The organism is Bacteroides sp. K03, from assembly GCF_019734355.1.
GTDB lineage: Bacteria > Bacteroidota > Bacteroidia > Bacteroidales > Bacteroidaceae > Bacteroides > Bacteroides nordii.
Map to the genome: position 1 here is coordinate 57,672 of NZ_JAASHC010000009.1, position 57,671 is coordinate 115,342.

A 57,671-nucleotide genomic window follows, 5' to 3' on the forward strand; every position below is an offset into this window, starting at 1 on the left:
GCATTAACCTCTTCCTTATCTACAATACGCCGGCTTTCCCGGGTAAGAAGTGCATTACGTTTTACCTCATTATCCAAACCAGCCATTTTACTTGTATCCGTGTCATCAATATGTTTCATCGGAACTTTCAATGTCTTTTCTGCACGTGCAATATACCAGGCACGTTCAGGAGCATCCTGACTTTGAGAAATAAAGGTATCCCACTCGTCCGAAGCAATCAATACACGTGGATGCTCCGATGGCAGTTTACTTATAAACGTTTTGAATGAGGGAGGAGAAAAACGATCCTGATTCGGTTCTTGTGTGAATTTCAAAACCTCCGACCAGGAAGTCTTTCCTCCTTCTACATATCCGTATTGCCAGTACCAGATACCATCTGCAAGAGGAAATTCGGGATTATAAAAAGGCCATGAACAAACCGCTTCTATTACATTACTTTTAAAATTACGGTCTTGTGAAAGACGAACCCGGTACATTTGAGATGATTTACTTACTTTAGTTGTCTCCATACCATCGAGTCCACTCCCATGTATCTGATTATCTCCAGCTAAAGGCCACATCAAAGAAACAGCCCGCTCACCAACCACCGCATTATTCAGTGGAGAGGGAGTTTCCCGCATTTCATGCATCAACATAGCGTCTGACAAACGGATAGTCACCGGATGATCTTTTGAAGTCAAGTAGTGAATATAAGAACTTTGATCCTGCCCTAAAAGACTTCCCGAAAAGAACAAAGCCGTTAACAAAGAAAAGAAATGATGTTTCATATATAAAAATAATAGATGTATTCAGTTTTGCCGCCTGCTATAATAGCACAACGGCAAAAGTAAGTAGTAATCGGATACTTGAATATTATTTTTATCCTAAGATATTTAGATTTTGTACAAATTCTCACCAAAATCAAAAACTCAGATCCCTTTTCTTCTTTCTATATCATCCATTCATTCTCTTACCTTACGATCTCTTCCGGAAATACAGCCGGCATCTCCACCCTCTTCCATGTTTCATGAAACCAGGAATTCAGCTCATTACCGTTCAGGTCTTTTGCTATAAAATACTTTAAATGGAGCAGATCATTATCTTCTATCTCAAATTCAAGAATATTATCCTTATTATCAAGCATAGGAAGATGAATATTCTTCTCTATACTTTCTTTATAAGAATGACCCGTCACTTGCTTATAAGTACCATATCCGGTAATGATAGCATCCTGTCCGGGAATTATGGTAAAATTCACAATCCGTCCGTCATCACTTAAAACCTTGAATGTATTACTGGGCTTTAACACCCCCGGAACATCCGGAAGCTCTGACACATAATGACACAGTTGCCAGATTCCTTTCAAATTAGCAGGTTGAAACCTCGCTTTTTTCTGAGCCATAACACCTGTTACCATCAACAGCATCGCCGTCAATATGGTAAAGAAATAGAGTTTTTTCATCGCCGTATTATTTTTAGTTAATACTTTCAAGGCCTGTCGCTTACAAATATAAAAAAATCTTTTGATAATCAAACAAATGTAAAGCAATAAAAAAGGCTTGCATCTTAAAAAGATACAAGCCTTTTTATTGAGAATCTAAAAAGATTTATTAGAATTCAGCGTTACGCGGTGTACGCGGGAACGGAATAACGTCACGTATATTAGCCATACCCGTCACAAAGAGCAACAGGCGCTCAAAGCCAAGTCCGAAACCTGAATGAGGACAAGTACCAAATTTACGCGTATCCAGATACCACCACATATCTTTCATCGGGATATGAAGTTCTTCAATGCGGGTAACTAACTTATCATAATCAGATTCACGCTCTGACCCTCCGATAATTTCACCAATCTTCGGGAACAATACATCCATAGCACGTACTGTCTTTCCATCTTCATTCTGCTTCATATAGAAAGCTTTGATTTCCTTCGGATAATCAGTCAGAATTACGGGACGTTTGAAATGTTCTTCCACCAAATAACGTTCGTGCTCAGAGGCCAAATCAACTCCCCAATAAACAGGGAATTCAAACTTATGCCCTTTAGCTACAGCATCTTCCAGAATTTTAATACCATCCGTATAAGGCAAACGTACAAAATCCTCTTTCAACACGCCTTGCAAACGCTCTATCAAGCCTTTATCAAACATGTCGTTCAAGAACTTCACATCATCGGCACAATTGTCCAAAGCCCATTGCACGCAGTATTTTATAAACTCTTCGGCCAGATCCATGTTATCTGTGATATCATTGAACGCCACTTCCGGTTCAATCATCCAGAACTCAGCAAGATGACGAGGCGTATTCGAGTTTTCTGCACGGAATGTTGGTCCAAATGTATAAATAGCCCCCAAAGCAGTTGCAGCCAACTCGCCTTCCAACTGTCCCGAGACAGTCAGGCTCGCTTGTTTTCCAAAGAAATCGTCATCATAAATGATAGAACCGGTCTCATCTTTCTTCAGATCATACAAGTTCTTGGTAGTAACCTGAAACATTTGACCTGCTCCTTCACAATCCGAAGCCGTAATAATCGGCGTATGGAAATAAAAAAATCCTCTCTCATGGAAAAACTGATGAATAGCTATCGCCATGTTATGACGAATGCGGAACACTGCACCAAACGTGTTAGTACGGGGACGCAAATGTGCTATTTCACGAAGGAACTCCATTGAATGTCCCTTCTTCTGCAACGGATATGTATTATCACAAGTACCCAGCACCTCTATTTCACGAGCCTGCACCTCCACTTTCTGCCCCGAGCCTACCGACTCAACCATCACACCATTTACACTTACACAAGCGCCTGTAGTGATCAGCTTCAGCATTTCTTCATCAAAGTTAGCCAGGTCAACTACTACCTGTACATTATTTATTGTAGAACCGTCATTCAGTGCGATAAAGTTTACTTGTTTGCTACCTCTACGGGTACGAACCCATCCTTTCACATTGACCATAGCGCCAAAGTCTTCGCGCTTCATCAGGTCGACAATTTTTGTTCTACTAATCTTTTCCATAACTATTGTATATACATTATTATATAATAGTAGTTAAGTAGTGAGTAGTTAAGTAGCAAGTAGGAATCGAAATGTCCACAAATAGATCTATCCATTACTTACTACTTAACTGCTTAGTTACTTAACTACTTTTTTTTATTCAAAAGATCCCATGCGCAGGAAATTCACTTCCTGCTCAGTCAAATAACGCCATTCACCACGACGCAGACCTTTCTTAGTAAGACCGGCAAAGAATACACGATCCAGTTTTACCACTTTATAACCCAGTGATTCAAAAATACGACGAACAATACGGTTCTTTCCTGAATGGATTTCAATCCCCACCTGGTCACGTTTAATATCGTCGGCATAACTGATTGCGTCTGCATGGATTTCACCATCTTCCAATTCAACACCGGCAGCAATCTGATCCATATCAGCTTTTGTCAGATTCTTATCCAGATAAACATGGTAGATTTTCTTCTTCAGGAACTTAGGATGCGTCAGCTTAGAAGCCAGATCGCCATCATTCGTCAACAACAATACACCTGTGGTATTGCGGTCCAGACGTCCCACCGGATAGATACGTTCACTACAAGCTCCTTTTACAAGGTCCATTACAGTAAGACGCGCCTGAGGATCATCAGAAGTAGTCACACAATCTTTCGGCTTATTCAGCAGAACATACACCTTACGTTCAATGCTTACCGTTTCATCATGGAACTTCACAACATCAGCACGTTTGATCTTAGTACCCAATTCCGTTACCACTTCACCATTCACCGAAACAACGCCGGCTGTGATAAATTCATCAGCTTCACGACGCGAACAAACACCAGCATTAGCCAAGAACTTATTCAAACGAATCGGTTCATTCGGATCAACAAACTGTTCCTTGTACTCTATCTGTTTTTTCTTACTATATTTCGCGTTGGGATCATAATCGCCTGTACGGCGCTGCGGACGGGCAAATCCTTGCGGACGACCTTCGCCTCCATTATTAAAGCGTGGACGATACGGACGATCACCGCCTTCACGATTGTAAGAAGGACGTTGCGGGCGGTCACCATAAGAACGTTGCGGACGATCGCCACCTTCACCATTATTGAAACGCGGACGATACGGACGATCACCACCTTCACGATTATAAGAAGGACGCTGCGGACGGTCGCCATAAGCAGGACGATCACCATAGGAGCGCTGTGGACGGTCGCCACCTTCACCATTATTGAAACGTGGACGATACGGACGATCACCACCTTCGCGATTGTTATTATATGAAGGACGTTGCGGACGGTCACCATAAGCAGGACGATCACCATAGGAACGCTGCGGACGGTCACCACCTTCGTTGTTATTGTTAAAACGCGGACGATACGGGCGATCACCGCCTTCACGATTATAAGAAGGACGTTGCGGACGGTCACCATAAGAACGTTGCGGGCGGTCGCTGCCTTCACCATTAGAATTGAATCTTGGACGATACGGACGATCGCCACCTTCACGATTGTTGTAAGAGGGGCGATTATATCCACCTTCTCTGTTGTAAGATCTGTTACCATCACGGCTGGCGCCAGTGTTCTCTTCATTAGAGCTGTCACGCCATTCTTCGTTTTCTGTACTCATTACTTTATTCGAATAAAAATTAAACATAGGCCTCACGGCCGGTATTTCAGAGTTTTTTTTAGAGTCCCGTATATGTATGCGGAGTTATCACTCTTAATTCTTTCTTTATATCTTCACTAACATTCAGTCCTTCGATAAACTCTTTAATAGAGCTTTCTGTTATCGCCTGGTTAGTTCTTGTCAGCGCTTTCAGTGCCTCATACGGGTGCGGATAAGCTTCACGGCGCAATATCGTCTGGATAGCCTCAGCAACCACACTCCAGCAATTATCCAGATCGCGGTAAATAGCCGGCTCGTTCAGTAACAATTTACGTAATCCCTTCAGAGAGCTTTGAATAGCGATTATAATATGTCCGAACGGCACACCTACATTACGCAACACAGTAGAATCTGTCAGGTCACGCTGCAAACGGGATACCGGCAATTTCACTGCCAGATGCTCAAGAATAGCATTTGCTATCCCAAGGTTACCTTCAGCATTTTCAAAATCTATTGGATTCACTTTATGCGGCATCGCACTTGAACCTACTTCACCTGCTTTTATTTTCTGCTTAAAGTACTCCATAGAAATATACTGCCAGAAGTCGCGGTTCATATCAATCATTATCGTATTGATACGCTTCATTGCGTCAAAGATAGCCGACAAATTATCATAATTCGAAATCTGTGTAGTATACTCTTCACGCTCCAATCCCAATTTTTCCGCTACAAAACGATTACCGAACGCCTTCCAGTCATATTCCGGATAAGCTGCACGATGCGCGTTATAATTACCGGTTGCTCCACCAAATTTTGCAGTTACAGGAGACGCTTTCAATGTTGCCAACTGGCGTTCCAGACGATACACAAACACCATCACCTCTTTACCCAAACGAGTTGGAGATGCAGGTTGTCCATGTGTCTTGGCAAGCATCGGAATAGCTTCCCATTCTGTAGCATACGTTTTCAACTGAGCTATCAGTTCTTCAATCTGCGGGTAATACACCTGCTCCAATGCTTCCTTAATAGAAAGAGGGATAGAGGTATTATTAATATCTTGTGAAGTCAGGCCGAAGTGAATAAACTCCTTGTAGTCATCCAATCCGCCCAATTTATCAAATTCTTCTTTCAAAAAATATTCTACTGCTTTCACATCGTGATTAGTAACACTCTCTATATCTTTGATACGCTGAGCATCTGCTTCAGAGAAGTTACGATAGATAGCACGTAAGGCTTCAAATACACTTTTGTCGATTCCTTTAAGTTGTGGTAATGGTAGTTCGCATAGAGTAATGAAGTATTCCACCTCTACCTGCACGCGGTATTTTATCAGTGCAAATTCAGAAAAATAGGCTGCCAAAGCTTCGGCTTTGCCTCTGTATCGGCCGTCAATAGGAGAAATGGCCGTTAATAAATCAAGTTTCATATGTCGTTCGGATAATTATCAGGTTGCAAAATTAACTCTTTTTCCTGATTTATAATGCATAAAGGGGGTAGAAAGTTTATATAAAAGAGGTAAGAAAACAAAAAATGCTTCGCGAAAGACTTCACGAAGCATTTTACTTATCTATCGTGGGCGCTGAGGGATTCGAACCCCCGACCCTCTGGGTGTAAACCAGATGCTCTGAACCAGCTGAGCTAAGCGCCCTTTTGTCAAGCGGAAGTGTTTCGTTTTTAAATGTGGGCGCTGAGGGATTCGAACCCCCGACCCTCTGGGTGTAAACCAGATGCTCTGAACCAGCTGAGCTAAGCGCCCGTACACTTCCGTTTCAAAAGCGATGCAAAGGTACAGCTTATTTTGAGAATTCCAAAACTTTCGATAATTATTTTTTCACTATTTTATTCCAGAAGAAACGAAGTCATTGATTATCAACAACAAAAAACTTTCTAAAAAATAAGATACATATCACCAGGAATCCGGCTATCGCTACAAATGCCCATACCCCTCCTATCTGCCTCCTCTGTTTTTTCTCCCGTTCATCCACTTTTATCAACGATTTACCAACCGCAAAAGAAGAATCGGCTTTTACAAAAGAGTGTTCCGCACATCCTTTCTACAATTGCGTCCTTCCTCTATCAATAACCTTTTTAGTAACGGAAAAAGACTTCCTTTGTACTGTTTTTCCATTCTCATGACCTACTCCTATGGTATCCTCTTTCCAAGAGAAGACAGTTTCTTCTATATGTTCATCAGTCTGCCTGTTATTTTTCCATTCCGTTTTTCGTACGTTATCCACTCTTTCATAATGCCCTTTTGCAGTAACAGAGTCTATTTCCACGTTCCGTTCTATCCGGAAATGAGAACTGCCACATGCCGACAAAAAAGGCAAAATCACCCCTATCAACAACCATTTCTTAACATCAAAACAAGGGCATACCTTTATAAATTCACCCGGTTCTATCCTCCCATCTCCATTCAGGTCCGGCGAAGTATCCCGATGCCCCATCACCGTCACTATCCCATAGCGTTGTTTCAGCTCCTCGATAAGCCGTTTCAACGTTTCTTTCTGCGCCCTGGTTCGTGTATCAGCCGGATGTCCCCCGGCATCCAACCCACCAATGTAGCAGATACCAATACTTCGCTCATTCCATCCGATACAATGAGCCCCCATCCGTGCAACCTCTCTCCCGGATTCCACACTTCCATCCAACCGTACCACATAGTGATATCCTATTTCGTTCATCCCCTGGGCACGATGCCAACGATCTATATCTTTAGCGCTGAAATCCATTCCCGCCTGCGTAGCCGAACAATGAATTATAATCGAATCGATTCTCCTCATAATACTCATTTTTTAAGATTAATAATCCGACGGAGGAATACGTTTTCCACACCCTCTTATCTCACATTTCTTTATTTCCGACTCCTTCTGTGCCAGTTCTACTTCATGGCAACGGATCATCCACCCCATTTTATCTTCCTGCTCCTTCCGTAGTTCAGCATAAAGTCCGTCAATCTTCCCATCGCGCTGTTCCAGGCGCTCTTCAAGCCAATCCACCTTCTTTCTGCGATTCTCCTCCTCTATACAACTCACTGATGCCTCCTCCTTCCGGGCATCCATTTTTCGGTAAGTAACCAATCGCACGAGCCATTTAATGGCCTCCAGCCCGCCAATGGCAGTGATGAAGGCCATAATTGTTGTCAACGACACCTAACTTACGTTATACAGAAGGATCCTCTCCTTCCCCTTCTCCTCCGGAAGGAGTACCGGAGCCGTCATCATTGATTCTGTCCAGGTCTTTAAACGTCAATCCATCGGTACGGGTAGAGGATGCTCCCGCATTAATACGTATATCCTTATTCGCACGAAAACAGATACGCAATCCTGTAATGTCACTTGCCGAAAAATCTTCCGGTTTATCGGCTCCTTTACTTTGTGCCGACAGGTAAAAGTAACCTATCCCATCAATATTAACCGAACGTCCACCCAGAAGAGTTTTACGCAGCAGTGTCCGAAAATCTTTCAGTACACTGATTGTCTCACCTTCACTCACACCCGAATTTCCACTGATTTCCTGCGCCACCTCTTTTAGTGTTGCCGCGGTGTCATACTTATAAGAAATAATAGGATACGTTCTTTTAACTGAACTTTTGTCAGTCGGATCACTCAAACGTAAAATTCTTTTAAATCTAATTGCCATAATCTTCTTTTTTTAAATAAATACTCAATGTTATTACTTCGCTAACGTTAACATTGCAAAGATGCGACATTCACCTCAGAGACAAAAAGACAAGTTACAGCATCCTCTTAATACGATTTAATATATAAAAAGAGACAATTACAGGACAAGAAAGGGAGAGAGGGAAGGTAATAAAAGAGTTATTTCTATTTCCCGGCAAGTCAGTATAATCTAAAACTACATTAAAAACCAGAATACCCCCAAAAGCCGGAATTGCACATTTACAACTCCGGCCTTTCTTTATATTTAGTGTGAGTTTCAATATCACAAAATAAAGATAGCCAAACTTCTCCGTAAAACAGAGAAATCTGGCTATTGATAGCTACATTTGAGATGAAAAGAATGTAGCATCATATTTAAAAAGGACGCATTGAATTCTAAATAAAAGCCCTCCTTGTAAATAAACCACGCCTGATTTAAAAAGGAGGGCTACACAAACAAACAATAATATTAAGCAGGATTATCATGATTCACATCAGAATAATCCGGCATTCCTTACACTATTTTAATCTTTAGAGTAAGGAAGAAAGCATTGAACGAATCCAATGTTTGGGGTTATGCAGTCGTCTTCTGTTTCCAGACAAAATAGGGAATACAAAAGAACAAGAAAAGTCCCTTTAACAAGCTCAAAAAAGTCTTCATCAAAAGCTTATTTTTATACCTATCGGCAGAATTAAAACTTTAAAAAGATCATAAATCCGGTGTCTCAATATTGAAATGTGGGACATCTACATTTGTTTAGTTATTTAGCCTGTCATCATACCCCCAAGCGCCTTGTTCTGTAGCACGATCTATCACTTCCTGCCAATCTATTAGCAGGAAGTGACGTTGCTGTACCACTCACAGAAGAGCAGAGAAGTCGTAATACTATTTCTTGGCTTACAGTCATATTTACTTATCCAACACCTCATACTTACTAACCTTACTCTTATATTCAGGTACTATCTCCTTCATCTTTTTCACGATAGTCATATCGTCAAAAGACTTGGAGATTTCGTAGAGCTCCATTTCGTTCTGACGTGCCAGTTCGTATGGATATTCACGAACGGCAGCCACCTTAATCTTTGGATGATAGGTTGGTTTTGTCTGTTCAGCATCGTTCAGTACCTCCTCAAACAACTTCTCACCATCACGAAGCCCCGTGAACTCAATCTTGATGTCCTTGGCTCCAGAGAGACTGATCATGCGCTTTGCCAAATCGACAATCTTGACCGGCTGCCCCATATCGAAGACAAAGATCTCGCCCCCCTTACCCATGATGCCAGCCTCAAGTACCAGCTTACATGCCTCTGGGATGAGCATGAAGAAACGGATGATATCAGGATGCGTTACCTTAACAGGTCCACCCTTGCGGATTTGCTCTTTGAAGATAGGAATGACTGAACCATTACTTCCAAGAACGTTTCCAAAGCGGGTTGTTATAAACTGAGTGGTAGGCTTGCCAGTCTTCTGGGTCTCTTCCCAAAGCTTCTTATTGAGTGCTTGACAGTAAATCTCGCAGATACGCTTTGAACAACCCATCACATTGGTTGGGTTGACAGCCTTATCGGTTGAGATCATCACGAACTTCTTAGTACCGTACTTTACCGCCAAGTCGGCAATAACACGTGTACCATATATATTGTTCAGAACCGCCATAGCAGGATTATCCTCCATCATAGGCACGTGCTTATAGGCCGCTGCATGGAATACGTATTCCGGCTGATGCTCACGGAAGATGGTTTCCATTTGTTCCTCGTTCGTAATGGAACCAACGATAGTATAGACATGTGCATTGTCGGCAACATTGGCCTTCATCCAGAGACGGACATCGTGCATAGGAGTCTCAGCTTGGTCTACTAATACTAATTCTGCAGGAAAGAAGGATGCCACCTGACGAGCCATCTCAGAACCGATGGAGCCTGCTGCGCCTGTGATGAGGATACGCTTGCTGGTCAGCATCTGACCGATAGTCTTCATATCCACCTCAATCTTATCGCGAGGGAGAAGGTCTTCGATTTCAACCTCTTTGAGATGCTGGAAGGTGAGATCACTCTTACCATCCCATTCCTCAGCCGATGGCATCATCATAATCTTGATGCCTGCATTGGTGATCTCGTCCACCATCTGCTGGTTGTTTCGGAATTCGGCTGATTTGAGAGGAGATACGAGGAGTACCTGTACACCTTCTTTGAGGAGCTTATCGGCAATACCTTCGCCACTGAGAAACACTTTCTTTCCAAATAGGAGTATATCCTCACGTTCCTTACGGTCGGAGATAAAGGCACGAATGAGATACTGCTTCTCCTTCACCGAACGGATGCTGTTAGCAAGGGCAATACCACCAGCCTGTGTACCATAGATAGCAGCAGGAAAGGCTTTGTCAGTCTGGGAACTTTCAAAACTTGCCTTCACCAACAAGCGTACAATCCACATCAGGAAAGTGCTAATGCCGAAGATGATAAGGACTGATTTAAAGTCTGGGAAAACAATAGTATCCGAATGTACAAAGTATCCCAATGCACCAACTGTTGCGCTTGCAATAGCAGTAGCCTTTGACAAACGGAACAAATCCATATACGAAGAATAACGGATAATTCCTTGATAAGTATGAAACGCATGGAAGCAAACTACATAAGCAGGCAAACAACAAACTATGCCCAAAACGGTTTTCCACCATACACTTGCAAGGTGAGCACCACCAAACTCTATATAAGCGCCCATAAGTCCAGAAAAAAGGACTATCACACAGTCAAGTAAAAGCACGCACCAGTATGGTACGGCTCGTTTTGTAAAATACCAGTTGATAATTTTTCTAAACACGTTCATATAATTATTATTTTGTTTGCAGCAGGAGGTTGATCCGATCAACTGCATCACGCATTATCTCCTGCATATTCCAATTAGTATTGAGCTAAGTTCTCTAACTAATCACTTATTCTCCCTCACCACTTTGCAAGGGTTTCCGTATGCTACCACCCCATCGGGAATGTCCTTCACAACTACACTACCAGCTCCAATCATCGAATTTCCGCCTATGGTAATGCCTTGAATAACGCAACTGCCTATACCTATCCAAGTCCCTTCCCCCACAAGGGTATCGCCACTAATATGAACACCTGGGGCAATGTGACAGAAGTCTTCTATCACACATTCATGATCTATGGTAGCCCCTGTATTGACAATGCAATGCTTGCCAATCACTGCATCCGCATTGATTACAGCACCAGCCATCACAACAGAACCTTCACCAATCTTAGCTGAAAGAGACATGATAGCCGAAGGATGAATAGCGGTTACAAACTCAATATCCTTATTGTTAGCAACAAGCTTGCCAACAATTGCTTTACGCACATGATTCACCCCAATGCTCACAATCATTGGAGACAAACCTGTAGCATCATGCAACACTAGACGACCAGCACATTCCTTAATTTCAATATTATCATCAACGAATGCCTTAACCTTAATACCATTAGCGTGCAATATATCTTTGATCACCTTCCCGTGACCACTTGCTCCGAATAAGTACATAAGCTAATTATGTCCATTAAAGTAATCCATAGTTGCAGCCTGACCTGTGGTTGTATTGATGTCTGCACGCATCAACACCTTCCTGATGGTGGTGAAGAACACCCTCACATCCATCCAGAAACCAATATGACGAACGTAGTAAACATCCAACTCAAACTTCTTTGTCCACGAGATGTTATTACGTCCGTTCACCTGTGCCCAACCACTCATACCCGGAGTCACATCATGCCGATGACGCTGTTCCTCACTATACAAAGGTAGATACTGCACCAACAAAGGACGAGGACCAATAAACGCCATATCACCTTTCAGTATATTGATTAGCTGAGGCAACTCATCGATAGAGGTAGAGCGCACGAACTTACCTACAGGTGTTAGACGGTCAGCGTCAGGCAACAGATTACCATCCGCATCCTTCTCGTCCGTCATAGTTTTAAATTTCAGAGCTTTGAAAATCTTCTCATTTTTTCCAGGTCTGTCCTGAGTAAAGAACACACCCTTCCAACCGTTCTTATTTGCAAAGAACAGCAGAATAATAGTACCAATGAAGATTGGCGAAAGCAGTATCAATCCCAACAAAGCGCCCAAAATGCTAATTGGACGCTTGATACAGTACATATAAAACTTTTGTCCTAAAGTGAATTCCATATTAGCACAAATTATTTGTTAGCCACAATGATTTCATTTCTGTGTTGACCAAGTTTCTCAAGTAGCACCTTTTGGTCATACTTCTCTTCCACCTGTTTGCGTGCTTCCTTACCCATCTCCTTCAATCTTACAGGATTGTTGATGTAGAACTTCATAGCATCAACCACAGTCTTCACATCATGATTATGTACAGAAATGCCTGTTACGTTAGGCTCTATGGTATCCATCTGACCAGGAACATCTGTTACAATACCAGGGAGTCCCATTGCAGCAGCCTCAATAACTACAAGTCCAAAGCCCTCACGATAACTCAATGAACAAAACACGTCCATAGCGCTATACATATTCTGCACCTTATCGAATGGTACACGACCAGTAAAGACAACCTCAGGACAGGCCTTCGCCCACTCAAACAGCTCTTTGTCGATGGTTTCTACATTGTCATAATCACCAACCATCAGCAATCTTGCAGACTTATCGGTTTTATTAATCTCACAGAAAGCCTCAAACAACTCGTTATGGCCCTTGTCTCGTGTGATACGACCGCACCAGCCGAAAACTACACTATCCTCAGGTATGCCATACTGCTTTCTTACCTCAGCACGCCATTCATCTCTATTGTCCAACAGGTAATTCTCCAGCTTTACTCCACAAGCACTACCATTCCAGATAACTGATGCTTTCTCTCTTGGATACAGTCCATCCTTGATGCTGTACTCCATCAGCGAAAAGCTCTCTGTCTCGATAATAGTTGAGTTTTTGCAGGCAGTCCTCTCCAATGTCTTGAAGATAAAGCGACAGAGTCCACCACTATAGCCCATATATCTTGAGCCCCAGTGTGTATACAGGCGATTCTTCACACCAGCCATCTTTGCAGCAATGGAGGCATAGAGGGAAGCATTGGGAGTAGCATATTGAACAATATCGAACTGCTCACACTCAAAGATCTTCTTCATCCGCATGATTACCTTGACACCATCGAACGAGATTCCTCGTTTCATCGGTACAGGTATATAGTGCATACCCTCCTTCAGATGATTGGGTAGATCATCATCCGTATCGCACATAAAATACACCTCATACCCATGCTCCTTGACCAGATATTCTGCAAAATCCATCAAGAATGACTTTATGGTCAATGATATGGTGGTTACAAAACAAATTTTCTTCATATATCCATTATAATGTTCCAAATGGCATTAATTGCAATACTTTTTTACGATACTCAAACAGTCCAGTTCAAAATGCGTTCTTTCTTCTTGGTTCAAGTCAACTCCTCTTTTACTCAAAATCGACTCAACAGAAACAAATGGATATACGACTACACTATAGATGTACTTGAGTACATAAGTAAAACATGGAGAGAAACGGCCCATCTTGAAATACTTTTTGCAATTCAACTTATAAGAACGTCGAATTTTTCTCTTCGATACAGAGTCGTATTCTGTATAGTAATAATGTATAAATGGAAGCTCCATGAAATTTTCACCTTTCAAATAACGTTCGAGGAAATCAACATCTTGGCTAAGTTTCATCATCGGGTTATATTTGAGTAGCCTTGCTTTATCTCCGCGCAACATACTTGCCGCATGAATTGGACATCTCTTTCCGTCAAATGCTGTAGTAGTAACAGTTGACACGCCTCTTGCTTTTGTGAGATCAGTGTGAGTGCCAAAAGAGCACATACGTGATGAAACCAAAGCGATATTAGGATTCTTTTCAAGACATTCAACTTGTTCTTCTAATCTATCTGGAGACATCAAATCCTCAGCATCCAACATGGTTACATATTCTCCTGTTGTCAGCTCAAGTGCTTTCTGACGAGCAGTTGGTCTTCCCTGATTCTTAGCAAAGTGATGAACTACGAAACGTGAGTCTGACAATGAATCCAAATATGCAGATGTACCGTCTGTAGATCCATCATCTACAATTATACACTCCCAATTTGTATATGTCTGTTTCAAAATAGACTCTACAGAAGCCTTGATTAATGGCAATCCATTATAAACAGGCATCATTATTGAAACCTTTTTCATATAATTATTTTTGATAATATCTCTTTTAAATCCTTAAAGTATAAACTCCAATTGCAGGTTGTATTCACTCTATACAAAGCAAGTTCGGATTGTTTCTTTAATAACGATTTGTCTGAGATTAAAGAAATTAGCAGATCACTCAATGCATTTTGATCATCCTGTTTTATCAGCCATCCACCATTCCCTTTATCAATTGCATCAGGAATACCGCCAGTCCTGGTTCCTATACATGGAGTTCCGCAAGCTTGTGCTTCCGTGAAGACTAAGCCAAAACCTTCAACATGATTTGTAGAATGATCCTCTCTTGTACAAAGAATAAATGCATCATTTTCAGAATAAAAATCTCTTAACTGATCATCGGACACAAAACCAGCAAATGAGACTATTTCTTGTAAACCATTCTCCTTTGCTAATTTTTCGAGATACTCCTTATATGGTCCTTTACCCCCTATGGTCAAGCGAATCTTATTCCTATATATTGCTGGAAGTTCGGCTATTGTATTAATTATAAAATCGTGCCCCTTAAACTGTTCTAATCTGGAAATAGAACACAAATGAAGAATATCATCATTCGGTTTGTCCTTGGTTGGGTGAAAGTATTCATTATCAACCGCCAACGGCAATGCGATAGCATTAGCAGAAGGACTGCATTTTTTTACTAAATTACACGTATAGTTACTATTTGCAATTACCTTGGGACTTTTTGATAATATAATCTTCCTATAATGGCTCCAAATATGTTTTCTGAAAAGGCCCTCACCAGACATTAGCTCTGCTCCATGTGCGAGGAAGCAACATGGTATCCCAGATAGTAGACCGATCATTCCATCAGGATGAAATAGACCTGTAAGGATTACATCACCTTCCTTTCTGTTCTTTTTCAGAAAATGCAGAATTTTGAATTCCACAATACCTCTCCGGCCAACTATTCTTTCTACATTTTTTTCTGCGGGGCCATCAATATTGGTCACTACAAGATAATCAGTTTTTGTGAGGATACATTGCTTAACTATTTCCTTGCATAACCTCGCTATTCCTCCATTATTAGGGGAATAGTCATATGTCAGTATGATTATTCTTTCCATAATTCTTAAGTATATTATGCGTATGATTGAGGCTCTGTCTGTATGCGGAGCACAACTCTACCTCTATGAACGCATTATTTCAACCTTAAAAATTAGCCTCTGATTTTTATCTAAGTTTTAAATAAATTTGTTGTAGATATTTAAACAATATGCATTTAAACTTATTTATTATTCCAATTCTGCTCTTCTGTAACCTGGTATCTGGGAAAATTTCCTTTGCCGTGTTTATATATAATTTTTTATAAGGATGAAGACAAAAAGTCAACCACGGCCTTTGAAGAAAGAATGATGTATAATGAATGATTACAGGATATTTTTTAGCATATTGAATCTCCTCTTCTGAATAAAATGCCTCAAGAGAGAAAAATGCCAATAAATCTTTGTATCTTTTAAAAGAGAGTACAGTAGATTGAACATTATATTTAAGCTGCAAATAATACTTATCAGTAATTGTACCATTAATTACACCTTGGTCTAAATGAGGTACCTTACCTTTATGTTTTATAATAAAATCATTGAAAACTGTGAGTAGTTTTTTCTCGCGCCATCTTTTAAGGTTTATATATAAAATACCCGCATTTATATAGCGGTCAGTTGAATTAAGTCCTACGCCAATTTTGTAAGATGGATACATGGTATCTTCAACACCCGCTACAGAATACGAGCTTATATCAAGACTAAACAAATCATCCAACCTATCGTTGATATAAGTATCGCAGTCCAAGTATAGAATGTAATCGATTTTCCGGGGGAGTAATTCTGTTAAAAAGAGTCTGGCATAAGTACTTAGCGATAACTGATTCACATCTACCTTGGTTGGTAATAACTCTTCAATATTTGTAATATCGATAAATGATATATTTTCGCCACGACTTTCGGTTAACTCTTTCATAATGGACTTATTTTTTTTAGAAATTCCATTATCAAGTATATAGATATCTAAATCAGAGTTGTGCTTAAGCAAGCTATAAAGGGATACGGATAACTGTTTAGCATAGTTATCGTCAGCGGCATATACTATATAATTCATTTTCTAATAATTCTTGAGGGGTTTCCAACTATTACGCAATTAGATGGGACATCCTTAACAACAACAGCCCCTGCACCAACAATAACATTGTCTCCAATTGAGATCGAACCAATGATTACAGCATTCGCACCCACATAAACATTATTTCCAATCATTGGTCTTTTAGACTCATCGTCACCCACATTACCTATTGTTATGTTGTTCTTACATCTAAAATTATTCCCTATACTTTTTGCATTGAGAATAGTTGAGAACGGATGATCTAATATAAGATTTTCGCCCAAGATAACGTCATATGGTATAATAAAGGAACTCTTCTTCTGTATGATAAATTTTCGAATTCTATGAGATTTTATTCGATGAAAGAATAGTACATTAAAATATTCATCATTCGTAATCAAATAGAAAAAAGATAATGTAGAAGGAGCGATACCTCCGACGCTTTTAATATCACTATTAATTAATTTGCGATGTTTAATATATAGTACATAATGAGGTATATATAACGGAGATTTTAGCACGGCCTTAACCGAGTTTATGACATCTACTTGCATAAGCTTTTATTATTTCAATTATGAAGTTCCTTTCTGATGGTTTCAATCCGAGATAGAATATGGCTATACCTACTAAGATTTCTGATATAACTGCATAGAGGATGACAATCGATTGCAATACAGGTAGTATTAAAGTCATACTCCAACAAATCAACGCAATTGCTAAAACAAACAATATAGGAAGAAAAACCTGTGTGAAATAGGAAATATACTTGTAGGAAAACAATCTATTCAAGAAAATAATTCTTATTATCTGGGCAGAAGCAATCGTTATGAAATCTACAATGTATACGATTACAGGAGAGTAACCTACCGCAAGTAAAGCATAAGCTACTGGTAGACTCAAAAATACGGCAATACTTAAGCTTGTCATGAATCCATTAATATTACCCTTCGCGTATACAACATTCACGACAGGATTTGCCAGGGTTTCGACTAGTCCAATAGACAGAATAATCACTGAGAATAGATTTGTATACTCGGGTACATTTTCTGCGCCCAACCATATATTCAAAATCGGGTCGATCGCCATAATAATTGGATAGGCCAGCAGAAACATAGCAAAAAAGGAGAATTTTGACACAGCGTAAAGTGTCTTTTCTATTTCCTCACTAGAACCAACTTCATACTGCTTCATCATATTCGGTGAGAATGCGGTTTGAAAACTTTGAGTGAAACTTGATACTGCTGTGTAAATTTGGAAGCTAATCGCTCTGGCAGCATTCAATGCAGGTCCAAAAAATATATTAAGGAGGAATCCTATACCAGTACTTTTTGCAACATGAGATATAGTGCCAACCATAGACATACCTGAGAACTTAAATAGCTCTTTGATGGTTTCTCCATTTTTCCCGATAGATACAACTGGTCTCAGCTCTTTATAGGTTCTTGTTACATAAGTAAAATAGAGCAGAAATGAAAAGCATGCAACTAACGCTAGCAAAAAAGAGTATGCAATAAGCCTATCGAATGTTACAATAGAAATAATCCATGCAACAGCCAATTTAGCCACAACATCAAAAATGCTAATATATGCGTACACATTCATTCTTTCATAAGAAATAATAACTGAGTTATATATTGCTTGAAACAATGAAACAATAAAAACGACAATCGAGAATTGTAAGACAATGTTGGCAGCAAATAGACGCTCTTCAGGTATAGACAATTTGGTATTAAGGAACCATATACCTATGGTTTCAACTAAGACTAATACAATGACACTTATCATAACAATTAGTAAAATTGCAGACCCTAATATTTTAGATAGCATTTCATTGTTATTACTAGGGATGTACTTGCAAAAGAACCGTTGGAATGATACAACAAGCGACTGTAGCATAAAAGCCATACAAGCCACTATGCCACCAACGACATTGTATACCCCATAATCAATTACGCCTAATGACTGTAAGATGACTCTTGACGTGTATAGTGATACACACAAGGATATTATCATTCTGAAGTACAAGACAATTGTATTTTTTGCAACTGTCGAGCTGTTGTTTCCCATACTATAAATCTATATATTTAACTACTTTAGCGGGGATACCAGCTGCTATACAATTCTCAGGAATGTCATGCGTTACTATTGAACCCGCTGCAATAATAGAATTATTACCAATATGCACCCCCTTTTGTATTCTTGATTTCTCTCCAATCCACACATTCTCTCCTATAACTATCTCTTTATGTGCAGAATTATACCATGCTCTCATTTCACCACCTAAAGTATCTTCTTTCATTTTTCGCCTAAATATAGGATCTATTGGGTGATTATCATTGTCTGTAATAACTACATCGTTAGCAATTGCAGTATAATCGCCAATAAATACATTCTCCACAGAGCGTATAGATGAATTTGCTCCCAGTCTTGTATAATTACCCATATGAATTTTTCCATGAGACTGGGAAAAAAGTGTGCCGTATATTGTAACGTACTCTCCAACTTCAATGTCACCATAAGAAGAACCGTATTCAAACAGAACTCGAGAACCAGACATTATATTATACCGTTGTCCGTTCAAAACGACCTTTCTTTTGAACTTCACAAAGCGAATTTTTGCGTTGATAGCTTCCTTGATGGTTAACGGTATTCTTAACACCATTAGCAAGGTATTCAAAATATTCATTATCTTTTGATTAGTATGTTTGCTATTTTGAATTATCACAGATTAATAGTCTCATCTGTGGAATATTGAAGCAGATAGCAGTATCGAACTGCATCGTTTCCGACCACCTGTGTACCTGCTTAACCATATTAAGAGTGTGAATAGACTATATATGCTCCTCTACTCCACGGAAATGGACGTTCAGTTCATGGAGGTGGGACAAAAGTGTTCCGAGAGGAGTACCTTCTGTCATCTTAGCAAAAGCGTTGACATCCTTAGGGAAGCACTTACCGCCATATCCGAACTTGCCATCTGGACCTGGAACGTATGTGTGAGTGTCGTTGATATAACCCGAGAGGAGGCATCCGGTATGCACCTTGCGCCAGTCAGCTCCCATCTGCTCACAGTATTCACGACAAGCATTGAAGTAGATTACTTTATACGCGCCGAACACATTGTGCATATACTTTGTCAACTCAGCTTCCAATGGGCTCATCACGGTGAACTTCTTGCCGACAAAGATCTTGGTGAGCAAGTCTTGCGCACCTGTAAACACCATGATCTGCTTCTTGAAGTCCTCGATGTGTGTACGTTCGGTGAGGAACTCAGGCATATAGCATACCTGATGACCTGTCTCGCGAGAGAGCATATCACTGGTGCCAGGGAGAATGGTAGTTCTGACGAACACAGGCACGTCTGGCAGATTGGTAATCAGTTCCTTCATGAGTCTCAGATCCTGTGTACCATCATCTTCTGTAGGCACATGAATCTGCAGGAATGCGATGTCGATATTGCTCAGATTATCATGATATCCCTTTGCAGGGTCACTGATGAACAGTTTACACTCTGGATTGTTGTGCTCCAACCAATCCTTCAGGGCTCCGCCTACGAAGCCACATCCGATAATTCCAACGTTGATCATTTTTTGTCAAATTTTGAAATATTGTTATTAATTATTACCTTTAAGAAATAGAGTATATGTCTTGTGTTAGGCACCGCAAAATCGAGCAAGAGAAAGACCTACGTAACCCAAACCGATGACGCAAATTTGAATTTCGCACATAACGTTAAATCGTTTATGTTATTTACAATATAGTTGATAAACCATAATATATTAAAACCATAAATAATGTGAAGTATAAATGGTACTTTGCATATTTCACAAGATCTTGATACCTCGACTCTTTCCAGTCACATTCAAGTAATGGATAAACGATTAAAAACGGATATACGAACCAACTTAAATATGCTATTCGATTATTATAATTGACATACATGCACAACAGCCAAATTGCGTTAGACAGAAGATAGTAGCATAAAAAAAGATTGTATGTCTTATTCTGTATTTTCAATTTCTGAGTTGCATACCAACCCAAAATAACTGGCATCATAGAATATAAAATAAAATCAAGTCTTAATCCTCCTCTACCTTTCCAATCATCACCTGTTGTTGTCAAGTACTCTACACCCTTTTCATCTGTATATCCTGCAAAAATTTCTTGAAAGGTTGTGACATGTAATAAAGCCATCAATAGACAGAATCCCCAAAAATAAAAATAATACTTAGGTTTACTATATAATAACACCACAATGTATACTGCAATTGGAAAGCTCATGCTATGATGTATACCCCACGAAAGTAGAACCAAAGGTATGCTAATTAACAGCTTTTCTCGATATGCAAGACCAAGAAGAAATATAGATGAAGCGGCACCGGCTTTTATGCCATTTACACTATATGAAAATGTAGAAAAAGCGGCAAGAAAGACTAAATAAACAAATAATGTATCTTTTGGGAATAGTTTTCTTGTGGCTATATAAGAGCAAACAAAGTAAATTGCCGCGATCAATAGAAAGAAAACTGTATAACTCCAATGTTTATATGAAAAATAAAATAACACATTATCAAAAATCAAATTCTCAACCTCGTAATCAATACCATAAAACTGGAGCGATCTATTAGCAATAACATCATAATAAAAAATGGTATCGTAAAAGGTTTTATCTGCGGGTCTAAATCCAATAAATAACACTAATATGATAACAAGAAAAATCTCAGGACACCTTGATCTGACATTATAAGTTCCAAATAAAGAATTTTGTCTATTACCATATTCCTTAAACAATGGTATTGATATTAACGCAACAAAAATTATATAGATATATTCGTAAAATTCACCAGATATCATTCTGTTTCTTCTTTTTATATGAATCTCATATTCACAAATCAATAATATTGAGCCTTTTTATGTAGCTACAACAAGGGTTTTACGTCTGAGATTTACATTGGTATTCATTACTAATTCTGACCACTTCTACTCAAACCTCTCTATATCCTCCTCTACGAAAGGATTGCCATTCTGGACTTCAATAAAGGTAAACTGAGTGAGAGCTTTGATAGCATGGAAATGTTCGACAGGGACAATGACAGTATCACCCTTAACTCGCTTCTCTATACCATCTATTACGAAGATTCCTTCACCTTCTACAAACATCCAGACTTTTGAACGATGGTGATGGATTTGGTAGCTTATATTTTTACCTTCCTTGAGCATGATGCTCTTAGTGAGAGAATGGCTACCGTCTGCATGAATACTATCATCAAGTACGCAATAGGTACCCCAACGTCTTTCTTCGTACATAGGGCATAGGGTGAGATTTCCTACAGATTTCTTGATCTCTTCTGAGTGTTCCTTGGAGCAAACGAGGATCCATCAGAACAAGCAGCAACAACTATATCCTTGAGGCCATCTACATAGATAAGATTCTGTAGCTCGTTGATGATATGAGTGTTCCCGCAATGAGCGCCCATGACCGCATTGCCGATAATTGGTTTATGAAGCTCGCATGTAAGGGGTGCTCCAGGTACCAAGATCTTTCCATTCGCTCTTGAAAGGAATAACAGCTACAGATATTGCTTTTTCAGCTACTTCATAGTCGAAAAAAATCTTTGGAAACTCAGAGTATCGGTTGCGAGTATCCTCAAAGTTGTCACTCTGCATGCACTTGCGAACAATGTTCATCATGTACCCAAGACGACAGGAACCACATAGCCGTACTTCTCACTTGGGTATATTGGTGTAATTCCCATGAGGACAAGATCTGCCACACTTGCTTCTACGCACTCGACCATACGACCTATAGTGTGGAAATATTCTGCCTCAGTATAAGGATCGCAAGGCATAATGGCAACAACTTCGTCATCCACACATTGCTTTGCGAGTTTCAGATAGCTTGCTACAAGAGCTATAAAAGAAGGAGAATGCATCTATTCTGTTTTTGCAACCATGCATAGAACACTGATACTCAACACTTTTACATTCAGCGGACCATTCTACAGGCGGTTCAACTAAATCGTATCTATATAGATGCGTATTAGCAAGTAATATGTACTTCATACAGATACTATTATAGCAATCAGGATATTAACTGTTAACTTATAATTAAATGAATTTTGAAGTACGTGATAGCATCGAACCATAAGCAATGCTTCACCTGTGCACGCACTTGTTTCTTTATCGGATTACCTTACAATCGCCTCCTTAATACAATCAACGATGTAACGAACGTCATCATCGGTTACGTAAGGTCCGGCAGGCAGACAGAAGCCCATCTTGAAGAGGTCGGTCTCTACTTCGTTGGTATATGCAACTGCATCAGCATAAACAGGCTGTTTGTGCATTGGCTTCCAAACAGGACGGCATTCTACCTTCTTTGAGAGCATGAAAACGCGAAGTGCTTCTACATTCTCGTTTGGTTGGCAGTCAGTTGTTGCAGAGTCAACAGCATTGATGACACCGGCTACACCACCTACGGCAGTCTTAATAACTTCCTTGTAGGCGTTCTCCTGACCAACTACCTTTACCTCTGGTTCAATAGTAGCTGCACAAAGCCAGAAGTTAGCATCATAACGAGGATCGGATGGCTGGCAATGCATGTGTACGCCAGGGACATCCTTCAGGAGTTCCTCGTAGAGTGCCTGCACGTGCTTATGGTGGGCAATGTGAGCATCAAGAACAGTCATCTGACCACGACCGATACCTGCACATACGTTGGACATGCGGTAGTTGAAACCTATCTCTGTGTGCTGATAATAAGGATAAGCATCACGCGCTTGAGTAGCATGCCACATGATGTTATTGGCATCCTCAACGTTCTGGCAGATAAGTGCGCCACCACCAGAAGTGGTGATCATTTTGTTACCATTGAAAGAAAGTACGCCAAAGCGGCCGAAGGTACCCAGTACTTGTCCATTGAAGCGTGAGCCCATACCTTCTGCAGCATCTTCTACGACAGGGATTCCGAATTTGTTTGCTACAGCCATGATACGCTCACAGTCGTATGGCATACCATAGAGAGCTACAGGTACAATTGCCTTAGGATAATTGCCGGTCTTGGCCTTACGGTCAAGGATTGCCTTCTCAAGAAGCTCAGGATCCATGTTCCAAGTAGTAGGCTCAGAACCAATAAACACTGGTTTTGCACCAAGGTATGTGATAGGGTGAGAAGAGGCACAAAAGGTGAATGACTGTACACATACCTCATCACCTGGTTTTACGCCACAGGTTATGAGGGCAAGATGTACGGCTGCAGTACCTGCGCTCAAGCACACTACCTTACGGTCGAGCGGCTCTGAACCATCAGTCTTGCTGTTAGAGAAGTTGGCCAGATCCTGCTCAAAAGCGTTTACGTTGGGGCCCATTGGCACTACCCAGTTGGTATCAAAAGCCTCCTTAACGTACTTTTGTTCCATTCCCTCTTCGCTCATGTGAGCCAAACATAGATAAATGTTTTTTCTTTCTTCTGTCATCGCTATGATTTTTTAGTTATAATCTTGTTCTAAACTGATGGTATTGAACCACACCATGAAAAGCGCCTTTACATAGCACTCTTATGGACTACCTGTACAGCAGAAATGACAATTTAATATTTTTAAGTGAATTTACATCGAATATTAGGAGTGAATTTAATAGGGTAAAAGTGCCACTTTATCCATGTAACCGCATGGCCTTGATGTAAGATGACTGACCAACTCCTTAATGTATCATTGAGGATTCATCTTGATATGTCTCATCATCTGCTCTCCGGATTATTCGATAGTCTCCAATTACCATCCTGCAATATCTTTTGCATGGCCGACCATTTCGTTTGGATATATTTCAAAGTTTTCCAAATTAAAGCATCTAACCGATCGTTTCTCTACAATTTTCATAAAAGGAAAATTGTATGCGAGGTGTTCTCTGCTTATCTGAGGCTTTTTGATAAGGCATTACTCTCTTGCATTACGACGGACAGTTGCCCAATTATCCCCGCATAACTACCTGAGCTTCGTTTTACGACTGCCTGATTGATCTTTCATTTGTTACAGATAGAAAAATATCTTCATAATACACAAATTCCTCAACACAAATATAAAAAGTGTATCGTAAACTTCAGTTCTTACAAACGTCTCAAAAGACGAGAGAATAACTTCTTCAAGTTTTCATACTTTCCGTGTTTATGACCATGCCTATGGCTTTCATTCCCATAACCATATCCATAACCGTATCCATAACCATATCCATAACCATATCCATAACCATATCCCCTATGCTCCAAAGGAACGCCATTCAGTATCACAGACAGATTATGAAGCTGTTCTTGACGGTACATATTCTCCAACTCAGGCAACTGACGACGATCCATTACACCCGAACGGACTACGAAAATAGTTAGGTCGACCACACGGTTTACGATAGAAGCGTCAGCTACTATGCCTGCAGGAACATTATCCACAATGATATAATCATAACGTTTACGTAGTTCGGCTATCAGACGATCAAAGCGCTCACTCAACAACAATTCGGCAGGATTCGGAGGTACGGGACCGGAGAAAATAACATCCAGTTTTTCATACTCTTCACTCGTGCCCACAATATCGTCCACTTTATCCGTACTGCCGGAAAGGTAGTGCGTCAGCCCCATACGATTGGAAGAATTAGAGAAAATACCGCTCAATGTTCCCTTACGGATATCAACGTCAACCAGAACAACTTTTTTATTAGTTTGGGCAATACTCATGGCAAGGTTACTCGACACAAACGTCTTACCTGCACCCGGATTGGCGGAAGTAAACATGACCACCTGTAACTTTTCAGACTTCACACGCATAAAATCCATGTTCGTACGAATGATACGGAAAGCCTCGGAAACAGAATCGCGACCATTCTCACGAACAACAATGCCATCCGAATCCTTACCCTTATTATTATTGCCATGACGGGGAACATTACCCAAAAAAGGAATAGTCAAAACTTCATCCAACTCCTTACGGGTACGAACTTTAGTATCCATCACATTCAACAACCAAAATACGCCCACAGGGATAGCCAGCCCTAAAACAATGGAAGCCAGGACAATTGTCATTGTTTTAGGAGCTATCGGAGCACTACTGCCCGAAGCGGAATCTATGATACGGGCATTGCTTTCGGTAATAGCTTGTGTCAAAGCGTTTTCTTCGCGTTTATTCAACAAATACAGATAAAGTTCTTCCTTGATTTTCTGCTGACGCTCTACCGTAAGTACATATTTCTGCTGGGCAGGTACAGCTTCAATACGCTTCGAGGTCTGTTCTTCCTGTTCACGGATATTCTTCAACTGGATATTCAGACCGACAATCAGGTTATCTACCGAACGGATAATCGTCTGCTTCATGGCACCCAAAGAGTTATTCAGATCTATCACTATCGGATTCTTACTACTACTGCCCACCACCAGTTTGTCACGCTTCAAGAGAATATCATTATATTCCTTAATCTGAGCCTCAACACTGTTATCTGAAATTCCGGTATTGGCAGGAATCAAATCTGAATTCTTTTGAGGATCAGTCAAATACTCCTTAATGTATCTGGCAATACTCAACTGATTCTCCAGACTGAGACCTTCCTGCTGGTAACGGCTCGTATTAGCAAGGTACATACCAGTTTCGGAAGTAATATCCGTCAGTTGATTTTCACGTTTAAAACTTTCGATATTGGCATCCACACTACCCAATTCACGTTCGATGATAATCAGACGTTCATTAATAAACTTGGAAGTATTCACAGCTATCTGGTTCTTATCATTGATAACATCCTCATTATAAACAGCAATAAGCATGTTCAGAACATCTTCTGCACGGGCAGTGGATACATCATCCAGAACCAGGTTGATAATGGTAGCCGTCTTGCTGGCAAGAGATACTTTCAACCTGCCACGATACCCTTCAATAACACTCTCCAAATTGGATTTGACTACATTTACAGGCTTACCATAAAAGGCATCCGTATAGTATAACGTAGGAGTAATGACCATCGGACCGATCGGAGTAGAAACCGTATCATTCAGATGTACATCCAAAGCCTCTTCCGAATGAACTCCCCCACCCCCTACAGCTAAAGAGAATCCGGAAAGACGTACCGTAACGGAATCCACAGGGGTAACCACTACCGTTATAACCTGACGCTCCTCCGCCTCAGGAAAAGAAACGGTGACCGGAGCATGGGTATAAAGTTCATCATTGCGCAAACCATTTTTTACCTTATAACTCATATCCAAATGCAAACGCCGCGCAACCTCTTCCATCAGATGACGGGATTGAAAGACAAGTACTTCATTGTCCACATTACGTTTACCACCGAAAAGAGACAGATCAGAAAAAGCCGCAGATTCACTCATTCCACCACCTTTGGAATCGTCACGAATAAGAACGGATGCTTTCCGACTGTATACTTTGGAAGAAGACTTTAAATAAAAGAAAGCGATCCCGCCACAAACCAAAACAGACAGTACAAACCAATACCAATTAACCCATATAAGATGGAGAATATCGGTGATATTAATTTCCGGCTCTTGTTTGCGGACATCATTGTTTTTGTATTCAGTATTCATTATTCTTTCTTATATCCGGATTATTTAAACATAGTTACCATTAAAGAAGTGATAGAAGCCAATACCGAAACGGCAGACAACCAAACGCCCACAGAGTTATTGGAGTTGATGCGGCTCTGACCAGTCTTCGCCTTGTTGGGCTCTACATACACAATATCATTTTGCTGTAAATAGTAGCACGGAGACTGAAAAATATCAGAAGAACGAAGGTCATGATACAGAATGAGACGTTTACCATCTTTTTCGCGAATAACGGCTATACGGTCACGACGACCATAAATAGTCAAATCACCTGCCATACTCAAGGCTTCCAGCAGAGTTATCCGGTCGCCGGAAATATCGAATGTACCGGGACGTGCTACTTCGCCCATCACAGAAACTTTAAAGTTCAGAAATTGGACAGTAACAATAGGATCTTTTATCAAATCCTCACTGATGAGTTTTTGTTTGATCAGTTCGGTAACCTGCATACGAGTCAATCCCTCCACATGAAGCTGTCCTAAGATAGGAAAGTCAATATCACCGTTCTGATCGACAAGATAACCTAAAAGACGTTGTTGTCCGGAAGTATTACTACCTATCTGATAAGTAACCATAGGCATATTGAATGGCATTGCCAATTCCGGATCTTTACTATTCACAAGGATAGCCAACAAATCATCCTTATGGATTATAACTTCATAGTTCTTATCAATAACCTCTTCTTTCAAAGAAGTAATATCCTGTAAATAAAGCACCTCTTTGGGAGCAGAACAGGAGACAAAAAGCGCCAACAGACACAGCAAACAATTATTCAGAAATCTCATTCTCATAAAACAGCTATTAAAACAATTCCGTAAATTACAATATGACTCACTCTACAATCTCCCAATCAGGCCAGGGATTGGTTTCCAGACTATCCAAATAATCGGAAACTTCACATTCCGCTTTAGTCCATTCACGTCCAGTCCAACTATTCATAATTGCACGTGCTTCCTGAGCTAAATCCTCATCAAAAACTTCACTATAACAGGCCACTAAAAGCTGGCACTTCAGTAAGGAAGCAGGGAGCTGTTCGAACAATTGCCAACTACGATCAAGCAAGGACTGGATTTTTAAATTTTTATTACCATGATCATAAATAGTAGCATGATAAGCAGTCAATAAAACATAACAACGCTGTGCTTCCTCTTCAATATTAGAACCCCGCAATACAAAAAGAGCCTCAGCCTGACGGTAGACTTCTGTATTGAGTGCACAAAATTCATTGGAATAAAGAGGAGTCCCATCAAAACCCAGATTAAGAAGATCACGGGTTATACGGCACAAAGTATCAACTTGTGATTGAAAAGACAACATATAGATAGATTTACAGTTTAGCGATTTACAGTTGACTATTGATAAAAAAATACGGAACTAATCATTTTCTTTTATTCACAAATAGTATCGGGGATCAGTTCTATCAAAGAAGGATGAATATATGCAGTGGCCACAGCCATAATGCCTTTGATACAAACAGAGACACGGCGATCGCCTTTTACACGGATAACAACTCCTTCCACCCCTTCGAAAACACCACCGACAATACGTACACGATCTCCTTTCCGTAAAGAGGTAAGGGCTGGATCAAGGTAAACAATCTGTTCATCGTAATTACCTGAAACTGCAATAAAACTTCGCATCTGCGAATCCGGAACAATAAGTGGACGATTCGTCTCACGGTCAATGATATAGCGTACAGATAAAGAAGAACCAAGAGACCGTTTGACACGATCAATACAAACAAAGGAACTATGAACAAACACAAGGTTATGTACAACAGGAACCAATTTTCGTATCTTACGTTCTCCTTGCTTCACGTACTCATAATGCATCGGAATGAAATTCTCTATACGCTCGGCATCAAGCACCTCTTTCAACTGTAACTCACGGCTATAGGTGACACGAAGTGGATACCAACAGATGTCTGTGGATTTGTTCACAATTGGATATTCTTTGGGGACACCGGGGTAATAAAACTCCTTCCGGTCAAGCGTGTATAAAATGGATTATCAATTCTTAAAATACACTAGCCCTCAATAGTTTCCCTATCACAGGAGACAAAACATAAAGAGGGGAGATATGTATTATGCACTATTTTATATCTATTAGCACATAAAAAACTATAAACAAGACATTTAACACCAAATAGTGTTTCAATAGACGTTCGTTTATTGGCACACTATTTTAGAAAGACCTTTATTCCTATTCAGGTTAAATTAATAATAAACTAATTATTCTTATATATATACACTCAATTTACTATGAATCAATAAGATATATTCTAGTTAAGATATGATCTGATCATTTTTATTGAAAAATATTTTGTACATTAAAAAAAAGGACATATTTTTGTGCCAATAAACGAACGTTTATTGAAACACTATTCAAATAAAAGAATAATATCAAACTACTATTAATCAACAATTAAGAATCCCTATTTCACTCTTACTTTGTATTGATAATAATATTCCGAAAAACACTCCAAATACTCGCATTTTTCTGACAATAAGTATAAGTAGAAATTATACTTTCCCTGCAAAATGAGTTCACTCCCATTTCAAATCTTCTTATTTAAATTTAGTTAATAGATTAAACGAGGAAAACCATCTCATTTACCAACATTCGTTCATACATATGTACGATATAAACCAACACGCAACCACACACCCATATTTTATTACAAAACAACTAAACCAATCAAAAACAAGAAAATATATGAAATAGATTTTATTTTACTTTTGTAGTTTGGATTTTATGAAAGCACACATTTCTCTACGAGATTCGATCGATTCCTCGTAGAGAAAAGCCCCGTTCCTCGTAGAGAAAAACAATATTTCTCTACGAGGAAGAAATAGACCTTGTAACCATTTGATATACAACTTCTTACAGAAGTGCCAAGAAGCTCCAAAAAGTGTTGATTTTTTCTCAACACAATGGCACTGAATTCAACCGTCGAAGACGGCCATGAAGATAAAAGAATTGTTACATAAAAATCTAATCAGAATGGTCAAAACAACCATCTATGTAAAGCCCTATCTGGCGGCTTACATGTATGTACGCTATCAAAACAGCGTAGTCACGGAGCTCAATGCTATCAGGTTAAAAAGTATCGAAAACTTGTATCATGTTATCAAAAACCTCACAGTTAAACGTCCACGAGACGTATCATGGCGGGAAACCGGAAATCTGACTCTCATAATACCCGCCCCAAGATACGGGAAAGAACCCGAAACATACAATTACCTGGGGCACAACAGTGTCATCATCATCGAAGAGGAAATAGAAACAATGCTGAAAACTGAGTTACACAGTATCATGCTGAAAAATAAATTCCGGAACGGAATCATGTATAAAAAATCACTGCTATTATTTATGGATAAATATCACATTGAAGACAAACACGAAGATGCCCTCATGAAATCGTTCCAGAGATGGAAAAAGAGAGTAGAGGAAGAAAGAAAAAAGTAAGGTAAGACTCACCACAGAGTTTCACAGAGTTACACGGAGTTTTAATTGTTGAAACGCAGAAACTCGCAGATTCACGCAAAGAGTATCATAGCTTACGTATAGCGCAGCCATTTAATCTGCGAAAATCTGCGATCATTTGCGTTTCAATGATGGTATCATTTAATTAGGGTAGAAGGGTGATGCGAAGCAAGAAATAAACTATATTCCTCTTCTTTATTATAGGAGTCCTGCAAAATCGCTCCCTGTACCTTTAGATTCTCCCAACGCTTTTTGGGATTGGATAACTCTTCCTTTGCTTTTAGCAATGCAACTGAAAGCTTCTCATACAAACTGTCCGTCTCAGTCTTTGTTATAGTTGCATCCGCCCACTGTGCAACTTCTACAAGAAGCAACGGTTCAGATGACATGATTATCAGATATTTATAAGGATAACGTTTTCTTATTCCCTGTAATATTTGCGTTGCATTCTCTTTTTTACCGGGACCGGCACCTATCAAATCGGATATAATAATATCAAATCCCTCAGCAAACAAAGGGGTAGGAATAGCTTCTATCACTGTGAGGCATTCGCTCTGAAAACTTTCTTTCAAATACTGCCGCGTTTTATATTGGTCATCAATAGCAAGGATATTAAATGTTCTCTCTTTTAAGGAAGTCACAGAAGAACATTTCGTTACCTTAATATTACTTTCCTCCCGCTTTGCATTTGCCTTATTCTGCTTTGACAGATAAAAGCAGTACCAACTAAGAAACAGCAATAGAGCACATAAATAGATAACATAATGTCCTGATACATCATGAAATAATGCAATCAAAGATGACACACCACCTACACCTGTGACAACAGATGCAAAATAAGTGCTAAGCGTTGTTTTCAGAACCTCCTTTAAGAAATTTTTCATATCTATTTTATATACAAGATTACTGTTTTATTAATAACTGATGTAAATCCGCTTGTTGTGTTCTGCAAAATGGAATTATAAAAGCCCCATCTATGACAGTCCAGATGTTCCATTTCTGCCAGAGAAACGGGCTTTTCATTCCTTCCTAAATCATTAAAGCCACTTTTCGCCCGGAAAACAACAGAACTTGTTTCAATATCAATATTCATTTCCAACTTTTCTTCTTTCACCTTACGATGCTCCAGTAAATGATATATAATGCCATTCAAATAGATATATAAAAGAAGTTCTTTGGCCGGAAAAGAAAAAGAAGGCAAAAAGTCTTTATCATATTCTATCTCATCCCGATAGGCCACACATATATTATTCAGAATTGTATCCAGCGAAACCGTCTTTTCCAACGGATTGCCATACACACACATGTCTTGTGGCAGCAGAAGATAATCAATATAAAAAAACAATGCCTGCATATGTAAATAGGAGACCCGCATACAATTACATATAAAAAACATCTCTTCGGGCAATTCCAGACGGTTAGAAGTAGCCCAATTGCAGATATCCGATAATTTCCGATAACAGGTGCGTATCACACGATTCATTTCATGAAGATAGATACCTATCGCTGTATTATCTGAAATACCCTGTAAAAATACAGGAGCAGAAGCAGGGATATCACGATGAGGGAACACTAAGATAATCGAAAAAAGTTCATAAGGTACATTATCGTAACTGTTGCTGGCTTCTTCACCACTTTCCACTATGACCTGTACCTCTTGCGAATCGGCTATTTCTTTCACTATGCTCAACCCCAATCCATGTCCTTCAGTTGTCAAATACTGAGCATTAATCCCACGATATTCATGTTCTAAAACACGCTTTGCTTCGTCCTCTTCCAGCCGGGGGCCAAAATTAGAAAAAGTAATCTGTTTATATTCATCATGCACTTCCATCTGCATATCGATAGTAGTATTCGGCATACTATATTTAACAGCATTATCCAGTATTTGCGTAAATACCAACCTAAATAAAGGCGAATAATTATACAAAGTCCAGGCCTCTCGTTTTTGTTCGGGTGTCTCTATATCCGGAGCTATCAGAATCTGATTCAACCTTCGTGTTCTTACTTCGCGAGCGTCTTTTTTCCGATACATATTATGATATTTTTTGTGATTCTTATCACTATTATAATCATTAATGTATTTTCTGCATATCTCTCCGACATTCATAGGACCACACTCTTCGTTGGCAGCAAACATCCGGCGGTAAATATCCATTTCTTCCCGGGATGCAGACAAAGCACACAGTTTCTTTCCCAATGGAACTGCAAGAGATTCGTCCATAGTAGAAGAAAGTACTTCTATTTGTTCCTGCCATTTTATACATTCGTTCGCAAAATGAATGACTGCCTCATTGCACTGCGCTATCAGATTTTGGTTAGTCATAGTTCTATGATATGATAAAAATAGATTATAAGAGCCTGTTTATATTCAACTCACCAGAGAAGTCTACATGCAATATTAGCAAGATTTACAATCATATGCAAGGTTTTGCAGAAGATTTAATCATATAACATACGACTACTCTTATTCAAAAACAGTATAAATAACAAGAAGGTGTCAAAAACCGGAGAAAGCTATTAATATATAAATTTAGAAACGCAGATTAACGCTAAGTTACGCAAAAATTAAATTAAATCTGCGTAAATTAGCGCTAATCTGCGTTTTAATAATAGCGAATTCTACTTTTGCCCCTCTTATAGCAACTTACTAATCAAGAAGTTAACGCGTAATCATCAGCCGTTCATTTTTAACAGAACCATCCTGTAACTCAATTGTCACAATATAGTTGCCCTCTGCCAGATCCATTGCCCGAACAGTAACTTCTGTTTGTCCGGTAAACAAAAGTTCACGCACAGCAAAACCGGTTAGTGAATAAATGAGAACACGCTTAATTTCCTGATCAGCACGCACATACAGGATATCATTTACCGGATTCGGATAGATTTGCACATCCTTTTCGGCGGACACGGCAGACAATCCTGTACCTCCTCCGAACAGACTGGACTGGCTCTTTAAAATTGTAAATGTCGTAGCCCCTGTAAACTGGCGTTGCGGACGCATTATCTCCTCAGCCATTTCACCATCCACCTTCAGACAATGGTCTTCGACAGTTACAATATAAGTTTGGCCACCCACCTGCTCTACATGGTCTATTTGAAACAATTCGTTCATATCTTCCTGTGTTTTCACAGCACCCGAAGGTGGGTTAATCACTTTATAAGATCCAAATTTAACCGACATCCAGCGCCCTTTTAACTCATCACCGGCAGGAATCATAACATCGATAACAAAAGCATTGCAGGAAGCGCCGTCTTCCTTGCGTACAGTAGAGGTGATAGTTCCGGAATATTTGTAGTTCTCTATTTCTACCGATTCTTCTCCCACGGACAACCGGGAACCGTTAATCAAAATACTCTTCGCCTTCTCTGCGTCTTTACTCTTTGAGAAAACAGCTATCTTACCTTCCATTGCATAACGTCCATCGGCTGTCGATATCTTCTCTGCCGGATCAATACCTGTAATCAGCGTATTGTTCAGATTCACAAGAATCACGTCTTCACGGCCATCGGTAAAGGTGACAGACACTCCCACATATTCTTCACTATTCTGATTTAACGGAACTTGTTTTACCGAAACAATCTTAGAACCACCATTATACGCCTCCATCACATGGGTAAACAGACTACGCATGCCACTGTTTCCTGTGCGGCGTTCCACCAAAACCGGACGCCAATATTCATACATCGTTGTTCCGGTAGCACGACGATAGGAATTAGGCGACTTACCCAGATATACCGTAGACCGGGCATCATCCACAGCAAAAATCTTAACACCTCTGGAAGCATCCTGCACATAAGTCACACTCCATTCTCCGGGAGATTGCGCTTTTGACATTTCACGAAAAGCACCATACCAGTTTGTTTTATCAGCTTCTACTACCGGATCTTTATAGGTTACTCCGGTTGGCAAAAGTGGGTATTGGCTATTAATTTTCGTCATAGACAGGCTGGTTTCAGTCGTTTGATCATACTGTGTAGAGCCATGTAACAGGTAATCGTGCTTCGTTCCTCCCTTAACCACAAATAAGTCGAGCAGGTAAGGACGAGACGGATCAATCGTATTCAAAACATGAATACGCTGATAACGTTCTACTTTTCCCGGACGGATCGTTTTACTATAAACCTCTGTTGCAGCAACCCCGTCAATCCCCGGTTCAAACAAGGTGAAGTAACCATTTGTAAATACATGTCCACTATTGCCAAGAACCTGGCGGGCTGAAGTGAAATATTGAGTTAGTTCTTCGTCAACAGCAACCAGATTATGAGCCGTCACACTATTTGTATAATCGCGTCCCGGAAGCCGGGAGTAACGGATATCACCAATCTGCTCTTCTCCATTGGCATAAAGGGTCATAGACATCACACTATGGCCTACATGATTGGCCTTATCATTTGCTCCGATATTCGATTGAATCTGCTGATCGCCCGTACCTGCTCCCAACATGGCATGGTAGTAAGCCGGCAATAAATAAGATTTGGTAGAAGTTCGCTTATCACTGTATCCGGCAGTAGTATCATCAAACGGAGCCATATCTCCATTCGGAAATCCAACTTGTTTATGAACCAACGTAGTGCGTTGGGTAAACTCCTTACGGGTAACAGATTTTGCAGCAATACGGCGCATTGCGTCAGTTTCCGGTTCAAACATACTGAAATAATCTTCCAGTAGTTTTACGTTTGCATAGTTTTCATCGGCATATCCTCTGTGGTAAGAGAATGACTCAGGATACATACCGTCACGCTTAAAGTTGTTTGCAATACACAACGTATAATAACGATCGACAAAATCAATGATTTTTTCTTTCATTGCTTCGTCTTCAATAATAGCAGCCACCTGAATCAGTACACCAATATGTCCCACCAGATTGGTAGATTGATGAGTAGACATCGGCTGGTCAATCACCCATAACCCTATATTAAGGAAAAGATCATCAATAACATGCCGACGTACATCGTAGCCTCTCTCTGCCGAAAGATCCTTCAATGCCTGGCTTTCATAAATACGATCAAACGATAATAATTCTCCCTCATGAAATTCATGAGTCAACCCGTTATGATCCGAAGCACGTTGTACATTCGGATATTTCGAAAGGTCACTCTTATTCACAATCCGGTCTTTATTCCATCCTTCGGTCATAAAGAAATCAGGAACCGCATTTGCCCATTTGTCCAAAGCCAAAGCTACATAACGGGCATACTTTTCATCTTTTGTCAGTTGATAGGCTGCTCCCAGAATTGGTAAGTTCTTAGTCATAAAGGCTGTTTTTCCATAATCAATCTGAGCCTGTACATAGGTGTTGCCTTTGGACGTTTTATAATACGGGACTTTAACGATCTTTCCGGTCATAACCTCCGCATTGGCATATAAAACCGTATAATTACTGTTTGGAAACACAGTACCGGTAGCCTTACAGGTTATTTGGTCCGGCCGGGCGGGATCCCATGTCCAATCCGTACTATTAACAGAAGCCGGACTGTGCTGCAAGCTACGGGGGGCTTGTGTGGGAACTAATCCCAGCCATTCAGCTTCCGTATAAGTGTCTACCAGTTTTTGGGCATTCGACAAAGTAGATGAGTTATTTCCTAACGGATAATAAGGCCGGGTAAGCGGTTTGGTATAATTGTCATTCTCCAGATATTTCTGAACAATCAGGCCTCCCAAAATAGGGCCATACCCTTCTGCGGTTCTTGAGTTATATGAATAAGAACGAATCCGATACGTCACCGGAACCTGAGAAATAATAGCTTCTTTATTAATATAATGCAGATAGACCCAGCCGTCTGCAGAAGGATGTTTCACCTGTATCACCTCTGTCCAGGAACCATCTGCATTTTTTTTATCGAGTGCAATGCCATCTGATACGCCCGACTTATAAGGTTTCAACAGAAACAGGGCTATCTTACCGACACTGGGTAGTTCCGGTAAAATTAAACTACTGGTTATATGAGATTCTTTAAATGCCTCCGATGCATCGGCTCTATATAAATTTTTCATATTCAGCATGCCGATAGAGTTATTATAATTTCCGGGACGCACTTGTTTCACTATATATTCAAGTTCAGTTCCGCCAATATTTGCCACCTCTGAACCCTTGTAGACCTTGCGGGTCCCTGTAATCCAACTTTTAGCCCAATAATCATTCGCAGTGCTTCCGTTGCCGGGCGCCATGGACTCATTCCCCCAAACTGCCGACAAAAATGAATCATAAATATAGCATTCGCCTACATTGATATTAGTTACATCAGATAAACTTTGTGCCTGAGCGGTCAGTGTGAACGCACACACGCTCATCAGGAAAGATTTAAAAAGAAGTAGTGTTTTTCTCATTGCATTCCATCTTTATATATTAATAATAGATTAACGGTTGCAAATTAACCTCTTTTTTTATAGAGAGAATTGAAGTATTTTCTCAAAAGATTGCACTAATATACACAAAAAGAGATGGAAAGATAATAAATCACCTTTTCACCTCTTTAATTTCTCACAACCCGATAGGTTGCCCCGTTATTTTACTTTCTTTAGAACCCGTGCCGGATTACCTACGGCAACACTGTCAGCCGGTATATCTTTAGTAACTACACTTCCTGCTCCAATGATACAACGATCTCCAATCGTCACTCCGGGACAGATAACAACGCCGCCACCAATCCAGCAGTCTTCACCGATCGTAACCGGATAAGCATATTCCTTCGGTTCACGCCGTTCTATATAATCCACCGGATGATGAGGGGTATAAATCTGCACACAAGGACCTACCAGTGTATGGGCTCCGATCGTTATATATCCACCATCCAGAAAAGTACAGTTAGCATTGACAAATACATGTTCGCCTAGCCGGATACCATCACCGTGATCACAGTGAAAAGGCGGGCAAATAACAGATGTAACAGGGATATCCGGTATCAGCTCCTCGAGCAAAGGACGATATTCCTCGTCATAAGTACTCAACCCACGCATACGGGCCAATAACTTTTTAGCTTTCTCAAAACGTACCTGCATTTCCGGCACAGACATATCAGCCAGTTGCCCATTACGCATTTTTTCTACTTCACTCATCTTATTCTGTTGCTCCATTAGTGAATATTAAAGATAACTATTTATCAGACATAAATCACAAAAAATCCTTTTTTATCATTTTCATTAGATATAACTCACAAAAAACATAGTTTTTTCTACTTCACTTCTCTTTAGTAATCCTCAAAAAACAACGTGGTACACATTCATTATTTAAAATCAATTGGATATTAGCATACTCTATAGATACGAATCTATTGAAACGCAAATTAACGCAGATTTTCGCGAATTAGATTACTGAGTTATACTTGAAAACAATATTTCTTACAGAAAATCTGCGTTCATTCGCGTTAATCTGCGTTTCAATAATAACCCGCGAAATAATCATTAAATGATGATGATGTATTACTTATTCTGTTGCTCCATTAGTGAATATTAATTTTTTTTCGTTTGATAATCGTTCATTAAACTCAAATCCTTCCCAGTGAAAAGCTTTCAAATCCTGCGGAGATTCTATCCGGTTTTTCAGAATAAAACGCGTCATCTCCCCACGAGACATTTTGGTGTAAACTACAATTGTAGAAAGTTTGCCATTCTTCCATACATGAAATTCGGGAGTAACAATCGTCACTTCCTGTTCTATACGCTTCCAGTCAAACAAACCACGCATTTCATCACTTGCCAGATTACATAGCACGCCTCCGGTGGCTTTGATCTCTTTGAGAAATGAATCGGTAAGCCGGGACTGCCAATAAGAAAACAGAGTTTTACCACCTTGCTCAGGGAGTCTTACATCTCCTTCAAGACGGTACAAACGGATAAGATCTAACGGACGAAGTAAACCGTAGCAAAATGAAGTAAGCCGAAGATGTTCCTGTGCATAACGAAAATCATCTTCTGAAAAATCTTTCGGATTCAACCGCTTAAAAACAATACCTGTATAGGCAAGCAGGGCCGGAAGCGTACGGGTGTCCTCTGAATGAAAAGCCTGATAACGTTTGTAATTCTCGACTGCAATCCTGGGATTCACACGCAACAAATGCTCTAACTCTTCTACAGAAAACTGCGACATCTCTAAGGCAACTTCTGCCGCTTCTTTCTGAAAATTAGGTATAGTGGTAAAAGGGACTTTCACTTTCGAAACATCACTCATGGTTTTGGCACAGGATAAAAGTATAAGCATAAATGGAGGATTTACGATTTAATAATTTACGATTTACGATTGATAAATGACAATTGGCAAATCACAAATGAGGATTTACGATTGATATTAGTTTAGAGCAAAGTTAAACTTTTTAGTTGTACCTTTGTTGTTCATTTAATAAAAATAACAATCAGTATGGGAAAGAAGTTTTATTTTGCAGCAATACTCTGTGCTTTTATTATGACAGGGTGTACAAACAGTAAAAAAACAAATAATGCCGACAGTATGAGTGTAGATACTACACAGGTAGCAGATATGCACAATGCAGAAACCTCACTTGATTATTTTGGAGAATATAAAGGAACAATTCCCGCAGCTGATTGTCCGGGGATAGATGTTACTCTGGTATTCAATAAGGATCATACGTATACACAGAAATATATTTACCAGGAAAGAAAAGATGCGGAATTTGATGAAGCAGGTACTTTCGTAATAGAAGGCAATATATTGACTACGACTTCCAAAGAAGGAGATAAATCTTATTATAAGGTGGAAGAAGGCCGGATAGTAATGCTGGATGCAGACAAACAGCCCATCACAGGAGCACTTGCTGATTTGTATGTGTTGAAGCAGGAAAAAGTCTTTTAATTACGCTTTTGGGGTTCACCACAGAGGACACAGAGGACACAGAGTTTTTTAGACATAAGAACACAAAACTGAGATTAGAGCATAAAGACGGATTATGCAAATAATATGTTCTTTTGTTCTTATGTCTAAAAAACTCTGTGTCCTCTGTGGTGAAATATATTCTAATATCCGATAATTACTTTCCGGATTTCTTTTTGTCCTCCGGTAGTCAAGGTTACCAGATAAGTTCCCGGCAATAAATCGATGCTTGCTGTTGCTCCGGTTTCTACCTTTCCCTTGGTTATACACTGCCCGGAGATGGAATAAAACTCATAATACCCTGTAACCGTGGCATGAGATTCTATTAACAAGTGGCTGTTACCTGTCCGAATCGTAAAGTCCGATACAATAGTATTTTCAATACCTACTCCATCCGACGCTTTAAACAACTGCCACTCAGCAAGCTGAAACAATCCGGTTTTCCCTGTCACATTGAGTTTAAAGCTTTTATATGCCTGTCCGGATAGTACCGGATATTCCAGCATTGTATAACGTCCCAAAAACAATTGGTTCTTTCTCGCATCCAGTTTGTCCCATTTTTTACCATCTGCGGAACCATACAGGGTCCATTCGGAAGGATCACGATCAGGAGAATCATTAGCCGAAATCAAAGAGTAACCTCCGATCTTTACTGCTTCGGGTAAATCATACTGTATCCAGATACTATTGCCCGTAGGCACATCCGTACAAAACTTAGTACTTATGTTGCCATCACCCAGATTACCATATCCCTCGTGAGGAAGTGTATTAAACTGAGCACTCAGCATACCTCCGTTTGTCTTATCCATCAAAGAGCTACATAACGGTTTGTCACAACCAAACAACTGGAGTTCTGCAATAGCCAAACTATTACTACCATTCACTGCTGTCACCGATAAACGGAAATAGTCATATGCAGAGAAACTAACTTTTTCGTCAAAAATCTTTGTTTCATTAGCACCAAATGTGATCCCTACCTGCTTGTCGACAGCTCTCCATATAGTTGATGTTTTCGTACGACCTTCCAGTTTCCAGGACATGGGAGCTTTAGAAGCATCTTTACCCGATGTAATAGCATATGCTTTCAAGCCAACCGGACGAGGCATTTCCACTGAGAACCAGCATTCCTGCTGATCCGGGAACGGAGTCTCAAGAACTGTTTTTGCATTATTGTCCCACAAAGGGGTTGTGTCTATTCCGCTAACAGAGGTTTCTGTTACTATCCCGGAATCACTTTTATCATATTCGGCAATCTGCAAAAACAGATCTTCCGGAAGAGCCGGTATATCTGCCTCCGGAGCGATACTGCGTGCAATAATATTAGCTAAAAGAACATAGCCTTTATCATTCGGATGGATTTTATCACCTGTCAGATAAGCCTTCCCTTCAAACGGAGAGTGACAATCTATAATCGTTACACCGGTTTCTTGGCAACCTGATCAATCATAGGCATCATATCCTCAGTCATTACCTTATCATCATTAATCCAGTTATTCGGTCCAAACAAAGGAAGAGGATAACAGATATAGATTTTCGGTTGGCTGGAAAGGGCTTTAAATGAATTTACAAGCGCTATGTAATCGCCCACATATTCATTTTTAATATTATCCCAATTAATATGTTTCGCATCATTTGTTCCCAATTTGATAACAACGATATCCGGATTGTACTTTAAAGCATTCTGATAACGTTCGTGATCCCAATAAGAAGAAGCAGTGTTATCGAACTCTTTTCCATTCTTCATTAAAGTACGTCCGCCATTTCATTGTATTGTCACCACTTAGATTCACTTTCCAGCCTCTCAGCATTCTGAAAGGATTTTCATGAGCCCCTGTCATTCCGCTGTAACTGTCAATATTGATAATACGTTTGCCCTTACCGTCAGCAGAAGCTATACTCAGCAAGTTCGCCGTATTGTAGAGCATAACGGTATAGGTCTGTTTGTTTTTTCCGTCTTCCGAAACAACCTCTATATTCAGTTCGTTCAGACCATCAGATAAAGCAATCTCTCCGATACCATTGATTTTTGCATACTCGCTGGAAGATTTGGCAGAAATAAAGGCTTTTGCATTTTTCGTTTCCATCTGGTATAAATCCCCTTACTACCTCCGAAAAACCGTTGTATCTATCTCCCAATCCTACAAAAGGGTACTGCTGCATAGAAGGAACTGATTCTGAAAAAATCAGAGACGCAAAAATATTCAATTTGTCAGGAAAGATAGAACGAGAATTTTTTAGCAATAAATTCGATATAAGCAATATGGAAAAAGGGATTTATTTAGTACAAGTCAGTACAGAAAATACTCGTTGTTCTTTGAAGCTTGTTAAAGAGTAAAAATATCTTAAAATCAAGCAAGAGATAGGAAAATAAGTTAAATAAATAACTTATATTTCCTATCTTTGTATCAACAATAACAAAAAAAACAAATTTATTTAATAGATCTAACATGAAGAAAATAACAGCATTATCTCTTGTAGCAATGTCCTTCTGCTGGAGTATTAACGCCAAGCCTGTCTTACCGGCAGTATTCTCCGACAACATGGTATTACAACAACAAACACAAGTCCCGATATGGGGTCAGGCCGACAAAGGAAAGAAAATAAAAGTGATTCCTTCATGGGATGGAAAAACATATACAGTTTTCACCGATGCAGAAGGGAACTGGAAAGTTGAAATTCCAACCCCTAAGGCCGGAGGGCCATATAATATCAGTATCTCGGATGGAAAAGAAATAAAATTATCCAATGTGATGATTGGAGAGGTATGGATCTGCTCCGGACAATCCAATATGGAAATGCCCGTTAAAGGCTGGGGTAAAGTGCAAAACTTCCAACAGGAAATTGATAATGCCAACCATCCTAATATTCGCTTATATCAAGTGAAAAAGACCGTGAGTCCTATCCCACTCACAGCAGGAGAAAGTACTATGGGGGGATGGCAGAACTGCTCTCCGCAAACAGTAGAAGATTTTTCTGCAATCGCTTATTTCTTTGCCCGAGAACTAAATCAAAAGTTAAACGTTCCGGTGGGAGTCATTGATGTTACCTGGGGAGGAACACCAGCCGAAAGCTGGACCAGTACAGGTACCCTAAATTTAATGTCCGATTTTCATAACGAAGTAACGCTTCTTCGGAAAGCAGAAGAAAATATGCCCGAAGCGATGGCAACATACAATCAGATGATGGATGAATGGGAAACAGGAGTCAGAAAGAAAGATCCGGGATATGAGGGCAGACAAGCCAAATGGGCAGCAATTGATTACAACGACGATTCATGGGGAACAATACAATTACCGGGATTTATTGAAGAACAGGTAAATCCGAAATTCGAAGGTTTCATGTGGTTACGCCGCGAAATAGAACTATCGGATGAATGGCTGAAACGTGATTTAAAAATAGAGTTAAACCAAATTGACGATAATGATATTACCTTCTTCAATGGACAAGAAATAGGACGTACCTATGGCATAGGCACTGTACGTCATTACACAGTGCCACGTGATTTATTGAGAAAAGGAAAGAATGTACTAACAATCCACTTAGGTGATACGGGTGGAAACAGTGGAATCCCCGGAGATCCTTCTATGCTTTATGTTACCAATGGCAAGAAAAAAATATCTTTGGCAGGAGAGTGGAAACAACGTATCAGCATTCTCAATAGAAATGAAGTGCCACGGCAACCTTTGTCATTCCAGACCTGCCAATACTACCCTGCTGTACTGTTTAACGGAATGTTGCGTCCATTAATTCCATTTGAAATGAAGGGAGTTATCTGGTACCAGGGAGAAGCTAACGCAAGCCGTGCTTATCAATATCGTGATCTGTTTCCTTTAATGATTCGGGATTGGCGCAGTCAATGGAACAAAGACTTCCCTTTCTACTTTGTACAATTAGCAAACTTCATGCAACGTGCAGATAAGCCGGAAGAATCAGCATGGGCTGAACTCCGTGAAGCTCAGGCTCAGACACTGGCATTAGAGAATACGGGAATGGCTGTTACCATCGATATAGGGGATGCGAATGACATTCATCCTAAGAATAAGCAAGAAGTAGGACGCCGACTTTCGTTAATTGCATTAAATCAGGCATACGACAAGAAAAACAGCTACTCCGGACCACAGTACAGTCATATGTGCTTAAAAAACAATGAAATCGAAGTCACTTTCAAACATACTGATGGGCAATTAATCGCTAAAGGAGAAGAATTAAAAGGATTCACCATTGCAGGTGTTGATCACAAATTCTATCCGGCTACGGCCCGAATTGTAGATAACAAAGTGATTGTTTCCTCGGAAAAAGTGCCCTATCCTGTAGCTGTACGTTATGCCTGGGCTAATAATCCGGAATGTAATCTGTATAATAAAACAGGACTGCCAGCTTCTCCTTTCCGCACTGACGACTGGCCGGGAGTCACCCTAAATAACAAATAAGCACTGCTCAAATTAAAAAAACACCTCTCATCGTACCTCTTTCTAAAACTCAGTTTAATGAATAAGAGGTGCGATGAGAGGATAATTGGTAACCTCGATACGTATATGCATCAAAGAATACGGATACTTCCCCGCGAAACGATATCACGTGAAGAGAAACCAACCATCACATTATAGTTCCCTTTATCCTGTAAGAACCTTTTGGCAGCAACATCATAATACATGAAAGCATCTTTAGTAACCATCATCTTCACCGTTGCCGATTCGCCCGCTTTCAGAAACACCTTCTTAAATTGCTTCAATTCCTTCTCCGGACGTTCTACAATGCCTCCTTCTTTTCCAAGATATAGCTGTACCACCTGTGCTCCATCACGTTTCCCCGTATTGGAAAGTTTGCAGGTTACTTCTACCGATCCATCTGCCAAAGGTTCAGAAACAGACAAGTTGGAAAGACAGAAATCCGTATAAGACAGACCGTAACCAAAAGGATACTGTACTTCACGCTGCAACTTATCATAACCACGATACCCTACAAAAATACCTTCCGTATATGCAACATGTTTATCACCATCCGGGTCATAATAGCTATTATATACCGGATTGTCTTCCCAGCGTTTCTCAAAAGTCATTGGTAGTTTGCCAGAAGGATTTACATTACCAAACAGCACATCAGCTACCGCCGTACCGCCTTCCTGTCCGGCGTACCATCCCCATAGCAGACCTTTCAATCCGGGTTCCCATGCCTGCATCTCTACATTACCACCTGCATTGACTACTCCGACTACCGGTTTCTTACATTTCAGTGTCCTTGCAATCATTTTAGCATCGGCATCAGGCAATGCAAAAGTACGGTCAGCACCTTCGCCTTCTGTGTCCGAACTATGCCCGAAGCAAGCAATCACCATATCTGCACGATTCAGCTGATCTACAAAAGCATCCTTCTTTTCACCTTTATGCCCCCAGATTAAGGCAACTGCGGCACCTCCACCTTCCTGAAAGTATTCAAAGCGAATGTCGTACTTCTTACCTGCTTCCAACGTTTTCGTTACAGAAGAGTTGCGGAAACTACCTACACCCCATTGATCAGCAACCAGTTCATTATCAAGATACAGGCGATAACCATCATCGCCGCCTACAGAAAATTCATACTCTCCTGTTATATCCGAGCGTACCACACCGGTCCATCTCACGGTCCGGCAGAGGTACGTGCTACCAGATAAGAATCCTCACCCATATACTCAACACATAGGAGCACGGTATATATTTACCGCCGGCCCCAACACAACATTTATACCTCTGGCATTGCAGTCGCGTCCCAAAGACTTTCCATATTCATAAGCAAGTTCTTCATTCCAGGTAGCAGCCAGTAATACCGTAGCCGGATAAGCAGTAGATTGCCCATGAGTGCCCAGCCCCTGTGGTCCGTCAGACATTTTCATACGATGTATACCCAAACGATCGATATTCCTTGTATACATCCAATCAACTCCTCCTATATAAGACAGCTTTTCTTCCACTGTCATTTTCTTTAGAATATCATCCACCTTGCCATCAATATCAGAAGTATACCACTTCTGTGCCGACACTCCCAAAGGAGCCAGGATGATTAAAAACAATGCTATAATTTTCTGAGATTTCATGTTCTTTCCTACTATTATTAGTTTATGCCTTTCAATAGATACAAAAAGCGAACAGCCAAAAGACATCGACTTTCAGCTGTTCACCTTTCTTCAATATCACTTATTGTATGCTGTTCAATAAATCAACTTTCCCCTCATTAACCAATTTCAATATCAATTCACCAAACAGTGTATTTTGCCATGCAAACCAGGCACGGGTAAAATTGGCCGGATCATCTTTATGGAAGGATTCATGCATAAACCCTGTACCTGCATCCGTATCCATAAGCATCTTCACACAAGTCTTTATCTCTTCGTCATTCTGGCTTGTGAAAGCTTTCATCATAATACTCATCGGCCAGATCATATCATAACCGATATGTGGCCCTCCGATACCTTCTCCGGCTTTTCCTTTGAAGAAATACGGATTGTCTTTGCTCCATACAAAACGACGCGTATTCTGATAGATCGGGTCATTCACATCCATATCGCCCAGATAAGGCATAGCTATCAGACTGGGTACATTCGCATCATCCATCAACAGCTGATTTCCAAAACCATCTACTTCAAAAGCATAAATTGTTCCGTATTTAGGATGATTATAGGTTGCGTATTTCTTCAGTGCACCTTCCACTTCCTGCGCAAGATCCGTACATTGCTGAGCCAAATCAGTTCTCTGATTTACTGCTGTCAATATCTCTGCAGCTTTTCTAAGTGAAGATACGGCAAAAAAGTTTGAAGGGACAAGAAATTGCAGTGTTGTAGCATCATCCGACGGACGGAAAGAAGAGACTATCAATCCTACCGGATTTACAGGAGCTCCCAAACCATTATTATTCAGCGTATCGAGCGCACGCTCCGTTTTACGCTGGAACTTGTAATAGTCCACTTTATCCTTACGCTGCTGTTCCTTAAATGTTCTCAGAATATTGGTAATGGCCTGTATCCATTCGTTATCAAAAATACTGGCATCTCCTGTCTCTTTCCAGTACTGATAAGCCAATCGAAGCGGATAACAAAGAGAATCAATTTCCCATTTACGCTCATGGAGTTCCGGTTTCATATCCGTCAGGTCGCTCATCCATTCGCCCCCTTTCGCTCCATCATTAAAAGCATTTGCATACGGATCAATAATGATACACTTAAACTGCCGACGAATGACTCCTTCAAGCATTTTCTTCAGTTCCGGATCTTTGTTTACCAACTGTATATAAGGCCAAACCTGTGCCCCGGAATCACGCAACCACATAGCATGAATATCTCCCGTATATACAAAAGTGTCTGGTTTACCATCCGTCGTACGGTAATGTACAGTCGTTTCAAGTGTATTCGGGAAACAGTTTTCAAACATCCAGGACAATTTCTGATTAGTCAACAACTTCTTAACCCGCACAATTTCGGCCTCTACCGCTTTAGAGGTAAACAATCTCTTCTTCATCTCCGGCCGGTTACTCTTATAAGCGGCCGCCAGACAAGCCTGGTTGATTACAACTGTATTGTCTTTTGCTACAACAAAGTCGGCTGCATTTACATGGTTTCCGAAAAATAGAGCGGCTGTGATAGCACACAAACTGATGTTTTTCTTTTTCATTCGTCTTTATATTTTAGTTAATCAATTCTTTAATACCAGCGAGCCGACCATACATTTCTACCATAGCGGCCTGTGTCAGCAACCACTTTTTATCATCTTTGTCGTTTCCACTCAAATCTACGCTAAACAACCCCTTATCATCGCGGGCATTATTCCAAGCATATTCCAGACTTTTATTAAATGCATCCAGATACGTTCTATTTTGATCTTGTTGGTAGAGTTCGATAAAACCTCTCAGCATGACAGCACTGAACCAGATATCTCCTTTTTTCAGTAGCTTGAAAGATTCACCGGTAGCAGGTGTAAAGTCCATAAAGAAATAATTATAGCATTCTTTAGCAATATTCTGCGCATCAGCCAGATACTCCGGTTGTCCGGTCAACTGATAAAGCAAAGCGGCAGCCTGCATCATTTGTCCGCTGTTGTATGCATACTTCGCTCTTCCTATCTTGCCATCAAGACGAATGTTATCAAAATAGAGATAATCTGTAGAGTCCTGCAAATGGGCTTTCGTCCATTCATACAATTCTTTTCCCTGCGTATAGTAGATACTGTCTTTCGTTGCTTTAAAAAGTTTCAATGCCAAAACAGCTCCCGGTGCATTGGAGCACGTATGTTTAGCTTCTTTTTTCTGCTCGCACCAATAGATACCTCCACCCAGCTGATCATCCATTCCGCTCAGGATAAACCTCCATATCAACTGAGCTTTCTCAAGGTATGTAGCCTCTTGGGTCATTTGATAAATGTCCGTAAAGTCAATACCCAACCATACATTGTCATCATAAAACCGATCTGAAGGAGAAGAGGTACGGATATAAGACGAATAAGCGTGCGGCTCTCTTTTTATATCAAAATACTCTTCCAGCCCGGGCAAAACCCTTTCATCCAGTAATTCCTTATATTCTTTTTTACCACTTGCCTCATACATCGCATTTACCGCAGAGAACATGCCGGAGTAAGGCCAAAGATAAGAATACTGGTTAGGTAGATTTGCCTGCTCTTCTGATGCTAAATAGGTAACATTGCTTTGCTCATCAAAAGGGTAATTCTCCCGCAACAGGTTAACACCCGGCCGTGAATAACATTGATAGATAGAATCTAATGTTTCCTGTGCTTTGGCTAAATTAGGATTCATACTTACCTGTTCTTTGTGGACACAACCTACCAAAGAAGCAGCACATAACAAGCCTACTAAAAAATATCCTGTCTTCATATTTACTTTACAAATTAATTGTATTGATATTCATTAAATAATTCATTTCTTCTGTTTGTTATCCGTTATTTCGAATAAGCTGATGGCAAATCCGCTATCAATTGCAATCCGGTGATTTTAACTCTTGTGCCGAAAGTCGACAAGTTATCAACGAAATAAAACCGAAAAAGAAAAGAATGTTCTTCATGTCATTAAACCTGTACATTAATTTAAATTCAAAAACGAGTAATCATTATACCCGCCTTATTACAGAATTGTTATCCCAGCAACAATCTTTTTTACCCCTTTATACTATACCTATTGTTATTCTAATTAGACGTCACAAAACTATGACTCCAATTAGATTATCAGTATATATTTTTATGACATTAGTGTACTTAAAGACCCGAAAGACAGAGGAATAAACATATATGTCATAAAATCGTATACTTTTTAAATTCCCTTTCTACCATTATCACTCTTTTTTATTTAATTTTGCAGCAAGTACAGGAACTCTTTATATTAATCGTGACACACAACTATATTTTATGAGAACCTCCTATCTATACTATACCTTTTCACTTCTGCTATTTCTATTTAATATGACAAGTGAAATCAACGCATATAACCTACGGCAATATTCCAGCCAGAACGGTTTATCGAACAGTGCGATTCTATCTCTTTGCCAAGATAATAATGGCTTAATGTGGATAGGAACCTGTGACGGACTAAATATTTTCGATGGAACTACCCCACGACTGTACAAACCTGCAAATTCCCGTATTGGTTTCTCCGGTAATATCATAGGCAATATAATGGAGACCGAAGAAGATGTATTATGGATACAGACTAATTATGGTCTTGACCGCTTCGACTCTCACCAGCAGACGATTCAGAGCTTCAAGGAGTTCAAAGACATCAACAAAATGGCAAAGAGTGCAGCAGGAGACGTATATATCATCAAAGATGACGGTAACATCTATTATTTCAACCGACACGACAAAGAGTTCAGAAGATTAGATGCAGGAACGGTTGTTTTTGAGAATGTCCTGCAAATAGTTGTAGACAGTTCAGACATTCTTTGGATTTTCTCTTCAGACGGTAGCAACCAAAGTTATGCAATAGAAAAAGAGAGGAACGAAATAAAACTCTCACCACGCAATCATTTTAATCACCCGGAGAAATTGCTTTGGGCTTCAACTGAAAATGACCTGCTCTATTTCATAGACAGTACTTACGCTTTCTATGAATATGACTTGAATAGCCAAAAGAAATATTATATCGTTGATCTCGAATCTGAGATACATCAACGCGGGGAAGTATCCTCCATTATAAAGAAACAAAATGATTACTATATCGGATTTAAGAGCAGCGGCCTGATCCAACTGAAGTATCAGCCCGACCAGAAAATAAAGTATATCATACAACCTACCGATATCCGCACCGGAATATTTTGTCTGCTGAAAGATAAATACCAGGACATCATTTGGATAGGTACAGACGGACAAGGAGTGTACATGTATTTTGCTGATACATTTTCTATAAAAAACACCCTCCTAAATACACCGGCCTATCAGATAAACAATCCGGTTCGCGCACTCTATCTTGATGATGAACAAACGCTATGGATCGGAACGAAAGGAAATGGGATATTACGCATGTTCAACTATCATCCGGAGGCAGAGACGGATATAAGCCTCAAAACAGAACAACTGCTGACCAATAACAGTACACTTACAGACAACTCTGTCTATTGTTTTGCTCCGAGTCATTGGAAAAGACTCTGGATAGGAACCGAGAACGGTATAAACTACTATTCGTATCCGGACCGGAAAATAAAACAGTTCCCCGTTCTGGCAGAAGGAAAAACAGTAAAGTATGTCCATTCTATCTGCGAACAAAACGATAGTACCCTCTGGATTGCCACAGTAGGAGAAGGTATTGTGAAAGTGTCTTTAAATGGTTCCGGTAGTTCTCCCACTGTAAAAAGTGCGGAAAGGATTATCCTGGACAAAGGCAAACGTGCATCCAACTACTTTTTTGTTTCTTTCCAGGAAAGTGATTCCGTCATGTGGTTTGGCAACCGCGGATACGGAGCCTATCGGATCAATACGCATACGGGGCAAATGAAAACCTATCTGTTTGATCAGGCGATAAAAAGCCAGACAGTAAACGACATCTTTGCTATTCTGAAAAATGATGCGGGATATTGGTTCGGTACAAGCTTCGGGCTGACGCGTATTTATAATGACGATTATTACATATATAACGAGACCAACGGTTTTCTCAATAATACGATTCATGGCATTCTTGAAGACCAGAAACAAAATCTGTGGATCAGTACCAATCAAGGTCTGGTAAGATTTAATATCCAAACCAATGCTGTGCAGACTTATCATCAGCGAAATGATCTGAAAGTGACAGAGTTCAGTGACGGAGCTTACTTTAAAGACAAACGCACGAATACTCTTTTCTTTGGTGGTACGAACGGTTTTATAACGATTAATGAGAACAACTCCACGGCCATAGAATATATGCCCGCCCTGCAATTCAATCGTTTGTCTATCTTTGGCAAGGAATATGATATATATGATTTCTTCAGGGAAGACAAAAAGCAAAAGGTACTGGAACTGGACTATAGCCAGAACTTCTTTAGCCTGTCATTCATAGCTATCGACTATGTCAATGGAAATAATTACACTTACTATTACAAGATTGACGGTTTGAGTGAAAATTGGATAGAGAACGGGCTTTCTACTACAGCTGTATTTTCTAACCTCTCCCCCGGACAGTATACACTATTGGTAAAATACCGGAGCAATATCACGGGAGAGGAAAGCACTCCCCAATCCCTGATTATCCGTATCATCCCTCCCTGGTACAGAACTACTATTGCTTACTCTATTTACTTTATGCTATTTCTCGGATTCGTATCCGGGTGTATTTACATGTTAATTAAGCGGTATCGGCACAAAAGGGATCGCATGATCGAGCAAATGAACCGCCAACAACGCAATGAATTGTATGAGTCTAAACTTCGTTTTTTTACCAATGTCACTCATGAGTTCTGCACTCCGTTAACCTTGATCTATGGTCCCTGCCAGAAGATATTATCACATACGGAAGCAGATAATTATGTTCACAAATATGCCACGATGATTCTACAGAACGCTCAGAAGCTGAATGCATTGATTCTGGAGTTAATAGAATTCCGTCGTTTGGAAACCGGAAATAAAACACTTGAAATAAAACAGCTCCCTATATCCGAACAGACGAAGGACATAGCCGAATCTTTCTGTGAACTGGCCGAGAGTCAAAAGATAAACTATCAATTGAAAATAGAAGAAGATGTTTACTGGAATTCGGATGCCAGTTGCTTCAATAAGATAGTAAATAATCTATTGTCCAATGCCTTCAAATATACGCCGGAGAATGGAAGCATAATCGTAGAACAACGTATAGCAGAAGGACAGCTTTGCATTCGTATCTCAAATACGGGGAAGGGAATTGCTAAGGAGAATCTAACCAAGATATTCGACCGCTACAAGATACTGGACAATTTTGAAGTGCAAAACAAGAATGGTATTTCTCCCCGAAACGGATTGGGACTCGCCATTTGCCATAGCATGGTAAACCTTCTGGACGGTCAGATTCAGGTAACAAGTGTACCCGGTCAGATCACCACTTTTGAAGTTACTCTGCCGGCATTGGCTGTTACAACAGCTTCTGTTCCCGAAGAAAGTATACTCACAGAACCACCTGTACAGGCAGATAACAAACCGGTTGAATTAGAAAATATACCGGCAACTTATGATCCTTCCAGGCAAACGGTAGTCATTATCGATGACGATCCTTCTATGTTATGGTTTATTTCCGATTTGTTTGCAGGCAAATACAATGTGCTTTCATTCGATAATGCAGCAAAAGCGATAGAACAACTGGAACTCAAATCTGCCGATCTGATTATCTCAGATGTAATGATGCCGGATATAGACGGAATATCATTCGCAAAAAGAGTGAAATCGAACAAGCTGCTTACACATATCCCATTAATCTTATTATCGGCGCTCAATAGTGTGAACGATCAGATGAAGGGCATTGAGTCCGGAGCAGAAGCCTACGTCACCAAACCTTTCAATGCGGAGTATCTGATGAAACTGGCAGAACGGCTTATCCTGCGGGAAAAAGAATTGAAGGAGTATTATAATTCAATACTCAGTACTTTCAAGCTGGACGACGGGCAATTCTTACACAAAGAGAATAAGGTGTTTTTTGAGAAAATGATGCAATTGATTGATAAGAATATTACCAACGATGAATTGTCTGTTGAATTTTTAAGCAGTTCCTTAGGGTATAGTACCCGGCATTTTTACCGAAAGCTGAAGGAGATTACAGAAAAGACTCCTGCCGATATCATCAAAGAATATCGATTAGCCATAGCGAAAAATCTATTGCTTACTACTAATTTGTCAATAGAAGAAATCATGGACAAATCGGGATTTATAAATCGCGGAACTTTCTATAAGATATTTTCACAGAAGTATAATATGCCTCCACGGCAATATAGAGAACAACAGAAGAAAAATTTCAAAGAGGTATCGGAACATAAATAATGTGTCAATATGCCAATTGGCTGCGTTATATCGGTACACCTCCCCCCTCCTTTTGAGTAAGGAAGGTGTACTGGTCTAATACTGTTATTTATCCTTCACCGACGAACGATCTCTACCAAGTAAAGGAACTCTATCTTTCCCGGTGAGGAGCGTTGTTTTACATGTACATGTAAAGCTGTTAAACATGTACATGTAAAGCAGCGTTAGATGTACATGTAAAGCAGTAATACATGTACATGTAAAACAACGTTCCATTACGACTCTCTGTGAGTTCGACTACGACTTTAGTAAGTCACCTTCCCTTCGATCGCCCAACACACCTCCGCATAAGAAAAAAAACAGGGTGATAATGCCACGCATTACCACCCTGAACTCTTTATAGTAAGAGAAGCTTATTTATATTCCTGCCAGCTCTTTATCTGGATATCTTCCAGTTTCAACTCGCAGAATGCTTCAATAAATGCACTTGCCAAACGGGCATTGGTGATCAACGGAATGTTGTGATCAATAGCACCGCGACGGATACGATATCCATTCGTCAACTCACGTTTGCTATGATTCTTCGGGATATTGACAATCAAGTCAAACTTATGGTCAGCAATCATCTTCATCACGTTGTTTTCTGCTCCCGGCTTTTCATCGGGCCAGTACACCGGAGTGGTATCTACACCGTGTGCATTGAGGAAAGCAGCTGTTCCGGCAGTAGCATAAATCTTATATCCCTGCGCAAACAGAGCACGGCTGGCATCCAGCAAATCAACTTTTGATTTCATGGCACCGGAAGAGAACATAACACCTTTCTCTTTTGAAGGTATCTTAAATCCGGTAGAAATCATTGCATTCAGCAAGGCTTCGGAGAAGTCATCACCGATACAACCCACCTCACCGGTAGAAGACATATCTACACCCAAAACAGGGTCGGCCTTATGCAGACGGGAGAATGAGAACTGAGAAGCCTTCACACCAATCCAGTCGATATCAAAGGCAGACTTGTCCGGACGGCTGTACGGAGCGTCAAGCATGATACGGGTAGCTGTTTCGATAAAGTTACGTTTCAGTACTTTAGACACGAATGGGAAACTACGTGAGGCACGCAGGTTACATTCAATTACTTTCACCTCGTTGTTGCGAGCCAGGAACTGGATGTTGAACGGACCGGAAATATTAAGTTCTTTTGCAATCTGGCGGCTGATTTTCTTAATGCGGCGAGCTGTTGCAAAGTAGATCTTTTGTGCAGGGAATACCAATGTAGCATCACCGGAGTGAACACCGGCAAACTCAACATGTTCAGAGATGGCATATTCCACCACTTCACCATTCTGAGCTACTGCATCAAATTCTATCTCTTTCGTGTTTTCGAGGAACTGAGAAACAACTACCGGATATTCTTTTGAAACCTCAGCAGCCATCTTCAGGAAGTTCTCCAACTCTTCATCGTCATAGCAAACATTCATTGCTGCACCCGAAAGTACGTAAGACGGACGAACCAACACCGGATAACCTACCTTTTCAACGAAGCCTTTCACTTCTTCAAGACTGGTGAGCTCCATCCATGCCGGTTGGTCAATGCCCAGCTGATCGAGCATAGCAGAGAATTTATTACGGTTCTCGGCACGATCGATAGAAACCGGAGAAGTACCCAGTACAGGAACCGACTGACGATAAAGTTTCATTGCTAAGTTGTTCGGAATCTGTCCGCCCACGGAAACAATGACACCACGAGGCTGTTCGAGATCGATAACATCGAGTACACGCTCAAAGGAAAGCTCGTCAAAGTACAGACGGTCGCACATATCATAGTCAGTAGATACCGTTTCGGGGTTATAGTTAATCATGATAGATTTGTAACCTAACTTACGAGCTGTCTGTACAGCATTTACCGAACACCAGTCAAACTCTACCGAGCTACCGATACGATATGCACCCGAACCGAGAACGACTACTGCTTTCTCATTCTTATAATAGTTTACATCATACCCTTCTACAGCATACGTCATGTAGAGATAATTGGTCAGTTCCGGATGTTCAGAAGCAATTGTGTTGATACGTTTTACAGCCGGAAGAACACCCAACGATTTACGATGTGCACGAACTGCCAGATTTTCTTTTTCCATATTGCCGGTCGGATTCAATACGAAACGAGCTATCTGGAAGTCAGAGAAACCAAGAATCTTCGCTTCACGCATCACATCGGCAGGGATATCCTCTACTTTACTATAAGTAGAAAGTTTCACTTTATAGTCAACAATATTTTTCAATTTACCAAGGAACCACGGATCAATCTTAGTCAGATCGTGGATACGGTCAATCGTATATCCTTGTTCCAAAGCCTGTGCAATAGCAAATACGCGCAGGTCGGTAGGATTAGCCAGTTCTTTGTCAAGGTCATCAAAAGTCACGTCATCGTTGCCTACAAATCCGTGCATGCCTTGCCCGATCATACGTAGTCCTTTCTGGATGATCTCCTCGAAAGAACGACCGATAGACATAATTTCACCTACCGACTTCATACTTGAACCGATCTCACGGGATACACCGGCAAATTTAGTAAGGTCCCAACGGGGAATCTTACAAATATAGTAATCAAGTTGCGGAGCCAGATAAGCAGAATTCGGAGTTCCCATCTCACCAATCTGATCGAGTGTATAGCCTAAAGCAACTTTGGCAGCAACAAATGCCAACGGATAACCGGTAGCTTTGGAAGCCAAGGCAGAAGAACGGCTCAGACGGGCATTTACTTCGATGACACGATAGTCATCCGTTTCGGAATTGAAAGCATATTGAATGTTACATTCACCTACAATGCCCAAATGACGAATACATTTTGTAGAAAGTTCTTTCAGTAATGTAAGTTCCTTATCATCCAGCGAGCAGGTAGGAGCTACCACGATAGACTCACCTGTATGGATACCCAGCGGGTCGAAATTTTCCATACTTGCCACTGTGAAACAGTGATCGTTGGCATCACGAATTACCTCAAACTCAATTTCTTTCCATCCCTTCAGAGACTCTTCTACAAGAATTTGTTTGGAGAATGCAAATGAGCTTTCAGCCAGTTTCAGGAATTCTTCTTCGTCGGCACAAATACCGCTTCCAAGACCTCCCAGCGCATAAGCCGAACGAACCATTACCGGATATCCGATGCGACGTGCAGCAGCAATGGCATCTTCCATATTCTCCACCGCCTGGCTGATAGGAGTCTTCATTTCAATTTCATTGAGCTTCTTCACGAACAAGTCGCGGTCTTCTGTATACATGATAGCTTCAACAGAAGTACCTAATACTTTCACGCCATATTTGTCGAGAATACCATTTGTGTAAAGTTCAGCACCACAATTCAGCGCCGTTTGACCACCAAATGCAAGGAGAATTCCATCAGGACGTTCCTTCTTTATTATCTCTTCTACAAAGTAGGTTGTCACGGGAAGGAAATACACTTTATCAGCAATTCCTTCAGAAGTCTGAATGGTTGCAATGTTCGGATTAACCAATACCGAACTGATACCTTCTTCTTTCAAGGCCTTCAGTGCCTGCGAACCAGAGTAGTCAAACTCTCCGGCTTGTCCGATTTTGAGTGCTCCTGAACCCAGAACCAGGACTTTCTTCATTTCCTTTTCCATTTCTCTTGTTGTTATAATGTTGTTGTTTCTTAAAGTTACCACATAAAAAAAATGCGTTACCCTAACAAAAGGACTAACGCATTACCAAAGAACTAAAATATCGTTTTTGGAGAAAATAGAAGAAGTATACAGATTCCGGATGGAAAACATCCGAACGAAGATATTGCTTACTTCTTATTTCCTGTTGATTCATTGCTATTTTTAAAATTTGTGCAAAGTAACGACTTATTTCTATAAATACAAAAGATTCGGGAAAGAATATTTCCTACAAAGTAGTATTCGACATCATTTTGTTTCCTATATTTGCACCTCGTAAACATCAATAAATTCAAAACATGAAAAGACTTACACTTATTCTGTTTGCCGCATTATGCATTGCAGCAAACCTATCTGCTCAAAACAAACCAGGTAAAGGATCATTTGGTACTGAAGTTCAATTTAATCCGTTTGATCAGAACGGAGAAACGTTCAAACTGGACGGACTAAAGTTCCGCTACTTCGTAACAGACAAAGACGCTATTCGCCTGAAACTGGGATTCAATCTGGACCATTCTAACTTTACAAATAAAGAAGAAGGTGAAACACAGGCAGATTACACTTCGACCGAATTTAAATATAATGTGGGAGACTTCCGTCTGGATGCAGGTTACGAACGTCATTTCGATATCAGCAAAAGAGTGAACATCTATGTTGGAGGTTCTTTTGGATTCACCCGTCATTTTGCCTCCACTAAGTTAGAAACTGTTTCTAATGAACTCTCAACCACATTCAAGGGCGAAATCACCAATGGAGCCATTACCCCTGACTCAAATGCAGACGAGCTGGATATTGAAAATATGTTGCCAGCCGTGAATGACAGGGCTTACTGGGGAATCAATGCAGCAATTTTCACCGGTCTGGATTTTTACGTATACAAAGGACTCTATGTAGGTACAGAGCTTGGGCTGAAACTGGAGAACCGTAAATCGAGCAAAATGACTTACAGAGCAGTGGCAGATAAAACCAATTACCTCGAAGAAACGACCGATAAGGCTATTACAACAAAGGTTAAGACTTATATAGAACCGGTTCTCCGATTGGGTTGGACTTTTTAAACGATGCGATAGCCGCCTTTTTATTTTATCCTTT

The 57,671-nt window shown here is 40.2% G+C and carries 43 protein-coding genes, 2 tRNA genes and 1 pseudogene (1 of these 46 only partly in view); 6 read left to right on the plus strand and 40 right to left on the minus strand.

Going from position 1 to position 57,671, the window contains the following annotated elements:
- From HCG69_RS08780 to HCG69_RS08915, 28 genes are all read right to left on the minus strand, one after another.
- Positions 1 to 767: the start of a DUF4962 domain-containing protein gene (locus HCG69_RS08780; RefSeq protein ID WP_221649746.1), read on the minus strand. The gene continues 1,861 nt to the left of window position 1, outside the view; the window shows 767 of its 2,628 coding nt (coding positions 1-767); the start codon lies at positions 765 to 767; its stop codon lies beyond the left edge, outside the window.
- Positions 768 to 949: 182 nt separating this feature from the next.
- Positions 950 to 1,441 carry a DUF4488 domain-containing protein gene (locus HCG69_RS08785; protein WP_221649747.1) on the minus strand — a complete coding sequence of 164 codons (492 nt, stop codon included), beginning with the start codon at positions 1,439 to 1,441 and terminating at the stop codon, positions 950 to 952.
- A gap of 148 nt (positions 1,442 to 1,589) precedes the next feature.
- Positions 1,590 to 2,993: an asparagine--tRNA ligase gene (asnS, locus tag HCG69_RS08790; RefSeq protein ID WP_044166756.1), complete on the minus strand. Its 1,404-nt coding sequence runs from the start codon at positions 2,991 to 2,993 to the stop codon at positions 1,590 to 1,592.
- Positions 2,994 to 3,128: 135 nt separating this feature from the next.
- Entirely contained in the window at positions 3,129 to 4,598 is a 1,470-nt protein-coding gene (locus HCG69_RS08795) for a pseudouridine synthase (RefSeq protein ID WP_221649748.1), read from the minus strand.
- A gap of 58 nt (positions 4,599 to 4,656) precedes the next feature.
- On the minus strand, positions 4,657 to 6,003 hold the full coding sequence (gene purB / locus HCG69_RS08800; RefSeq protein ID WP_221649749.1) for an adenylosuccinate lyase: 1,347 nt from the start codon (positions 6,001 to 6,003) through the stop codon (positions 4,657 to 4,659).
- A gap of 147 nt (positions 6,004 to 6,150) precedes the next feature.
- A tRNA-Val gene (locus HCG69_RS08805) sits at positions 6,151 to 6,225 on the minus strand.
- Between the two features lie 33 nt (positions 6,226 to 6,258).
- Positions 6,259 to 6,333, minus strand: a tRNA-Val gene (locus tag HCG69_RS08810).
- Positions 6,334 to 6,631: 298 nt separating this feature from the next.
- The gene (locus HCG69_RS08815; protein WP_255585613.1) at positions 6,632 to 7,360 is read right to left on the minus strand and encodes an N-acetylmuramoyl-L-alanine amidase; all 729 of its coding nucleotides are present in this window, start codon (positions 7,358 to 7,360) and stop codon (positions 6,632 to 6,634) included.
- 18 nt (positions 7,361 to 7,378) lie between these two features.
- Positions 7,379 to 7,729: a hypothetical protein gene (locus HCG69_RS08820; RefSeq protein ID WP_025868321.1), complete on the minus strand. Its 351-nt coding sequence runs from the start codon at positions 7,727 to 7,729 to the stop codon at positions 7,379 to 7,381.
- 10 nt (positions 7,730 to 7,739) lie between these two features.
- Entirely contained in the window at positions 7,740 to 8,219 is a 480-nt protein-coding gene (locus tag HCG69_RS08825) for an HU family DNA-binding protein (RefSeq protein ID WP_007487221.1), read from the minus strand.
- Between the two features lie 930 nt (positions 8,220 to 9,149).
- The gene (locus HCG69_RS08830; protein WP_221649750.1) at positions 9,150 to 11,066 is read right to left on the minus strand and encodes a nucleoside-diphosphate sugar epimerase/dehydratase; all 1,917 of its coding nucleotides are present in this window, start codon (positions 11,064 to 11,066) and stop codon (positions 9,150 to 9,152) included.
- A gap of 102 nt (positions 11,067 to 11,168) precedes the next feature.
- On the minus strand, positions 11,169 to 11,771 hold the full coding sequence (locus HCG69_RS08835; RefSeq protein ID WP_221649751.1) for an acetyltransferase: 603 nt from the start codon (positions 11,769 to 11,771) through the stop codon (positions 11,169 to 11,171).
- Between the two features lie 3 nt (positions 11,772 to 11,774).
- On the minus strand, positions 11,775 to 12,419 hold the full coding sequence (locus tag HCG69_RS08840; protein ID WP_370634142.1) for a sugar transferase: 645 nt from the start codon (positions 12,417 to 12,419) through the stop codon (positions 11,775 to 11,777).
- Positions 12,420 to 12,430: 11 nt separating this feature from the next.
- Positions 12,431 to 13,591, minus strand: coding sequence for a glycosyltransferase family 4 protein (locus tag HCG69_RS08845; RefSeq protein WP_221649752.1), 1,161 nt, complete (start codon positions 13,589 to 13,591; stop codon positions 12,431 to 12,433).
- Between the two features lie 27 nt (positions 13,592 to 13,618).
- Complete coding sequence (locus tag HCG69_RS08850; protein ID WP_221649753.1) at positions 13,619 to 14,455, minus strand: glycosyltransferase family 2 protein; 837 nt, start codon at positions 14,453 to 14,455, stop codon at positions 13,619 to 13,621.
- Positions 14,452 to 15,540: a glycosyltransferase family 4 protein gene (locus HCG69_RS08855; protein ID WP_221649754.1), complete on the minus strand. Its 1,089-nt coding sequence runs from the start codon at positions 15,538 to 15,540 to the stop codon at positions 14,452 to 14,454. The genes HCG69_RS08850 and HCG69_RS08855 overlap by 4 nt, the downstream gene beginning before the upstream one ends.
- 106 nt (positions 15,541 to 15,646) lie before the next feature.
- A complete protein-coding gene (locus HCG69_RS08860) occupies positions 15,647 to 16,570 on the minus strand; it encodes a glycosyltransferase family 8 protein (RefSeq protein ID WP_221649755.1) in 924 nt (307 codons plus the stop codon).
- A complete protein-coding gene (locus HCG69_RS20665) occupies positions 16,567 to 16,854 on the minus strand; it encodes a DapH/DapD/GlmU-related protein (RefSeq protein WP_255585616.1) in 288 nt (95 codons plus the stop codon). The genes HCG69_RS08860 and HCG69_RS20665 overlap by 4 nt, the downstream gene beginning before the upstream one ends.
- Before the next feature lie 241 nt (positions 16,855 to 17,095).
- Positions 17,096 to 18,637, minus strand: a complete 1,542-nt coding sequence (locus HCG69_RS08870; RefSeq protein WP_221649757.1) for a hypothetical protein — start codon at positions 18,635 to 18,637, stop codon at positions 17,096 to 17,098.
- 1 nt (position 18,638) lies between these two features.
- The gene (locus HCG69_RS08875; RefSeq protein ID WP_221649758.1) at positions 18,639 to 19,256 is read right to left on the minus strand and encodes a DapH/DapD/GlmU-related protein; all 618 of its coding nucleotides are present in this window, start codon (positions 19,254 to 19,256) and stop codon (positions 18,639 to 18,641) included.
- A 145-nt stretch (positions 19,257 to 19,401) separates the two neighbouring features.
- Positions 19,402 to 20,157: a hypothetical protein gene (locus HCG69_RS08880; RefSeq protein ID WP_002562303.1), complete on the minus strand. Its 756-nt coding sequence runs from the start codon at positions 20,155 to 20,157 to the stop codon at positions 19,402 to 19,404.
- Positions 20,158 to 20,320: 163 nt separating this feature from the next.
- Positions 20,321 to 21,424 (minus strand): EpsG family protein, encoded by a 1,104-nt coding sequence (locus tag HCG69_RS08885; protein ID WP_221649759.1) that lies wholly within the window; start codon positions 21,422 to 21,424, stop codon positions 20,321 to 20,323.
- Between the two features lie 126 nt (positions 21,425 to 21,550).
- Complete coding sequence (locus HCG69_RS08890) at positions 21,551 to 21,877, minus strand: phosphomannose isomerase type II C-terminal cupin domain (protein ID WP_221649760.1); 327 nt, start codon at positions 21,875 to 21,877, stop codon at positions 21,551 to 21,553.
- 881 nt (positions 21,878 to 22,758) lie between these two features.
- Positions 22,759 to 24,045 (minus strand): DegT/DnrJ/EryC1/StrS aminotransferase family protein, encoded by a 1,287-nt coding sequence (locus HCG69_RS08895; protein ID WP_221649761.1) that lies wholly within the window; start codon positions 24,043 to 24,045, stop codon positions 22,759 to 22,761.
- 629 nt (positions 24,046 to 24,674) lie between these two features.
- Positions 24,675 to 27,143, minus strand: coding sequence for a tyrosine-protein kinase family protein (locus tag HCG69_RS08900; RefSeq protein WP_221649762.1), 2,469 nt, complete (start codon positions 27,141 to 27,143; stop codon positions 24,675 to 24,677).
- 20 nt (positions 27,144 to 27,163) lie between these two features.
- The gene (locus tag HCG69_RS08905; protein WP_221649763.1) at positions 27,164 to 27,955 is read right to left on the minus strand and encodes a polysaccharide biosynthesis/export family protein; all 792 of its coding nucleotides are present in this window, start codon (positions 27,953 to 27,955) and stop codon (positions 27,164 to 27,166) included.
- Positions 27,956 to 27,995: 40 nt separating this feature from the next.
- Positions 27,996 to 28,481 carry a UpxZ family transcription anti-terminator antagonist gene (locus HCG69_RS08910; protein ID WP_007487194.1) on the minus strand — a complete coding sequence of 162 codons (486 nt, stop codon included), beginning with the start codon at positions 28,479 to 28,481 and terminating at the stop codon, positions 27,996 to 27,998.
- A gap of 71 nt (positions 28,482 to 28,552) precedes the next feature.
- Positions 28,553 to 29,104 (minus strand): UpxY family transcription antiterminator, encoded by a 552-nt coding sequence (locus HCG69_RS08915; protein WP_007487192.1) that lies wholly within the window; start codon positions 29,102 to 29,104, stop codon positions 28,553 to 28,555.
- Positions 29,105 to 30,167: 1,063 nt separating this feature from the next.
- Between HCG69_RS08915 and HCG69_RS08920 the strand changes: the two genes are divergently transcribed.
- Positions 30,168 to 30,632: a hypothetical protein gene (locus HCG69_RS08920; protein WP_007487190.1), complete on the plus strand. Its 465-nt coding sequence runs from the start codon at positions 30,168 to 30,170 to the stop codon at positions 30,630 to 30,632.
- Between the two features lie 155 nt (positions 30,633 to 30,787).
- Here HCG69_RS08920 and HCG69_RS08925 read toward each other — a convergent pair whose 3' ends face one another.
- The 5 genes from HCG69_RS08925 to yaaA all read right to left on the minus strand — a co-directional run bounded on the left by HCG69_RS08925 (position 30,788) and on the right by yaaA (position 38,851).
- Entirely contained in the window at positions 30,788 to 31,534 is a 747-nt protein-coding gene (locus HCG69_RS08925) for a hypothetical protein (RefSeq protein ID WP_007487189.1), read from the minus strand.
- 2 nt (positions 31,535 to 31,536) lie between these two features.
- The gene (locus HCG69_RS08930) at positions 31,537 to 32,976 is read right to left on the minus strand and encodes a sensor histidine kinase KdpD (RefSeq protein WP_221649764.1); all 1,440 of its coding nucleotides are present in this window, start codon (positions 32,974 to 32,976) and stop codon (positions 31,537 to 31,539) included.
- 336 nt (positions 32,977 to 33,312) lie between these two features.
- Complete coding sequence (locus tag HCG69_RS08935) at positions 33,313 to 36,981, minus strand: T9SS type A sorting domain-containing protein (RefSeq protein ID WP_221649765.1); 3,669 nt, start codon at positions 36,979 to 36,981, stop codon at positions 33,313 to 33,315.
- Positions 36,982 to 37,158: 177 nt separating this feature from the next.
- Positions 37,159 to 37,710, minus strand: a complete 552-nt coding sequence (locus tag HCG69_RS08940; RefSeq protein WP_221649766.1) for a sugar O-acetyltransferase — start codon at positions 37,708 to 37,710, stop codon at positions 37,159 to 37,161.
- 367 nt (positions 37,711 to 38,077) lie between these two features.
- On the minus strand, positions 38,078 to 38,851 hold the full coding sequence (gene yaaA, locus HCG69_RS08945) for a peroxide stress protein YaaA (RefSeq protein ID WP_221649767.1): 774 nt from the start codon (positions 38,849 to 38,851) through the stop codon (positions 38,078 to 38,080).
- A 156-nt stretch (positions 38,852 to 39,007) separates the two neighbouring features.
- Here yaaA and HCG69_RS08950 point away from each other — a divergent pair, with 156 nt between their 5' ends.
- Positions 39,008 to 39,460: a copper resistance protein NlpE gene (locus HCG69_RS08950; protein ID WP_221649768.1), complete on the plus strand. Its 453-nt coding sequence runs from the start codon at positions 39,008 to 39,010 to the stop codon at positions 39,458 to 39,460.
- Between the two features lie 161 nt (positions 39,461 to 39,621).
- Here HCG69_RS08950 and HCG69_RS08955 read toward each other — a convergent pair whose 3' ends face one another.
- From HCG69_RS08955 to HCG69_RS08960, 3 genes are all read right to left on the minus strand, one after another.
- Positions 39,622 to 40,737 carry a discoidin domain-containing protein gene (locus HCG69_RS08955; protein ID WP_255585625.1) on the minus strand — a complete coding sequence of 372 codons (1,116 nt, stop codon included), beginning with the start codon at positions 40,735 to 40,737 and terminating at the stop codon, positions 39,622 to 39,624.
- Between the two features lie 155 nt (positions 40,738 to 40,892).
- The gene (locus HCG69_RS20670; RefSeq protein ID WP_255585626.1) at positions 40,893 to 41,222 is read right to left on the minus strand and encodes a GDSL-type esterase/lipase family protein; all 330 of its coding nucleotides are present in this window, start codon (positions 41,220 to 41,222) and stop codon (positions 40,893 to 40,895) included.
- Positions 41,197 to 41,562, minus strand: coding sequence for a cadherin-like beta sandwich domain-containing protein (locus HCG69_RS08960; protein WP_255585627.1), 366 nt, complete (start codon positions 41,560 to 41,562; stop codon positions 41,197 to 41,199). The genes HCG69_RS20670 and HCG69_RS08960 overlap by 26 nt, the downstream gene beginning before the upstream one ends.
- A gap of 35 nt (positions 41,563 to 41,597) precedes the next feature.
- Here HCG69_RS08960 and HCG69_RS08965 point away from each other — a divergent pair, with 35 nt between their 5' ends.
- Entirely contained in the window at positions 41,598 to 41,813 is a 216-nt protein-coding gene (locus tag HCG69_RS08965) for a T9SS type A sorting domain-containing protein (RefSeq protein ID WP_255585628.1), read from the plus strand.
- Between the two features lie 112 nt (positions 41,814 to 41,925).
- On the plus strand, positions 41,926 to 43,908 hold the full coding sequence (locus HCG69_RS08970; RefSeq protein WP_221649769.1) for a sialate O-acetylesterase: 1,983 nt from the start codon (positions 41,926 to 41,928) through the stop codon (positions 43,906 to 43,908).
- Between the two features lie 110 nt (positions 43,909 to 44,018).
- Here HCG69_RS08970 and HCG69_RS20845 read toward each other — a convergent pair.
- From HCG69_RS20845 to HCG69_RS08985, 3 genes and pseudogenes are all read right to left on the minus strand, one after another.
- A pseudogene (locus HCG69_RS20845) lies at positions 44,019 to 45,548 on the minus strand (glycoside hydrolase family 3 C-terminal domain-containing protein).
- Between the two features lie 100 nt (positions 45,549 to 45,648).
- Complete coding sequence (locus tag HCG69_RS08980) at positions 45,649 to 47,118, minus strand: glycoside hydrolase family 125 protein (RefSeq protein ID WP_221649770.1); 1,470 nt, start codon at positions 47,116 to 47,118, stop codon at positions 45,649 to 45,651.
- Positions 47,119 to 47,131: 13 nt separating this feature from the next.
- Complete coding sequence (locus HCG69_RS08985; protein ID WP_221649771.1) at positions 47,132 to 48,331, minus strand: glycoside hydrolase family 76 protein; 1,200 nt, start codon at positions 48,329 to 48,331, stop codon at positions 47,132 to 47,134.
- Between the two features lie 527 nt (positions 48,332 to 48,858).
- Here HCG69_RS08985 and HCG69_RS08990 point away from each other — a divergent pair.
- Positions 48,859 to 52,923, plus strand: a complete 4,065-nt coding sequence (locus HCG69_RS08990) for a two-component regulator propeller domain-containing protein (protein ID WP_221649772.1) — start codon at positions 48,859 to 48,861, stop codon at positions 52,921 to 52,923.
- A gap of 392 nt (positions 52,924 to 53,315) precedes the next feature.
- Here HCG69_RS08990 and carB read toward each other — a convergent pair whose 3' ends face one another.
- Entirely contained in the window at positions 53,316 to 56,543 is a 3,228-nt protein-coding gene (gene carB / locus HCG69_RS08995; protein WP_221649773.1) for a carbamoyl-phosphate synthase (glutamine-hydrolyzing) large subunit, read from the minus strand.
- A 335-nt stretch (positions 56,544 to 56,878) separates the two neighbouring features.
- On the opposite strand from carB, the gene HCG69_RS09000 reads away from it, so the two are divergent.
- A complete protein-coding gene (locus HCG69_RS09000; RefSeq protein ID WP_122201951.1) occupies positions 56,879 to 57,637 on the plus strand; it encodes an outer membrane beta-barrel protein in 759 nt (252 codons plus the stop codon).
- Positions 57,638 to 57,671 lie beyond the last annotated feature (34 nt).

Coding starts and splice junctions, on each gene's coding strand:
- HCG69_RS08885 (WP_221649759.1), bottom strand. CDS start 21,424: ATGATATCTGGTGAATTTTACGAATATATCTATATAATTTTTGTTGCG.
- HCG69_RS08785 (WP_221649747.1), bottom strand. CDS start 1,441: ATGAAAAAACTCTATTTCTTTACCATATTGACGGCGATGCTGTTGATG.
- HCG69_RS08845 (WP_221649752.1), bottom strand. CDS start 13,591: ATGAAGAAAATTTGTTTTGTAACCACCATATCATTGACCATAAAGTCA.
- HCG69_RS08815 (WP_255585613.1), bottom strand. CDS start 7,360: ATGAGGAGAATCGATTCGATTATAATTCATTGTTCGGCTACGCAGGCG.
- HCG69_RS08950 (WP_221649768.1), top strand. CDS start 39,008: ATGGGAAAGAAGTTTTATTTTGCAGCAATACTCTGTGCTTTTATTATG.
- HCG69_RS08880 (WP_002562303.1), bottom strand. CDS start 20,157: ATGATCAACGTTGGAATTATCGGATGTGGCTTCGTAGGCGGAGCCCTG.
- HCG69_RS08990 (WP_221649772.1), top strand. CDS start 48,859: ATGAGAACCTCCTATCTATACTATACCTTTTCACTTCTGCTATTTCTA.
- yaaA (WP_221649767.1), bottom strand. CDS start 38,851: ATGCTTATACTTTTATCCTGTGCCAAAACCATGAGTGATGTTTCGAAA.
- asnS (WP_044166756.1), bottom strand. CDS start 2,993: ATGGAAAAGATTAGTAGAACAAAAATTGTCGACCTGATGAAGCGCGAA.
- carB (WP_221649773.1), bottom strand. CDS start 56,543: ATGGAAAAGGAAATGAAGAAAGTCCTGGTTCTGGGTTCAGGAGCACTC.
- HCG69_RS08900 (WP_221649762.1), bottom strand. CDS start 27,143: ATGAATACTGAATACAAAAACAATGATGTCCGCAAACAAGAGCCGGAA.
- HCG69_RS08870 (WP_221649757.1), bottom strand. CDS start 18,637: ATGGGAAACAACAGCTCGACAGTTGCAAAAAATACAATTGTCTTGTAC.
- HCG69_RS08940 (WP_221649766.1), bottom strand. CDS start 37,710: ATGAGTGAAGTAGAAAAAATGCGTAATGGGCAACTGGCTGATATGTCT.
- HCG69_RS08890 (WP_221649760.1), bottom strand. CDS start 21,877: ATGTACGAAGAAAGACGTTGGGGTACCTATTGCGTACTTGATGATAGT.
- HCG69_RS08910 (WP_007487194.1), bottom strand. CDS start 28,481: ATGTTGTCTTTTCAATCACAAGTTGATACTTTGTGCCGTATAACCCGT.
- HCG69_RS20670 (WP_255585626.1), bottom strand. CDS start 41,222: ATGAAGAATGGAAAAGAGTTCGATAACACTGCTTCTTCTTATTGGGAT.
- HCG69_RS08850 (WP_221649753.1), bottom strand. CDS start 14,455: ATGAAAAAGGTTTCAATAATGATGCCTGTTTATAATGGATTGCCATTA.
- purB (WP_221649749.1), bottom strand. CDS start 6,003: ATGAAACTTGATTTATTAACGGCCATTTCTCCTATTGACGGCCGATAC.
- HCG69_RS08920 (WP_007487190.1), top strand. CDS start 30,168: ATGGTCAAAACAACCATCTATGTAAAGCCCTATCTGGCGGCTTACATG.
- HCG69_RS08855 (WP_221649754.1), bottom strand. CDS start 15,540: ATGGAAAGAATAATCATACTGACATATGACTATTCCCCTAATAATGGA.
- HCG69_RS08930 (WP_221649764.1), bottom strand. CDS start 32,976: ATGACTAACCAAAATCTGATAGCGCAGTGCAATGAGGCAGTCATTCAT.
- HCG69_RS08935 (WP_221649765.1), bottom strand. CDS start 36,981: ATGAGAAAAACACTACTTCTTTTTAAATCTTTCCTGATGAGCGTGTGT.
- HCG69_RS08925 (WP_007487189.1), bottom strand. CDS start 31,534: ATGAAAAATTTCTTAAAGGAGGTTCTGAAAACAACGCTTAGCACTTAT.
- HCG69_RS08875 (WP_221649758.1), bottom strand. CDS start 19,256: ATGAATATTTTGAATACCTTGCTAATGGTGTTAAGAATACCGTTAACC.
- HCG69_RS08795 (WP_221649748.1), bottom strand. CDS start 4,598: ATGAGTACAGAAAACGAAGAATGGCGTGACAGCTCTAATGAAGAGAAC.
- HCG69_RS08960 (WP_255585627.1), bottom strand. CDS start 41,562: ATGGAAACGAAAAATGCAAAAGCCTTTATTTCTGCCAAATCTTCCAGC.
- HCG69_RS08970 (WP_221649769.1), top strand. CDS start 41,926: ATGAAGAAAATAACAGCATTATCTCTTGTAGCAATGTCCTTCTGCTGG.
- HCG69_RS08860 (WP_221649755.1), bottom strand. CDS start 16,570: ATGAATTATATAGTATATGCCGCTGACGATAACTATGCTAAACAGTTA.
- HCG69_RS08840 (WP_370634142.1), bottom strand. CDS start 12,419: ATGGAATTCACTTTAGGACAAAAGTTTTATATGTACTGTATCAAGCGT.
- HCG69_RS09000 (WP_122201951.1), top strand. CDS start 56,879: ATGAAAAGACTTACACTTATTCTGTTTGCCGCATTATGCATTGCAGCA.
- HCG69_RS08985 (WP_221649771.1), bottom strand. CDS start 48,331: ATGAAGACAGGATATTTTTTAGTAGGCTTGTTATGTGCTGCTTCTTTG.
- HCG69_RS08825 (WP_007487221.1), bottom strand. CDS start 8,219: ATGGCAATTAGATTTAAAAGAATTTTACGTTTGAGTGATCCGACTGAC.
- HCG69_RS08980 (WP_221649770.1), bottom strand. CDS start 47,118: ATGAAAAAGAAAAACATCAGTTTGTGTGCTATCACAGCCGCTCTATTT.
- HCG69_RS08895 (WP_221649761.1), bottom strand. CDS start 24,045: ATGACAGAAGAAAGAAAAAACATTTATCTATGTTTGGCTCACATGAGC.
- HCG69_RS08905 (WP_221649763.1), bottom strand. CDS start 27,955: ATGAGAATGAGATTTCTGAATAATTGTTTGCTGTGTCTGTTGGCGCTT.
- HCG69_RS08830 (WP_221649750.1), bottom strand. CDS start 11,066: ATGAACGTGTTTAGAAAAATTATCAACTGGTATTTTACAAAACGAGCC.
- HCG69_RS08835 (WP_221649751.1), bottom strand. CDS start 11,771: ATGTACTTATTCGGAGCAAGTGGTCACGGGAAGGTGATCAAAGATATA.